A 57,671-nucleotide genomic window follows, 5' to 3' on the forward strand; every position below is an offset into this window, starting at 1 on the left:
TAACTGGGTAATCTCTTTCGCAGTCGGTAGGCTCATGAATATGCTCCGTTACAGGTTCAAGAATCTGAATATCTCATGAACAATCCCATATATCGTTATTATGGAAAAATCGTTCTCATCCCCGCCACAAAACTGTCCGCAATTCCCAGCTGTGTATAAATGATCCCGAATAAGCCGCTCATGCTTTTCTCCTTTGATTTCGTTCAGTGTACGTTCGCGTTTTTCAGCACCACCTTTAACGTTTTCGTCGATAGGTTCCTTGAGGGTCTTTTTGATATATCTGTAGGTGTAGGTCATTCTGACACCGTAATTACACGTCCCGAAGATTTTCTCAAAGAAGCCAGGGGGACGGTCATCAGCAAAACCTTTATAAATCACCCTGCAACAGTTTGGGTTCTCACGCAAAAATTCATCTACGTCAGCATAAGGTATGACAACTTCGTACTCACTTACTCGACCTAACTTATCATAACTGGATCGACGCCACTTTTGATTACCTTTAATCGTGTGATTGGCAGCGATTGCTCCGCGGATCTTTTCCTCATCGGAAAGATACCGCATTTCCTTAAAGCAAAAGCCAGAATAGTTTAACGACCCAAAAACCATAAGTAGCAACATCGGCCATTTAAGAATTCTTAGAAAAGCTAGTTTTCTAACGAGTATTACAAGCGGATGTTTCTCTTTAAAAATGCTCATGCTGTGCCCACTCCATCTTTGCCAGACATCGTGTTACTGATGTAACCGATAAGGCTTTCCTGGTCCGCCAATAATTTCTGCATGAAACTAATCCATGGCACCTTGGATAATGTCACGTCCCGTATGATTATTTACCGAGAAGGAGTTATGCTCTGTTCGAAGCCCGGAGCCTTCTCCAGGAGATCTTCGGTCCGTCCAAGTGAGGTTCCTTTCCATGCAGATTCGCCTTCACAAGAAGGCCCGTACCACACCGGCTGTGCGACAGGCCATTCAAGAGTCCACGTTGAGCGAGCGCGCCTTGGCCCAAAAGCATGGCATTAGCCGAACGACCGTCCGCAAGTGGAAACACCGCTCCTCGGTCGAAGATGCCTCGCATCGGCCCCACACCCTCAGAACCACGCTCACGCCCGCCCAGGAAGCCATCGTGGTCTACCTCCGCCAAGCTCTGCTCCTCTCCTTGGATGATCTCCTGGCCGTGACCCGGGAATTTCTCAATCCTGCCGTGTCCCGTTCCGGGCTAGACCGCTGCCTGCGCCGCCACGGGGTGGCGTCCCTCAAGACCCTGCTTCCGCCTACAGAGAAGGCGAAGGTCAAACCCTTCAAGGCCTATGAGCCCGGCTTCCTTCACCTGGATGTTAAGTACTTGCCCGCCATCGACGGCGAACCCCGCCGATACCTGTTCGTCGCCATCGACCGCGCCACCCGCTGGGTCTATGTCGCCCTCAAGCCCAACCGCACCGCCTTAAGCGCAAAGGACTTCCTCAAAGCGGTGATTCAGGCCGCGCCTTTCCGCATCCAGAAATGCCTGACCGACAACGGCTCGGAGTTTACCGACCGTTTCCTGACCCGAACTCGGCAGCCCTCGGGGACGCATGAGTTTGACCGCCTCTGTACTGAACAAGGCATCGAACATCGCCTGATTCCGCCGGGCCGGCCCCAAACGAATGGCCTGGTGGAACGCTTCAATGGCCGCATCGAGGAGGTGTTGCAAACCCATCACTTCGATTCAACCGCCGATCTGGACACCACCCTGCACCGCTATGTCGAGCTGTACAATCATCACATTCCCCAAAAGGCCTTAGGCCATCTCACCCCGATTCAGGCTCTCAAAAACTGGCAAACGTCCCATCCCCATCTCCTTCGCAAGAGGGTTTATCTTCACGCGGGACCTGACACCAGAACGGTACCGAATGATTCTGTCGATTCGCTTGCGCAAGTCTGCTAGCAAGGTACTGTCTCTACAATGAGACATTGACTGATTTTTCTGTCAGCCATAGCGGATTTTTTTGTCCGTTTTGGCTTACAGCGACGATGACAATATTGTGCGCCAATGCCGTGGCTTTTTATCGGCCTTCTCGCGCAACTGAGGATGCTGAACTGTGCCGACGATATCGAAACCGCGTTCGATGAGTTGGTGGTAAGAAAGGGTTGTGCCGTCGGCGAACTCGAACGTGTCGATCACCGGATTCGCCCCTGGGTCGTCGGCGTTGAAGCCCTCGATATGGATCGCGCCGCCGTCCGGCAAATGGATCGCCAACGAGCCCAAACCCAGACGGAGGTCGGATGGCCCGATCCCGGCGCCGAAGCTCAGAACGTTGCCGATCGGCCCGCCGGCAGCCCCCGGCTCGGCGAAGTCGTCGATCCGGTCGATGCCGTCGCCTAGGTTGTAGACATAGGTATCGCGCCCAGCCCCGCCCTCGAGCGTGTCGTCGCCGATACCGCCGACCAGGACGTCGGCGCCGTCGTCGGCATGCAAAACATCCTGTTCCGCGCCACCGTCGAGATAATCCACCCCGGTTCCGCCTGCCAGGACGTCCGAGCCCGCACCGGCGAACAGCGTGTCGTTGTCTGCACCGCCCAGCAGGGTGTCGTTGCCTTCCCCGCTTTCGACATAGTCGTCACCCGCGCCGCCATCGACGTAATCGTCGCCGTCCGCTCCGGCGAGCGCGGATAGCGGACCCGCCCAAATATCGTCGTTTCCGCCGCCACCGAAGATGATGTCACCCCCGGCTTCACCGAACAACTGATCGTTCTCGGAACCGCCGTCCAGCACATCGATTCCGGATCCCCCTATCAGGATATCCTCACCCTCGCCTCCCTTGAGGTCGTCGTCTCCGCCATTGCCCAGCAATATGTCGTTATCCTTGCCGCCGGCCAGGTTGTCTTTCGCACCATGGCCGATCAGCAGGTCATTGCCGTCCCCGCCCCACAGGGCCACCCCCTGGACATGGGCGGGCATACTCGCCATGCCATGCTCCCAAGACCTTGCCGGTGCGATACCGGTCGGTGCAAGGGTAGGATGCATGTATTTGACGTTGAAGACGTTGCTCGAGGTGATCGTGAACTCGTAGGTCCAGCCTCCGCCGAGTACCGACTCGCCGCGGTAGGTTTCGCCGGGACGAATCCCGCCGTAGTAGTCCACGGTAACGCTACCGCTTGCATGCAAATAGGGGGCACTGTGCCCACTGTTCCAGTGCTGGCTGACATCGGTCCAAAAAGCGTCCGCGGTGATTGGCGAGTTGGGCCGGTCGATGACCATAAATTCGGCACCGACCGCGGAGATGATGTCGTGCCCGCCGCCGGCGTCGACGAAGCTCCCGTCGCCCACACCGGTGATGTAGTCATCACCTGGCCCGCCGTCGATATGATCTGCCCCGCCGTCACCCACGATCCAGTCGTTCCCGTCGCCCCCGTTCAGAACGTCGGCTTCGGCCGAACCCCAGATCATGTCTTTGCCGTCCAGGCCATCCACCCGTACTGAGCCGATCGATGTGCTGCTGAGATAGTTGCCGGTTTCGTCGCCGTTAAGCTGAGTGTGCGTCGTAGGCGGCGCGGCGGCCAAGCGGATGCCCAGATCGCCCGATTGGAAATCCGCTCCCAGGTCGATGGACGCGCCGTCCGGCGTTTGCAACTGCCAGGTGGCACCGCGGATCAGGATCAGGCCGTCTGCCGAGGTGTACGTGTCCGGCTGATCGTCAACCGGTTTGAAGTAACCGGTGGCGAGCTGATCAGAAACCGTGCTTTCGATGCGGATCAAGCCATGGAACGTGCCATCTGCCTCACGTGTTTCGACAATTCGGTCGCTGCCGTCACCGCTTCGATGGACGTAGGTATCGAAACCCGCGCCGCCAACCAGGATGTCGTCGCCCTTGCCGCCTTCTAGCGTGTCGTTGCCGGCGTTTCCTTCCAGACGGTTTACCGCATCGTTACCAATCAGGCGGTCGTCACTCGTTCCGCCTATGGCGTTTTCAATCCAATTGTGCTCGTAGCCGGCAATCTGATAAGCAATCGCAATTTGCTGCACGCTGTGCCGCTCGTCTTTGCCGACAAAGCTGAAATGCCCAGGACGTAAGTCAATCGTGACCGGCTTGGTCAATGCCGATGCGTCGATGACGTCGTCGCTCCCATCCGCATCCCAAATCGCCTGGATTGCATTGGCGCCAGTTTGAAAGGTATAGCGGTCGCCATCTCCGGCCCCGGTGTTCGGATTGGCCCCGTACAGCGTTTGAATGGCCAGGATGTCGTAAAGCATAGGCGCAGACGCCCACCACTCGGCATAACCCGGTATGCCTTTCACCGGTTGATAGGACATCACGGTATAGCGCTGACCGGGATCGGACGGCAGGGGATTTGGATTGGCGGTTTCGTCTTTGTAGTTCACCGGATGATTCAAGCCCAGCGCATGGCCCAATTCATGTACGAAGGTGTTAAAGCCGGTTTGCCCGGGCTCAAGCTGACTGTTCTGAATTGCGGCCGGCCCGGTATTCGCAATCACGATATCGCCGACCGAGTTTACCGAGCGGGATGCGGAGGGGAAAGTTGTGCTTCCAAGAATGTCTCGCTCTTCCATTGCACCACCCACAACAACAATATCCCCAAAAGAATATGAAGCCGCTGATCCCTCGACCGTGAAGGTATACGGAGCCTCCTCTTTTAAGTGAATATTGGCGACGCTTTCCCAACGTTCGACAGCCGCACGAAAGGCTTCTTTCTGTGGTCCTGTAATGGAATTAATAGTGCCCTTTACTACTTTGCTCAATCCAAAGTCAAAGTTTTCCCAATAAGGCAAGAGATCAGCAAAACTGTAGGTCAGGTTCAGTTCCTGGCCAAGATCGTAGCCATTCCAAGCGTAGGTTCTCACCAATGAATTCTTAATTTCTTCCTTCGTATACGCTGTCATTTTATCTCCATCTCATAGAAATATTTTTCTGCCAATACTATGCAGAGATAGCTCAATATTCAAAATCATCTGGAAGATCGTGAATGAGGCAAAAATCGTGTTCCGGGTCCCCTTTCGGAAAGCAGATCCATTGATCGATGTTGATTAACTTATTCAAGCGCGTCGCAATCGCCAGAAAGAAAATACGATTATTGATGCGCATATTGACATAATTATCTTTATATTTAACTATATCCGCTGTAGGCAAAGCTCGCATTATCTTTTCATACTTTAACAGCTCCTTGAAAGGTAATGACAAAAATGCCAAGCGCAGCTCTTCAACCTGTTCCCGGGTCAATTGAGCATACCGGTCGCCAAGCACGGCTACACGCTGGCGCCACACATCCCTGATCTTGACTTTGTTCCCCTGGTAATGAACCTTACCATCAACATAAACCTTGATAACAAAATCAGACTGCCCAAAAATGAAGTATGTGAGCTCAAATATCGGCTCAGACTCGGTCATCGCCGATGCGATCTGGCAGAACCACAGACCCATTATGAACAGAACCCCAACAAGGCTTTTTATCACACCTTTCGTGATTCCTGGCTTATCAAAGGCAGTCATTTCTTACTCCGGAATAGATAGGTTCACTTCGCGGCAGTATCTCGAAATCTCTAATATTCAAAATCATCGGGCAGATCACTAGAGTTGTTTCTGATGCTAAACAATTGTAAATCAAGATATTTTGTAGTTCCAAAGCCCGGCGGAAAGTGAGAAAAAATAATCCACGAAGTGACCCAGATGATTTCTAATCCGATGCATCAAGCAGTGGAAGAACTTCATGCCACCGATGGCATGCTCAACGATGACCCGGGTGGCGGCTTGTTTTCTGTTCTGTTTCTTCTGCTCAGGCGTCAATGTCGGATTAGGGTTTTTCTTGGATTTTCTAGGTTTCTTGTGGGGTAGATATATTTGGGTACTTTGATAATCTTTGTCAGCCCCCAGAAATCCTAAGTCAAGCCATAAACCGACCTTCTCGAACCACGCTGAACCCGGCGTGAAGACGTCTTTCATGAGTGTGTAGTCATGTACGCTGCCTGCCACAATGCAGCACAAAAACAATATCCTTCGATTAAAGTCGGAGATGACGAGGGATTTGAGCGTATGTCTTTTTTTTTCCGCTGTAACGCTTTTCCTGTTCAGTTTCATCTTGGGGTCGAACGCAAGCGACCTCCACGCCATCGATCGCTATGTTCTTATATTGATCAATGAGTTGAGAGAATTCTTCTGGGGTTGTTAGCGTTCGCTCCGGCATGACGTTGAGGCTTGTCAGCGCTCGTCCCAAAACCGGCAGCAACCGGTCGATGTGGGCATGGGCATGTCCGCCACTGAAACCGAAATGAAAGCCCAGAACGTCAAAAGTGGGATAGGTTTTCAGATAGTACAAAACGAAAAACAGCTTTTTCTCGTAAGAATCAAGATAACCTTTAGGACCGCCCTGTTTGACGTGTTTTATCTCGCCCTTTTCGACACGCTCTCGATCGATGGCGAGAGCGGCCGACTCGAATACTTTGACGAGGGCTGTGAACTTCGCCTTGGGCATTCCAATCAACGATGCCACGATGCGGTCATCGGTTATTTGGCTAAATTTGTCGTAGATCACGGAAGGTTTTTATATTCGGATTTGTTTGAGAAACAAGTGGGCTATCAATACCATGCATTGGCATCAGGTACAACTCTACTGATAAGGCAGGTATCATGCTCAGGATCATTTTCCGGAAAACAAATCCATTGATCGATGTCGATCCACCTGTTCAGCCGTGTCGTAATCGATTCGAAGAAAATAATATTATCAATGCGCATCTGAACGTAGGGGGCTTGGTACTGGATAACGGCGGCCCACGTCACAGCCGGCATTTTTTCTCGTACTTTAGCAACTCTTTAAAAGGCAGTGACAGAAACACCGTTCGCAGCTCTTCCACCTGCTCCCGGGTCAATTGAGCATACCGGTGACCTAGCACGGGCACATGTTGGCGCCACTCATCCCTGATCTTCACCTTACTCCCCTGGTAATCGACTTTGCCGTCATCGAAAACCTTAATGACAAAAATCGGTTGTCCAAAACTCTTATAGGTTAACTCGAATAGCGGTTCAGGTTCTTTCATTGCCGATGCGACTTGGCAAAATAGCAAACCCGTGATGAGTAAAATCCCTTCAAACGCTCCAAACAGCGCTTGTTTGATAGCTTTTCGGCGAGGTTTAGTTACCTTGTTTTCGAACATCTTTATTTCTCCTTGAACCGAATACACTAATCGGGCCTGATAACACCAGGCAGGTGCAGTATTTGGCGAGTTGCTCCACACTATCCGCTCGCAAAAAAGACCACCCTATGTGTCGCGTTCCGTGTGATTATTTACCGAGAAGGAGTTATGCTCTGTTCGAAGCCCGGAGCCTTCTCCAGGAGATATTCGGTTCGTCCAAGTGAGGTTTCTCTCCATGCAGATTCGTCTTCATAAGAACGCCCGTACCACCCCGGCCGTTCGGCAGGCCATTCAAGCGTCCACGTTGAGCGAGCGCGCCTTGGCCCAAAAGCATGGCATTAGCCGAACGACCGTCCGCAAGTGGAAACACCGCTCCTCGGTCGAAGATGCCTCACACCGGCCCCACACCCTCAGAACCACGCTCACGCCCGCCCAGGAAGCCATCGTGGTCTACCTCCGCCAAGCTCTGCTCCTCCCCTTGGATGATCTCCTGGCCGTGACCCGGGAATTTCTCAATCCCGCCGTGTCCCGTTCCGGGCTAGACCGCTGCCTGCGCCGCCACGGGGTGGCGTCCCTCAAGACCCTGCTTCCGCCTACAGAGAAGGCGAAGGTCAAACCCTTCAAGGCCTATGAGCCCGGCTTCCTTCACCTGGATGTTAAGTACTTGCCCGCCATCGACGGCGAACCCCGCCGATACCTGTTCGTCGCCATCGACCGCGCCACCCGCTGGGTCTATGTCGCCCTCAAGCCCAACCGCTCCGCCTTAAGCGCAAAGGACTTCCTCAAAGCGGTGATTCAGGCCGCGCCTTTCCGCATCCAGAAATGCCTGACCGACAACGGCTCGGAGTTTACCGACCGTTTCCTGACCCGAACTCGGCAGCCCTCGGGGACGCATGAGTTTGACCGCCTCTGTACTGAACAAGGCATCGAACATCGCCTGATTCCGCCGGGCCGGCCCCAAACGAATGGCCTGGTGGAACGCTTCAATGGCCGCATCGAGGAGGTGTTGCAAACCCATCACTTCGATTCAACCGCCGACCTGGAAACCACCTTGCACCGCTATGTCGACCTGTACAATCATCATATTCCTCAACGGGCCTTAGGCCATCTCACCCCGATTCAGGCTCTTAAAAACTGGCAAATGTCTCATCCCCATCTTTTTCGCAAGAAGGTTCATAATCTTGCGGAACTTGACATCTTAGCCAGTGCGCTCTTAATCTCATCCTGGGTAAATTTTGTCACCTTAATTACCCCTTGATCGAACGATTCACTTACCAGCAGTACCACAGACCCTTAATATTCGAAACCCTCAGGAAGTTCGCTGATCAGGCAGGTATCACGTTCCTGAAAACAGATCCCTTGATCGATGTCGATCCACTTCTTCAGCCGCGTCGTAACCGTTTTGAAAAAAATAATAGAGTTGTACCTGATGCCAATGCATGGTATTGATAGCCCACTTGTTTCTCAAACAAATCCGAATATAAAAACCTTCCGTGATCTACGACAAATTTAGCCAAATAACCGATGACCGCATCGTGGCATCGTTGATTGGAATGCCCAAGGCGAAGTTCACAGCCCTCGTCAAAGTATTCGAGTCGGCCGCTCTCGCCATCGATCGAGAGCGTGTCGAAAAGGGCGAGATAAAACACGTCAAACAGGGCGGTCCTAAAGGTTATCTTGATTCTTACGAGAAAAAGCTGTTTTTCGTTTTGTACTATCTGAAAACCTATCCCACTTTTGACGTTCTGGGCTTTCATTTCGGTTTCAGTGGCGGACATGCCCATGCCCACATCGACCGGTTGCTGCCGGTTTTGGGACGAGCGCTGACAAGCCTCAACGTCATGCCGGAGCGAACGCTAACAACCCCAGAAGAATTCTCTCAACTCATTGATCAATATAAGAACATAGCGATCGATGGCGTGGAGGTCGCTTGCGTTCGACCCCAAGATGAAACTGAACAGGAAAAGCGTTACAGCGGAAAAAAAAAGACATACGCTCAAATCCCTCGTCATCTCCGACTTTAATCGAAGGATATTGTTTTTGTGCTGCATTGTGGCAGGCAGCGTACATGACTACACACTCATGAAAGACGTCTTCACGCCGGGTTCAGCGTGGTTCGAGAAGGTCGGTTTATGGCTTGACTTAGGATTTCTGGGGGCTGACAAAGATTATCAAAGTACCCAAATATATCTACCCCACAAGAAACCTAGAAAATCCAAGAAAAACCCTAATCCGACATTGACGCCTGAGCAGAAGAAACAGAACAGAAAACAAGCCGCCACCCGGGTCATCGTTGAGCATGCCATCGGTGGCATGAAGTTCTTCCACTGCTTGATGCATCGGATTAGAAATCATCTGGGTCACTTCGTGGATTATTTTTTCTCACTTTCCGCCGGGCTTTGGAACTACAAAATATCTTGATTTACAATTGTTTAGCATCAGAAACAACTCTAATATTATCAATGCGCATCCGAACGTACGAGGCTTGATACTGGATAACGGCGGCCCAGGTCACTTCGGGCATCTTTTTCTCGTACTTTTGCAACTGTTTAAAAGGCAGTGATAAAAACACCATTCGCAGCTCTTCCACCTGCTCCCGGGTCAATTGCGCATACCGGTGGACTAGCATGGGCACATGTTGGCGCCACTCATCTCTGATCTTCACCTTGTTTCCCTGGTAATCGACCTTGCCGTCATCGAAAACCTTGATGACAAAAACCGGTTATCCAAAACTGTTATAAGCTAACTCGAATAGCGGCTCAGGTTCTTTCATTGCCGGGTGGTGGATCAATTTAGTTGAAAGCAGTAGCGATTAATGAAGAGGCCGATCACCCCATCGTGAAGCAACTCAGATTTTGAAAAGCAGAGCGTTTTGCGAGTCAAGCGCTTGATGCGAGTACGTAACAAAAGGTTTTTGTTTTCGATCTTTTGCGTATGTTTCTTACCAATGACGTGCTGGTTTGCCGGAATGAACGCCGCATAGCTTGGCCAATCATCGGTGTAATCGGTTCGAATATTGAAAACACGCAGGTTGGCGATCAATTGTGCGCAAACCTCCTCTTTGCGCCGCCCAAACACAAAGGACAAAATGCATCCGGTGGCGGCGTCGATGGCGTACCAGAGCCAACGTTGGTTCGTCTTGCGAGCCACATAGCTCCACTGTTCGTCCGCCTGAACATCCATCGGTGAATCAAAGAGATGCCTGATTTCCACGGCGATTTCCCGAGAGCCGATGTAAGGATTCACCGTGACCACTTCGGTAGACTTTTTTTGAATGTAGCCATGACCGTGTTTTTCCCAATCCCGAGAACACGAGCGGTATCTCGAATACCATTGCCATTCATCGCCATGTCAACAATCTGCTCTTTGATGCCGGACTCGTAGGCCCGGTAAATGTATTCGGTCTTGAAGGTGCGCCCACAGTGCTTGCAACGAAAGCGGGGATAACCACTCTGTGTACCATAGCGCACCACATCGGAACTTTTACAGTATTTGCACGGAATCGTTTGAGAGGCCATTGGTCCAGTCAATGCTTAAGCTAAGAAATAATTGTACATTGTAGTATATAAACTAATTAAACCCACCACCCATTGCCGGTACGGCCTGGTAAAATAGTAAACCCGTGATGAGTAAAATCCCTTCCAACCCCCGAAACAGCGTTTGCTTGATGGCTTCTCGTCGAGGTTCAGTTACTTTGTTCTCAAACATCTCTATCTCTCCTTGAACCGGATAAACTAATCGGGTTTGATAAAGCTAAGCGGGTGCAGTATTTGACGTGTTGCGCCACACTATCCGGTCGCGAATAAAGACTACCCGATGTTGCTCAGTTTTTTCCGCATGCCGAGGATGCATCGCCAATGGCTATCCAGGCCCTAAAACGCCGTGACGTCTTTGGTTGGCGCCATGTGCGCCCGAGCAGTCAACGTTTCCAGGAAACGATCGTCTCAACCAGAACGGTACCGAATGATTCTGTCGATTCGCTTACGCAAGTCTGCTAGCAAGTTTCCGTCTCGACAATGAGACATCTGCTGATTTTTCTGTCAGCCATAGCGGATTTTTTTGTCCGTTTTGGCTTACAGAAACGATGACAATATTGCGAGCCAATACCGTGACTTTTTATCGGCCTTCCCGTGCAAATGAGGATGCTGAACTGTGCCGACGATGTCGAAACCGCGTTCGATCAGTTGGTGGTAGGAAAGGGTCGTGCCGTCGACGAACTCGAGCATGCCGATCACCGAATTCACCTCAGGATCGTCGGCGTGAAACCCTCGATATGGATCGCTCCGCTTTCCGGCAAATGGATCGCCAACGAGCCCAAACCCAGGCGGAAGTCGGATAGCCCGATCCCGGTGCCGAAGCTCAAAGCATTGCCGATCGGCCGGCCGCTCCCTGCGGCTTAACGAAGTCGTCGATGCAGTCGATGCTTCTGCTCAGATCAATGGCAAAATATTGTCGCTACCGGCGCCGACCAGCTGGTCCCGCCAGGAATTCTGAAGATGGGACCATCACCGGCCTCGCAGCGCCTAAGGGCAGTTCAGCGTCTTCCGAAATGGAACAATGAGCGGAAATAGAGGCCTTCGATCAGCATCGGCCGGCACCGGCCAGGCGATCTCATCCGCCGCATGAGAGGCAATCTCGGTGGCGTTACTGAACGGTGATGTACCGAGGGGGATTAGTTAACGCCGGCAATGGCGTCGGCATCCAGCCCAGCAGGGTACGCATCAGCCCTCTATTCCGTCCGCGTATCTACACCAATCCCTGGATTTATCACCAAACACGAGAAAGTAAGGATTGAGCAACGACGGTTTGGCGTTATAGCGCAGCGGCTGCCCATGCAAGTCGGTGACTTCGCCGCCGGCCTCCTTGACGATGCAATGCGCAGCCGCCGTATCCCACTCCGAGGTGAGGCCGATACGGGGATAGAGATCCGCCGCCCCCTCCGCAACCCAGCAGAACTTTAGCGAACTGCCGATCGATACGAGTTCATGCTCGCCCAAGCGGCTCAGAAAGACCGCCAACTCTTCTGTCTGGTGAGAGCGGCTACCCACTACTCTTAGCGGATAGCGGGCATTTGCCGCGACTTCGATGGTCTGCGGCGACAAGTCGTCGATCTGTTTGTAAGCGCCGCACCCCTCGGCGGCGAAATAGCAAAGTTTTTTCGCCGGCGCGTATACGACGCCGAGCACCGGTTGATGGCGGTGAATCAAAGCCACGTTAACGGTGAACTCGCCGTTTCGCTTGATAAACTCCTTAGTGCCGTCCAGGGGATCGACCAGCCAAAAAGTCTCCCACTCTAACCGCTCTTCGAACGGCAAGCTCTTAGATTCTTCCGAAAGGATTGGATAGGCCGGACGCAAGGCCGTCAAACCTTCGACCAAGCAGTGATGGGAGGCAAGATCAGCCGCGGTGAGAGGCGAGCTGTCTTCTTTGACGCCCACACGGAAATCCGATACGTAGATTTCGAGAATGCGCCTCCCAGCCTCCTTGGCGAGAGCGACTACGGACTCGAGAAAGCGGGAGGGTTCTTTTCTAAGGGGCATGGCCTGAAATCCGCGGCTACTCACTGGATACGCTGAATGGAGAGAATCGAAGAAAATACCTGAAGCGACCGAATAAGATATTAAACCATGATCGACTGGCGAAACATCAGCAGCGTGTTTCTCGATATGGACGGCACGCTGTTGGACCTCAATTTCGATAACCATTTCTGGCTCGAATTCGTTCCTCAGCGTTATGCCGAACGGCACGGGCTTTCCCTGGCCGAAGCCAAGGCGGAATTGGCGCCAAAATTCAAGGAAACCGAGGGGAAGCTCGAGTGGTACTGCCTGGATTACTGGAGCGATCACTTGGGCTTGGACATCGCTGGCCTCAAAGCCGAAATTTCGGGATTGATCACGGTCTTGCCCCACGTCACGGAATTCCTCGAGGCGGTGCGCAAGGCCGGGAAACGTCTGGTTCTCGTGACCAACGCACATCCCAAGGCCTTGAATCTCAAGTTGGAGCGCACCTGCCTCCATACGTTTTTCGACGAAGTTTTCTCATCGCATGCCTTTGGCTTTCCAAAGGAAAGCCCCGGCTTCTGGCAAGCGCTCAGCGTCAAAGAATCGTTTTCCACGGATCGGACACTGCTGGTTGACGACAGTTTGCCTGTATTACGCGCCGCGCGGGAATTCGGCATCCGCCATGTGGTGGCCGTAAGGAAACCCGATAGTCGTCAGCCTCTAAAGAACATCGTCGAATTCGACGCTATCGACGACTTTCGGGAGCTCATGCCTCCAGGCTGACGTCGATGGCATTGCGGGATCCTCCGGAAGAACATGTTTCAGGAGGACTTCTCACCTCGCCCACCGGCTCGCCAAAATTCTCGTGTCCATGGACGGCGATTTACGTACGAATCCTGAGGACTTGAAATTGTTTTCCGTTTAAGCTGAAATGGGCGTATGCAAGGGAGCACTGCACCGTTCTCACGCGCCGGCCACTGGCGCCCCAATCCCGTTCGATCTTCCCCCGTCAAGACTGTGAGGAGTTCATTGTGAGCGAACGTATACTTCAGGTTACTGATGCCGAATTCGAGGACAAGGTCCTCAAAGCAAGCGGCCCTGTGCTAGTTGATTTTTGGGCCGAATGGTGCGGCCCCTGCAAAATGCTTGCTCCGATTCTCGAAGAGGTCGCCGGGGACTATGAGGGTAAGCTGACCGTCGCAAAACTCAATGTCGACGATAATCCGAATACCCCCCAGCGCTACGGTGTACGCGGAATTCCAACGCTGATTTTGTTCAAGAACGGTGAAGTGGAAGCCACTAAAGTGGGCGCCTTGGCCAAGTCTCAATTGACGGCCTTCCTTGACGCCAATCTCTGAGCGCTTGGCATGTGCGGGTCGCCACGACTAGACGGCCTCGCACGCCTGTGCTAACGTTTGTGAAAGTCTGTACGTCGTCCTCTTAACCGGGCCGCTTCTGGCCGTTCTCTCCGAGCTCGTTTCTCGTACGAGCGCAATCCTATTAGCCATTTAAATTCTGCTCTTCATTAACGTCTATGAATCTGACTGATCTTAAACGCAAACCTGTTTCCGAGCTCATCGAAATCGCCGAATCACTCGACATTGAGGGCGTCGCACGAACGCGCAAGCAGGATTTGATCTTCTCGATCCTGAAAAAACAGGCTAAGAGCGGCGAGGACATCTACGGTGACGGCGTACTGGAAATTCTAAGTGACGGATTCGGTTTTCTGCGGTCCGCCGACAGTTCCTTCTTGGCCGGTCCCGACGATATTTACGTGTCCCCTAGTCAGATTCGTAGATTTAGCTTGCGGACCGGAGACACGATTTCCGGAAAGATTCGTCCACCCAAGGACAACGAACGCTACTTCGCCATGCTCAAGGTGGAGCAGATCAATTACGAGCCGCCGGAAAACGCCAAGCACAAGATCTTGTTCTCGAACCTCACGCCGCTTTTTCCGGTCGAGCGCTTGCAACTGGAGCTCGGCAACGGGACCACGGAGGACTTGACTGCTCGCGTCATCGACCTCATCGCGCCAATCGGCAAAGGCCAGCGCGGCCTGATCGTATCGCCTCCGAAGGCGGGCAAGACCATGATCCTGCAGAACATCGCCCATTCGGTGGCTGAAAAGAACCCGGAATGCTACTTGATCGTCCTTCTGATCGACGAGCGCCCGGAAGAAGTCACCGAGATGCAGCGCAGCGTCAAGGGCGAAGTAGTATCCAGCACCTTCGACGAACCGCCAGCACGCCACGTGCAGGTCGCCGAAATGGTCTTGGAAAAGGCCAAGCGACTGGTCGAGCACAAGCGCGACGTCATCATTCTGCTCGACTCGATCACGCGCCTCGCCCGAGCGTACAATACCGTGATCCCGTCGTCCGGCAAGGTGTTGACCGGCGGTGTCGACGCCAACGCCCTGGAGCGGCCCAAGCGCTTCTTCGGCGCTGCCCGAAACATCGAGGAAGGCGGCAGCCTAACGATCATCGCAACCGCCCTCATCGATACTGGATCACGCATGGATGAAGTGATTTACGAAGAATTCAAGGGCACCGGCAATATGGAATTGCACCTCGAACGTAAAATCGCCGAAAAACGCATTTATCCAGCCATCAACATCAACCGGTCTGGTACTCGCCGCGAGGAATACATTGTCCCGCCGGACGAGCTGCAAAAATGCTGGATCCTGCGAAAAATTCTGCAACCCATGGACGAAATGGCAGCCAGCGAATTCCTGCTGGGCAAGCTGAAGGACACCAAGACGAACGCCGAGTTCTTCGAAATGATGAAGCGGTGACGGACTGCAAGCAGGCCTTCACTAATGATCCGGACCCGCTCGGTTCGCCAAAACGGCAATAACCACTCCAACAGACCCAAAACGTTTTTCAAGAGGACTGAGGCGACTTGAGTCGTCTCGACCACGGCTAACAAATGCTTTCTGCATAGAGTGTTGCAGATGAGCGCTGAAAAGCGCCGGAAGAGTCTGATGGGTCCCGACTGTCCATGACTTCCCGATCTCATCGGTCAGCTTTGGACATCGTACACTCGGTCAGGGCGGGTGGTCGGCGCCAGGGTCACCCTTTAGAAGAGTCGCGCGCTTCGCCGACTGTCTGAAGTTCCAGGCTGAGTGCCGTGTACGTGTCGTCTTCGGCTTCCAGGTCGATTCTTTCCAAAATGCTTTTTGGAAGCCGTTTATTCACCTTAGCTCCGAGCTCAACGAAACTTTCGGCTTGTCGGATCAAGTTACCGCGCCCGCGGGTCAATTTGTTCATCGCGTCTTCGTAGGCTTTGTGGGCATTGCCGAGTTGGGTGCCCAGCTTTTCCAAGTCTTCCACGAATCCACGCAATTTGTCGTAAATTGCGCCTGCTTTGTCGGCGATCAGTTTTGCGTTTTCGTTTCGGCGCTCGTAGCGCCAGATGTTTTCTATCGTGCGCAGCGTCGCGAGGAGTGTGGTCGGCGTCACCACGACGATATTGCTGGCAAACGCATCTGAAAACAGCTTGTCGTCGTGCTGGAATGCCAGCATGAACGCTGACTCGATCGGCATGAACAGCAGAATGAAATCGAGTGAGCGTAACCCGATCAAGCTGGAATAGTCTTTCTGCGCCAAGGTTTTGATATGGTTGCGTACCGCCTGAACATGCTCGCGTACCGCGAGTTCCCGCTCGGGTCCGTCGTCCAAGGCGCAGCAGCGTTCATACGCAACCAGGGAAACCTTGGAATCGATGATGATGTCCTTTCCCTCCGGCAAATGCACGATGACATCGGGCCTAAACAAACGATTGTCGCCGTCGCGGTACCCGCCTTGGGTCTCGTATTCGATACCTTTGCGCAACCCCGACTGCTCCAGAACGCGCTCCAAAATCAACTCGCCCCACGCGCCTTGCAGTTTCTTGTCCCCTTTCAGGGCGCGCGTCAAATTGACCGCTTCCTGATTGATGCGCTGAGTTTGCTGGCGCAGACTCTCAAGTTCCTGCCGCAGCGACGCCCTATCTTTGGCGTCGTGGAGGTGCATTTCATCCACCTTCTTGCGGAAGTCTTGAAGTTGTTCGCGAAACGGGCTCAATAGGCCATCCAGTTGATTCTTGTTCTGTTCGGTGAACTTCCGTGTCTTTTCTTCTAGGATTTTTTGCGCCAGAGTCTCGAATTGCGCAAACAGTTGAACTTCCGCGTTACGGAGCAGTGCCAGCTTTTCTTCCGTGTTCTGCCTTTCATTCTCCAAACGTGTCTTGAGTTCCGCGACTTCGGTACGCAAGGATTGGAGTTGCTCATTTCTTTCCGCTAATTCCGCCTCCAGTACAGGCACTCGCGCCGTCTGCTGTTCGAATGCGGTACGACGGGCGATCTGCTCCTGCAAGTCACGGTGCATTTCCGCGACAGTTTGCAAATGGGATTTGATCTCGCTTTCCAGCAGCGGGATTCGGGCAGCTTTTTCGTCGGCGACGGCCAGCTTGGCGTTCAGTGAAAAAACTTGAGCTTGCCCAGCAGCCAGTTCCTCGCTCAACTGAGCAATACGCTCCGCTTGCTGTTCAGCCGATCGCCGACACAACTCCGGATGATGTCCCCGGTGGCGCAGAGCGCTGACCAACCATCCTACAGCGAGACCGATAGCCAAGCCGGCGGCCAGCGCGATAGACGGCGAAAGCTTGTCAAAATCGGCTACCCAAATTGCTTTTTCCATCTGTTTGATGTCTCCGGAACGCTCGGCAACTACGGAGGAAGCAATACCACGGTCTGGCCGCTCTCATTGACCCGCAACACGAGCTGACGAAGTGGCCGAAGCTCCTCGCTAAGGATTTCGAGCGCCTCTGCACCGTTTGTGGCTTCTTCCGAGAATTTCAGAATGCCGAGGAAATTGCGCTCCTCCAGGAAGGCAACGCTTCCTAGCCAGATCGGAATGGCTCCCGGCTGTAACTGCTGTCCGCTAGGCCAGAAACGGACAATCAGCCAACGCCCTTCGCCATTGGATTTGATCATGCGCAAAGCATCCACATCGATTTGATTGAAATGAGGCAAGACCGGCAAATTCGAGATTTCCGTCTGCGGATTCAGAAAATGTAGTGCTTGGGTCGGCGTCAACGGCCGCGGCTCTTGCCAGCCGAGTTTGACCAACTCGGAACGGATCGTGTCGATCGACGAGGCCCATTGAATGCACAATGGCTGTTCGGGTCGCCCGACCGTTTTCACTCGATAGGCCGGCAAGAACCGCCAGCCTTGTTCCAGCCATTGTTCCTGGTCCACGCTCAACAGCGGCCGCCGGTAAGAAAATTCTTCGACCGAGTGGCTGTACCAAGCAAACACTCCTATCCCAAGCAAGCAAGCCATCGCTATCGAAGTTAAACCTGCTATCGGCGCATCGCCGTCCCGGTGGCGCCGGTAAGCTACGCCCAACAGGATCAGCCAGAACAGAACGAACGATAAGGTGAAACACACCGCGAGAAATTCGCCTGTATCCGCATAAACGCGAGCAAAAGCGATGACGATGACAAGCAGGGTCGCACCGGAATAGATCAGCCAGCGCCAACGTGGCGTCGCACTATCGGCGGTCAGTACGGCGGTAAAGCCGTATACCACGCCGCCGTTCAGCACATGGCTGTCGATCAGCGGATTGTCCGCGACATAGCGGCAGGCCGTTCCGACAGTCAAGGCGAAAACCAAAGCCCACAGAAAATGTGCCCCGGCGACGCTTTGCTTACGGAACAACAGCCAGCCGAGCACGGCCGTCGAAAAAACCATAACAGCCGTGGTCTCGCCTAATTCCTCGAAGACGATCAAGGCATAATCGGACCAGGGCGTCCGCCAGGCTTCCAGGGACACAGGGACCAGGTCGGCCGGGACGAAATAACAGACCAACAAGGCCGCCACGCCCAAGATGGCAGCCCACACGGCTAGACCGGCGTAATCGCGCTGCTCAGGGTCGATCAAAGGCGCGGTGAGGCGTCCGAGGAGCGGGTGCTCCCGGCTAAGATCAAACGTCGCAAGGATGAGCTGGTGAGCGCGTGGCTGGAAGTAAAGATAGAGATGCTTGCTCAGCCAGGCCCCGAACCATAGGACCACGAGCAAGGCGATCAACAGACCCGCCAAACGTCCGGTAACTTTCGTAGCGAGTTCGAGCGACGCGCCGAAGGCCATGCCCGGCAACAAGTACGCTGGCCCCCAAAGTATGGCGGACAATACGTTGATGTAAACGAATTTCCGCGCCGGCATGGCCAACATGCCCGCGACCAGCGGAATAACCGCGCGAATCGGGCCGACGAAGCGCCCGAACAATACGCTGCGCCCCCCATAGCGGTGAAAATAATCCACCCCGCGGGCTATCATCCCTGGGTACCGCGTGAACGGCCACAGCGATAACACCCGATCTCGGTAGCGCCAACCCAGCCAGAAGCTGATTCCGTCGCCCACTACCGCGCCGGCGATCGCGTAGGCGCAAATCGGGGCGAAGCTGAGCGCTCCCGCGCCAACCAGCGCGCCGGCCGCGAACATCATGGCGACGCCGGGTATCAACAGCCCCACGATCGCCAACGACTCCGCCATAGCGATCAGGAAGACAGCCAGGCCGGCATAGTGAGGATGCAGCGCGATCCACGCGTAAACGGTTTCAAAGCTCAAAGTCGGTTGAAAACGCGCTCCGCCGCCCGCAGCGTTTGATCCAAAACTTCGAAATCATGGGCAGCCGAAACAAATCCAGCCTCGAACGCGGAAGGCGCGAGATAAACGCCCTCGTCGAGCATGCCATGGAAAAAGCGCTTGAAGCGCTCCTGATCGCAGCCCATGACTTGTCCGAAGCTTTCGACGACAGGCTCGTTGGTGAAAAAGAGGCCGAACATGCCGCCGACTTGGTTGGTTGTAAACGGGATACCGGCTTTCGAAGCCCTTTCTCGAAGCCCAACTACGAGATAGCGCGTTTTTTCGCTCAGACTTTCGAAAAAGCCGGGAACGGAAATCAATTCCAGAGTCTTTAATCCCGCCGCCATGGCGACCGGATTACCGGACAAAGTCCCGGCCTGATAAACGGGACCGAGCGGAGCCAATTGTTCCATGATGTCACGCCGTCCGCCGAAAGCGCCAACCGGCATGCCGCCGCCGATAACTTTGCCGAGCGTGGTCAAATCGGGCGAGATGCCGTAATGTGCCTGGGCTCCCCCGAGCGCGACGCGGAATCCGGTCATCACTTCATCGAAGATCAGTAGCGATCCGTGAGCATCGCAAACCTCCCGAAGCGTCTCTAAGAACCCCGGTTTCGGAAGCACGCAGTTCATGTTGCCGGCTACCGGCTCCACGATAATGCAGGCGATCTCGTCACCCAAGCGCGCAAACACTTCGCGCACGCCGTCGCTGTCGTTGAAAGAAAGCGTAATCGTATGTTCGGCCAGAGAAGCCGGAACCCCGGGCGAACTCGGTACGCCCAGCGTCAACGCGCCGGAACCGGCTTTGACCAGTAGAGAGTCCGAATGGCCGTGATAGCAACCTTCGAACTTGACGATCTTGTCTCGGCCCGTATAACCGCGCGCCAGTCGGATGGCGCTCATGGTCGCCTCGGTGCCGGAATTCACCATGCGCACCATGTCCAAGGACGGCACCAGCTCGCACAATTTTTTCGCCATCGCGGTTTCGATGGGCGTGGGGGCGCCGTAGCTGAGACCGCGATCCACGGCTTCGTGTACGGCCTTCAAGACTTCCGGATGGGCGTGCCCGACCACCATGGGTCCCCAGGAGCCGACATAATCGATGTAGCGGCGTTCGTCCGCACCGAAAAGATAAGGTCCTTCCGCGCGTTCCACGAAAACCGGAGTTCCGCCGACGCCTTTGAAGGCACGAACCGGTGAATTTACGCCGCCCGGAATATAGGTTTGAGCTTCCGCTAACAAAGCGGACATATCGGCCATAGTCTTAACTCTCGATCAACTCAAGGAATCTCTGTATGGGAAACGATCGTCGTACCCGTTCGTTATTCGCTAGGTCTTAGGCAGGGTCACGCCCGTCTGTCCCTGATATTTCCCGCCACGATCTTTGTAGGACACTTCGCAGATCTCGTCGGCGCCGATGAATAACACCTGCGCCACCCCTTCGTTGGCGTAGATCTTGGCGGGCAGCGGCGTGGTATTGGAAAACTCGAGGGTCACATGCCCCTCCCACTCCGGTTCCAAAGGCGTTACGTTGACGATGATTCCGCAGCGGGCGTAAGTCGATTTCCCGAGACAGATGGTCAGCACATCGCGCGGAATCCGGAAATATTCGACGGTTCTCGCCAAAGCGAAGGAATTAGGCGGGATGATGCACACATCCGAGATGACATCGACGAAGCTGTTTTCGTCGAAGTTCTTCGGATCCACGATCGCGGAATTGATGTTGGTGAAAATCTTGAACTCGTTCGAGCACCGGATGTCGTAGCCGTAACTCGAGGTGCCATAGGAGATGACCCGGGTATTCTCCACTTCCCTCACTTGCCGGGGCTCGTAGGGCTCGATCATCCCATATTCTTCCGCCATACGGCGGATCCAGCGGTCTGACTTGATGCCCATGCTAGTCGTTGGCGATCGTGATCGTGGGGAAGCGCGCACTGTAATCCTTCGCTTTGAGTGCCAAGCGGGCCGCCATCTTGCGGGCCACGTCCTTGTAGATTTGCGCTAGCTTGCCATCTGGCTCGGCGACCACGGTGGGATGGCCGCTATCGGCGTTCTTTCGAATACTGATATCGAGCGGCAAGGAACCGAGTAGCTCCACGCCGTACTTCTTGGCCATCTTCTCGCCGCCTCCTTCGCCGAAAATCGGCTCGGCATGGCCGCAGTTCGAGCAGATGTGAACGCTCATGTTCTCCACGATACCGAGGACCGGCACGCCCACTTTTTCGAACATCTTGAGTCCTCTCTGGGCATCCAATAAGGCGATGTCCTGGGGCGTTGTCACGATGATCGCACCGGATACGGGAATCTGCTGGGCTAGCGTCAATTGGGTATCTCCGGTGCCGGGCGGCAAGTCGACGATCAAATAATCCAGGTTGTCCCATTTAGTATCCCTGAGCAATTGCTGCAAGGCGCCGGTTACCATAGGACCGCGCCAAATCATCGGCGCGTCCTCGTCCACTAGGTAGCCTATGGACATGGATTGCACGCCGTACGCGACCATCGGGATCAGCTTGTTTCCACCCTCGGTCTGCGGACGCCCCGAAATCCCTAGCATAAGCGGCTGGCTCGGTCCGTAGATATCGGCATCCAGAATACCGACCCGAGCGCCTTCCGCTGCCAAAGCCAAAGCCAGATTGACTGCAACCGTTGATTTGCCGACACCGCCCTTGCCGGAAGCGACGGCGATGATGTTCTTGACGCCCGGCATCGGCTTCAGGTTTTTCTGGACCGCGTGGGAAACGATGTCGGTAACGACTTCGACAGATACCTCGGTAGCGCCCGCTTCCGAACGAAGCTTCTCTTCGATCAGACGCTTTAGCTCGGCGTGGAAACTGGCCGCTGGATAACCGAGCGCCACTTTCACCCGAACCCTGGAATCCTCTATTTCGATTTTCTTGACCGCCTTGGCGGAGACCAAATCCCTATCGAGATTGGGGTCCACCAGGGTCCTAAGGGCATTCTCGATATCCGATTGAGCAAGTGGCATTCAAATCTCCGACATCTTCGGCCAAATAAGCCGTTATTCTACACAATTGCCTCCGAACCTTAATGGCTGCGGCTCGTCCGGTCGACGGCGCAGAGGCGTTCAGCCATTCTTGTCACCGCATCCCTCTGAATGCCTGGCCTAAATATGGGATAATCGCGCGATTCCTGAAAACATTGCATTTCGCCACATGACCAGTCATCGAACGATTCTCGTCACCAGCGCCCTGCCTTATGCCAACGGCCCGATTCACCTGGGCCACCTGGTCGAATACATTCAGACTGACATCTGGGTGCGATTCCAGAAAATGCGCGGCAATACGTGCTATTACGTTTGCGCCGACGACACCCACGGCACGCCGATCATGCTTCGGGCCGAAAAAGAAGGCATCACACCGGAGGAGCTGATTCGACGGGTTCATGGCGAGCATCTACGGGATTTCACCGGCTTTCACATCGAGTTCGACAATTATTACTCGACCCATTCGGAAGAAACCCGGCAACTGGCCGAGACCATCTATAGCCGGCTGAAAGAACGAGGCCTGATCGAAGCCCACTCGATCGAGCAGTATTACGATCCGGTCAAGGAAATGTTTCTCCCGGATCGCTTCATCAAGGGCGAATGTCCGCGTTGCCACGCCAAGGATCAATATGGCGATTCCTGCGAAGCCTGCGGCGCCACCTATTCGCCGACCGATCTGATCAACCCCTATTCCGCCGTTTCTGGCGCTGAGCCGGTACGGAAGGAATCGGTACATTATTTTTTCAAGCTCGGGAAATGCGAGGACTTCCTCAAGACCTGGACCCGCGCCGGCCATTTACAGGAGGAAGCCGCCAACAAAATGGCGGAATGGTTCGAGGCGGGACTAGCCGACTGGGACATTTCCCGCGACGCGCCCTATTTCGGCTTCGAAATACCCGATGCGCCCGGCAAGTTCTTCTACGTCTGGTTGGACGCGCCCATCGGCTACATGGGCAGCTTCAAGAATTTGTGCGAGCGGCTGAATCTCGATTTCGAGCAGTACTGGAACAAGGATTCCGATGCCGAGCTTTACCACTTCATTGGCAAGGACATCCTGTATTTCCACGCGCTGTTCTGGCCGGCGATGCTGGAACACTCGGATTTCCGCACTCCTACCAAAATCTTCGCCCACGGTTTCCTGACCGTAAACGGCGAGAAGATGTCCAAATCCCGCGGCACCTTCATCACCGCCGAAAGCTATCTCCAGCAGGGCTTGAACCCCGAGTGGCTGCGCTATTACTACGCCTGCAAGCTGAACGGGACGATGGAGGACATCGACCTGAATCTGGACGATTTCGTAGCGCGGGTGAATAGTGATTTGGTGGGGAAATACATCAATATCGCGAGTCGAGCGGCAGGATTCATTCATCGCCTGTTTAACGGGGTGATTCTTGACCAGAATCTTCTTCCAGAAATTGGCGAAGCTTCAAGTTCAAACTTAATTCCCCAGTTGCCATATAAAAACGTTTTAACCAGCAATGCCGTAAAAAAAGGACCTGCCCAACGGATCGCCGAAGCTTATGAGCAGCGTGACTTCGCGAGAGCGATTAGGGAAATCATGGTCGTTGCGGACGACATCAACAAGTTCTTCAACGATGCAAAACCCTGGGAATTGGCAAAGGCGCCTGAAAATCTTCCCGAAGTACACTGGGTATGCTCCGCGACAATCGAAGCGTTTCGAATTTTGACCCTATATCTGAAGCCTCTCTTACCTGAAACCGCGAAGAAAGTTGAAGATTTCCTTCAAATTGAACCGCTTTCTTGGTCGGATTTGGATAAGTCGCTGGCAGGCCACACGATAAAGCCTTACCAGCACCTGTTAACCCGCATCGATCCCAAACAAATCGAGTCCCTCGTGGAAGCCAACAAACAGAGCTTGCGAGCCGCTGTCGAGCCGGAACCTCATTCGCAGCAACGTCACGCCGAGCATCAGCAGCACACAACAACACACCCCTCTCCCTCTGGGAGAGGGGCTGGGGGTGAGGGCGCCCTGCGTCCCGCCAAGATTCCCGATGATTTACTGGCCTATGCGCGGCAATTGAGAAAAACCGCCACCGATGCGGAAACCCGGATGTGGAACCTGCTCAGGGACCGCCGCATCGCCAATGCCAAATTCCGTCGTCAGCACCCGGTAGAGTTAGGCGGAAAGCGTCACGTATTGGACTTTTTCTGTCCCGAAGCGAATTTGTGCATCGAAATCGACGGAAGCCAACATTTGGAGCAAGTACGCTACGACACGGAACGGACTCGGCTGTTGGCTGCCCAGGGCATTCGCGTGCTGCGCTTTTGGAACAATGAAGTTCTGGCACAAACCGAGACTGTGGCGGAAATGATATGGCTCGCACTGACCGCTGGCCAAACGCAGACCCAAAAACCGACTTCTCCTCCCTCACCCCCGGCCCCTCTCCCAGAGGGAGAGGGGGGATATATCGGCATCGACGACTTCGCCAAGATCGATCTGCGCATCGCCCATATTGCCAAAGCGGAACATGTAGAAGGCGCCGACAAGTTGCTGAAGCTGACTCTGGATCTCGGCAGCGAAACACGCACGGTATTCGCAGGTATCAAGTCAGCCTACGCTCCGGCGCAATTGGAAGGAAAATTGACGGTGATGGTCGCGAATCTCGCGCCGCGCAAGATGAAGTTCGGTCTGTCAGAGGGAATGGTACTCGCCGCGAGCGACGAGCGCGGGGGGCCTTTCGTACTGTTTCCGGACGAGGGCGCGCAGCCGGGGATGCGGGTCAAATAGCGTTGCGAGCGATGGGCCGGGTGCGCACGGAAACGATGCGCGCCCGCCCCATCTGGCAAAATTGCATCACTCGGCAGTTGTCGGATCTATCACCGTCTTGATCTCGGAAATCCGATCAGCCGGAAAACCGCCCTCCTCAGCGTGCTTCCGAATCATTTCCTCGCTCGGCGCAATGTAGACGCAATAGACCTTATCGTCCGTAACATAGCTCTCCACCCACTGGATTTGCGGCCCCAGATGGTTCAGCACACCACAGGATTTTTGCGAAATAGAACGCAACTCCTGCTCCGATAATTTTCCCGCCCCGGGAATATCGCGCTCGATTAGATACTTGGGCATATCATCCTCCACTCGTCAAAGAGAGTCGTCAAAAAACCGTCACTAGCCGGGGACACAGCCCCGGCATTCGTCATTCAGCGACGCTGGAACTCCGCGAAGAGCTCCACCGGGCGCGCTTCAGCCGCGCTCTTGTAAAGGGAGTAAGCACCGAATCGTACTTGGTGCGGACGTCCAAGCTTCTCTTTGTTGAAGTCAATGGCGAACTGCTCTTTCAGTTCCTTGCCATCCCAGTGATAAAGCTTAAGGAACTGTTCGTTGTCCTTGCCCTTCTTGTCCCAGTTGGCAAGCAGCGATGAGGTGTAATAAAGGCGTTTCCCATCCCAGCTCGACGAGACCATGTTGACTTGGGCGCCGATGTGTTTTTCGTAGACTTGCACCGGTTTGTGCGGATTCGAGATGTCGAATGCACGGGTGTTGCCGTCCATGAAGGTATTCACCCAAAGCCGTTTGTCGTCGTTGGAGATCGAAATATCCACGGGCAACGGCACCTTCGACGGATCACCGATATCCGCGACCGCCTTGGCTTGCCACTCGCCCTTGTCGTCCTCGTAGATCAGCCAGAGCTTGGACGTGAGTGCCGTCGTGGTGAAGCAGTAGTTGTGGGATTCTTCCCAGGCGCACCGGATTTCCAAGGGTGAGCCGGGCACGTCAAGCACCTTCTTCGGCTTCCGGCTGTGCAAATCCCAAACCACCACCGTATTGCCGAAGTGTTTCATCGCTTCCTTGTCGGACAGCAGTTTGCCGAAGTCCATCATGTAATTGTTCCAACCGGTGAAGGACGAGGAAATCAGTACGTTTCGTCTCGGCAATGCGCGCACGTCGTAGTTGTAGCCGTCGGCGTACTTGCCCGCTTTTACGGCACCACGCAAATCGCTGTCGGTGGGTATCCAATAGGTCGCAACGTAATCACCCTGGTTGGTATATTCGACTATCGCGCTCCGACCGCCGTGATCCTTGTTGTTCGAAAGCCCCGTGATCAGCATGCGCCCGGGCAAGGCATAGAACGTGTGAGGCCCGACCACCCCGCCGCTTTTCGCGACAAAATCCGTAATCGTTTTGTGCAGCTTGGGTTTCGCCGGATCGCTATGGACGTCGAAGATGAAAATCTTGCTGGTGTCCAATCCTCCAGCCCATAGATAATTCCGGTCGTCCGTGAAATCCGAGTGGTGCGCTTCGTTGCGGCCGCCCACCGAGAGACTGTCCACTACTTTCCCGTAATTAGGAGACTTTGGGTTGACGTCCACGGTCACCAGCTTGTCCTGCTCATCGCCGACACCGACGGCACCGAGCGTCCAAATGTAGGCGAAATCTTCCTGTCCGGTAATTTTGGCCATGTACGGCGATAAACAGGTCTCGTCCGCGTTGACGGAGACCATACCCGTCATCGTCAAACCCGATACCAGTCCCAACGCCAAAGCCCGAACTGCCCGAGTCCTTTTTTTCCGTATTTCCAACTTGCTCATTGCATAACCCCCTGGCTTTCAATCATTCTTCGGCTTGAAATAATCATCGAGCAAATGGCTCAAGCAACTCTCAAGCGGTCGTACCGATCGCTCGACTTTCATCCGCAATAAGGCTCCTTGCATACTGTCAGCGAGCAAATCCGCCATAGTCTCGGCAGACAAGTCGGCGCGTACCGTTCCTTCCGCCTGGGCGCGAGCCAAACCTTCCGTGTACTTGTCCCTGTAGCGGTGAAAAGCGTCTCGGAGAGCCGCCATGCAGATCTCGTTGGTGTCTCCGATCTCACCGATCAGGTTGCCCAACAAACAGCCTCCCTTGAACTGCCGCCGCTCCAGTTCCTCGATCAAATCACGGAAATAACGTTTCATCGCGGACAGCGCATCCAGCTCCGGTCGGCTCAAGTAATCGCCGAGTTGCCGAATGAACGGCTCTATGTAGTGCTGAACCACCTCCGCCCCGAACTCATCCTTGCTGGCAAAATAGTTATAAAACGATCCCTTCGGAACCTTGACGCTGGATAGCAAGTCCTGTAGACCCGTGCCATGATAGCCACGCTCCATTATCATGGCGACGCCCTGGTCTAATAGCTTTTCGCGAGTGATTTGTTTGTTGCCGATTCGAGCCATGCACAGAATATACGACCGGTCGTCTACTATTGCAAGAAAAATGTGATGGAGCGGATCGGTCGAAGACCAATGCCATGGTCGAGGGGCGCCGTAAAATCGGCGCGCACCATCCTCAAGATTAAGAAACAGGATTTGTCGACGCTAATTCGCACGTTTTCGGCAACGGTTGGGGACGACGGCGTACCGGAATGCCGACTCGATGCGGACTAAGGGCTTCTCTCAGGAGGGTGCGTGTCCTGGACCGAGTGAATGAGCGTTGCGATGTGCTGGATCGGCTTTAAGCCGAGAACGACCGGCGCGAGATATCACCGCGGCGCGTCATTCCATTTGGACCATAGGTTGCGTCCGCCGACGAGACGCCGTGGAGAAAATTCAAACTGGCATCGACATGGCGCAGTAAAAGGCCAATATAAGCGCCGTTAAGCTCATTCTGTTTTCTGCAAACTAAACCGAGACGCACGATTTCTTGCCAGTCGGCGCGAAGGGATTCTGCATCGGGCAGTTCGAAGTCAGGCCCCTGCAAGAAGGTATCGAGACCGCGTCCGTCGGGCGGCGAGCCATAGGCTTGGAGACAACCGTTCTGCCGGGCAACCAGATCGTTTAGGCGGGCAGCGAGCTTCTGCTTCTTTGACGCGGCTTGTTCCAGCGCCTCGGGATCGCGGCGTGCGAGGCACCGTGCCTCCTCTTCGAGCACCTTCGACATTTTGCCGAGCCCGTCCAGCATCTGCCGGAACAGTTCGCGCAACTCCCGGTGACGTGCCATCATGAAAATTCGGGAAGCATGAGTTCCATCGCGATCAGCTTTTCAGCGGCTCGCTGCGGATCGATTTGGTAGCTGCCGGATTGGACCAAGCCTGCGATACGGGCCACTTTTGCCTCGTCGATCGAAGGCTCGCTCAACAAGCGTTGTTTGATTTCAGAGAGCAAAAGTGACGTTTGAGACGATACACCGCCGATCGGTGTCGACAAGCTGCCGCCGGCAACGGGCTCCCTACTCTGTTTTTTCTGAAGTCCCCCCGCAGAAAGACTACCGACCGTGTTTTGAAGCTTGATTTCCATGACCGTATTCTCTTCGCAAAACCTCTTAGTGGTTATCGACCGCCACGCATTCGACTTTAGCGCCAAAGCCGGTTTTTTTCACCGCTCAAAGTTCAATCAATACGAGACCGGGACCGGCAACAGTGCCTTCAACAATTCTCGCTGACTGATCGTTACGAACACGTATACGCTGGCCGACCTCCCCGTCGCTCAGAGCTTCACCCGACATCTTCACTGCAAAGTGAGTGCTCTCGGCCTGGATGATGACCTTCTGTCCACGCCGGATCATTTTCGGCACAGTTATCCAGTCTGGACTCAATACCGCGCCGGCCGCCAAACTTCGTTTGACCGGTTTGTTCACCACCGGCTCGACAGACGTGAAAAAACGGCCGTGCAGCTCTCCGAGCTCTCGTCTTTGCAAGTCCAAATCGGCCTCGGTGAGTATGGCCCCATGCCTGACAGCTTTCTTGAGCACCACGACATCACGGTATACCTTGACGCGAACCTTGTTGTATACCGTCCAGGGACGGCTTCCTACGCAGCGCACGCCCACGGAAAGAAAACCGCTCTCGCGTTGTCCTGGCGGAAAGAACGCTTCCAATGGCTGCTCGCACAGCGGGAGACGCAAACGATCGTCAAGCTTCATCGGCTCCGCCTGAAAATCTTCGTTCCTCTGACGGAAATCCGACTCGATGAGCGACATCATTGCGGCCATGATCGACTCATGGGACTGCAGCCGTTCCACTGCCAAAGCGCCAGGCATGGCCAAGGCGAGCAGGAGCGCGAATTTTGGTTTGCCTCGCATGGATAACCTCCGGTAGTCCCGAAAATCTTGCACAGAATGTGCCGCACGACCCTCAAGCAGAGAAATCACTTGCCGCTACAATTGAGTCAGCGTCAATCTTTCTTTCCTGGAACGTCACAATGCCAAGCCTACTCGAAGGCGTAGATCAACGAACCAAGCTTGCGGGGCATAATCGCCTGGAGCTGCTGCTGTTCAAGCTCACGAGCAACCAACGCTTCGGAATCAACGTATTCAAGGTGCAAGAGGTCATCCAATGTCCACCTCTGGTTCAACTGCCGAAATGCCATCCGGTCATTTGCGGGGTGGCCCACTTGCGCGGCAAGACCATACCCGTGATGGATCTCTCTATGGCCATCGGCGCTCGCCCGCAGCCGCGCGACGGCAGCGGCTATGTCATCATTACCGAATACAACCGGTCCACCCAAGGATTCCTCGTTAACACTGTCGACCGCATCATCAACATGGGATGGCATCAGATTCAGCCTCCACCAAAAGGCACCGGCAAAGAGACTTATCTTACCGCCGTAACACAATTCGAGAAGGAGCTCATAGAAGTCATCGATGTTGAAAAAATCATGAAGGAAGTCATGGGGGGAAGCGATCGTGTCTCGAGCGGCGTGATTGACGAGAATGGCAAGACCCCTGGGCAGCATGTGCTAGTCGTGGATGATTCGTTCGTGGCCCGGAATCAGATTCTGCGCGTCCTGGAACAACTTGAAGTGGAGAGCACGGTCGCCAAGGACGGACAAGAGGCATTGGATATCCTCGAACGCTGGAAATCCGAAGGAAGGAAATTGAGCGAATTCCTGGCCATGATCATTTCCGATATCGAAATGCCGCGCATGGACGGCTATACACTCACAGCCAACATACGCAAAGATCCCGCCATGAAAGACCTCCACATACTGCTCCATACCTCCTTAAGCGGTGTGTTCAATCAGGCGATGGTGGAAAAAGTCGGTGCCGACGAGTTTCTGGCTAAGTACGATCCGGACGAGCTTGCGCGGGTCGTGCAGCAGCGGCTCAAGGAACATGCCGAGAAGGGCCACGGAACCTGAGGAATTCTGAACCAGCCGAGCCGACAACAGGCGAACGCCATTCTTAAAGCGCGTCTATCGGAGTATTCATGAATTCGGATTTAACTCCGGAACAGTTCGCGGTGTTTCAGAAATTTCTCGTGGACGCCTGCGGGATCTGGCTCGGCGAAAGCAAACAATACTTGGTCAAGAATCGTTTGACTGGCCTTCTGAAAGAGAGTGAATATTCGTCTGTCACGCAGTTGATCGGTGCACTGCGTAGCGATGCCGTTCCCGCCAGCCTCAAAGCCCGTATTATCGATGCCATGACCACGAATGAGACTTTTTGGTTCCGCGACAACGCCCATTTCGAAGAACTTCGAAAGGTCCTCCTTCCCGCATGGGCGGCCGATAAGACCCGCGGCACGCTGCGAATTTGGTCCGCGGCCTGCTCATCGGGGCAGGAACCTTATTCGATCGGCATCTGCGTCGAGGAGTTCTTTCGTTATGATTGGACCGGCATCAAAAGGAGCGTACAGATCATCGGGACCGATATCTCGGAATCGGTTTTGACTGAAGCGACTCAAGCCATTTACAGCGAATTGGCGCTCTCGCGCGGACTCGACGAAACACTGAGATCCCGCTATTTCGAGCGTTACCAGGACAAATGGAAACTAAAACCGGAAATCGTCGATCGTGTCCGCTTCCAGCAATTCAACCTGCTCAAGCCGTTTGCAGCACTGGGCCGCTTCGACATCGTCTTCTGCCGCAACGTGCTGATTTATTTCTCTGAGGAACTGAAGCGCGATATCTTGGTGCGCATCGCCAAAGTGCTCAATCCGGGAGGCTATCTCTTCTTGAGCAGCACGGAATCCCTACCGGCCGGACTCGATGCGTACGAAACCGTTCGCGGTGCCTCCTGCCGCTATTACCGTCTAAAGCCAACGTTCTGACACCGCCCGGCAAATTTGCCGCCGCAAGCGGCGAAAAATTGCCGCAGGCCGGTCCCGCTCCCGCGCCAAACTATGCAAGCCTTTGTTAATACAAAGGCTTTAGGCATGGCATACCTCGTGCTTAAGGTCCGGCAAGCAGCAACGAGGATATGCGTATGACGATCAACTTCGATAATGCCTTAGGCATTCATCCCCTGGCACTGAAACTCCGCGATCGGCGCACTGAGCTGCTGGCCTCCAACCTGGCCAATGCCGATACGCCGAATTACAAGGCTCGCGACCTGGACTTCCGTGCCGTGTTGCAGGGCGTGACTCCGCCCCCGCTCCGTCTCGCTGCCACGCACGCGAGGCATCTGGCGGCGACGGCGCCGGGTTCACAGGGAGAAGCGCTGTTTCGTCTGCCGTCGCAGCCCAGCCTGGACGGCAATACCGTGGAAACGGAACAGGAACAGATGCGTTTCGCCGAAAACGCGGTGCAATACCAGGCCACGCTCCGCTTTCTGAACGGCAAGATCTCTTCCTTGAAAACGGCGCTGACGGGAGAATGAGTATGTCCTCATTCAAGATCTTCGATATCGCAGGCTCCGCCATGGCCGCCCAATCGCTGCGGCTCAATCTGGTGGCCAGCAATCTGTCCAATGCCGACAGCATCAGCAGCAGCATCGAGCAGACTTACCGATCGCGCCAGCCGGTGTTTGCGGCACAGCTTCAGGAGGCCATCGACAAGCGCAGCGCGCCGGTCGGCGTGCAGGTGCTCGGCGTGGTCGAGAGCCAGGCGCCGCTACGCATGGAATACGCGCCGGACCACCCGATGGCCAACGCCGACGGCTATATCTTCAGGCCGAACGTCAATACGATCGAGGAATTGACGAATATGATGTCCGCGTCACGCTCCTACCAAGACAATGTCGAGGTGGCGAATACCGCGAAGCAATTGATGCTCCAGACTTTACGACTCGGCCAAACCTGAGGTAACGAATCATGAGCATCGACATCAACACGCTTCATTCCCTCGGCCTGGCCGAAACCTCGGCACCGGTTCGTAAGCGTAACGAATTGGGGCAAGACGATTTTCTCAAGCTGATGGTCACCCAGCTGACTAGCCAGAATCCTTTAAAGCCCCAGGACGGCGCCGAATTCGTCAACCAGTTGGCACAGTTCAGCACGGTAACGGGAATCCAGCAGCTGCAATCCTCGTTCGCCGACTTCGCCGCGGCCGCCAACAACGGACAAGCTCTGATGGCTGCAAACCTGGTTGGGCGATCCGCGCTGGTCGCGTCCGACAAAGCCATTCTGGCGACGAACGGTACCGTCCAGGGCGAGTTGAACATTCCGTCCGATGCCTCGAACGTTTACATCCGAATCATGGATAAGAACGGTACCTTGGTCCGCACATTGGAACTCGGGCAGCAAAGCGAAGGACCGTTGTCGTTTGAATGGGACGGCAAACTGGATGATGACCTGCACTTCGCAGACCCCGGACTATACAAAATCAAAGCCGACGCGGTCATCGCCGGCCAGACCCTGGCACTCGAAACGCACATCGCCGCTCCTGTGGAAAGCGTGACCATGGGCGCCGCCAAGGGTATGGAAATCCATCTCGACGGTCTCGGACGTTACACCCTGGGCGATATCCGGGCGGTCCTTTGATAACTCTAATCTCGAACGAGGTAAGACATGGCCTTTAACACTGCCCTGAGCGGCTTGAATGCCGCATCCAATATGCTCTCGGTGACCGGCAACAACATCGCCAACGCCAATACCACGGGATTCAAGAAATCACGTTCCGAGTTCGCCGATGTCTATGCCAGCAGTTTGGGCGGCACGCCCGGAGCCGGCGTCCGGGTCACCAACGTGGCGCAACAGTTCACCCAGGGCAACCTCGACTTTACCGAGAACAACCTCGACCTTGCGATCAGCGGCGAAGGCTTCTTCGTCCTCGGCGACAACATCAACAACATCAACGAACGGGTCTATACCCGCGCCGGTTCTTTTCACATGGACCGGGAAGGCTACGTGGTCAACCACCTCGGCCAGCCGCTGCTGGTCTATGCGCCGAACGGCGAGACCGTCGAGGAAGGCTTCAGTACCGGCGTATTCCAGACCTTGCGGCTCGATTCCACGCAAGGTCTGCCGAAAGCCACGAGCTCAATCGACATGAGCGTCAACCTGGACTCCCGACAAACCGTGCCCGCTACATCGCCGTTCAACCCGGACGACCCCACCAGCTACACCCACGCAACATCGGTCACGATCTACGACTCGCTGGGGAACACTCATGTTGCGACCAGCTATTACGTCAAAGGCGCGACGCCGAATACCTGGGACATGTACGTCTACGTAGACGGGCAAGATATGCTGGACGGCGGAGCCAACAACCCCACCGCCCTGGTTTTCGATCCGGACGGGAAACTCTTAACGGTAAACGGGGGCTCGGCGACGACCTTCACGACTCAGAGCAAACTCATCAATCCCAGCGCTCAGCCCATCGCGTTCACGATAGATCTCGCCGGGTCGACCCAATTGGGCAGCGCGTTCAGCGTCAATACTTTGAACCAAGACGGTCTAACTATCGGTCGGCTCACAGGCGTCGACATCGACGACACCGGTGTCGTTCTTGCCCGTTTCAGTAACGGCAGCTCCAAACCCTTAGGCCAGGTCGCCATGGTTCGATTCCAAAACCCGCAGGGACTATCCAAGCTCGGCGATACCACCTGGGCGGAAAGCGCCAACTCCGGCGTACCTATCAACGGTGTAGCTGGAACCAGCAGCTTCGGCACTATAAAAGCTGGCGCCCTCGAGGGATCAAACGTGGATTTGGCGCAGCAACTCGTCAATCTGATCATTGCCCAGCAGGCTTACCAAGCGAACGCGCAGACCATTTCCACGGAAAACACGATCACCCAGACGCTGCTCAACATTCGTTAACGCTCTATAGCCGGGACTTCCAATCATGGATCGCGCCCTTTATGTCGCCATGAGCGGCGCCAAGCAAATCCTGCTGGCGCAAGCTTCCAACGCCAACAATCTCGCGAATGCGAATACGCCGGGCTTTCGTGCCGACTTCGAACAGCTTCGCTCCATGCCGGTGTTCGGAAACGGCTACCCCAGCCGGGTTTACGCTATGACCGAACGGCCCGGCACCGATTTGTCTATGGGCTCCTTGCAAACCACCGGCCGCGACCTCGATGTCGCAATCAACGGCGAAGGGTGGATCGCAGTGCAGGCGAGGGATGGTAGCGAAGCCTATACCCGGGCCGGCAACCTGCAAATCACGCCCAGTGGACAGCTGGTCACCGGCAGCGGTTTGCCGGTGCTCGGCAACGCCGGTCCCATCGCCATTCCGCCCGCGCAAAAAGTCGAGATCGGTACGGACGGAACGATCAGCATCGTTCCTCAGAATGCCAACCCTGCCGCCCTGGCGATTCTCGACCGGATCAAACTGGTCAAACCTGACAAATCGCTCCTCGAAAAAGGCGAAGATGGGCTGATGCGAGTCCGAAACGGCGCTCCGGTGGCTGCTACCAACGAGGTTCAACTGGTCACCGGCTCGCTGGAGGGCAGCAATGTCAGCACGGTGGAGGAACTGGTGCAGATGATCGAGCTGGCGCGCCAATTCGAATACCAGATCAAGCTGATGAAAACCGTGGAAGACAACGGCAATGCAGGCACCACGCTCATGCGGATTGGATAAAGACACTCCAAGAGGTTCAAGACCATGACCACCCCTTCCCTTTGGATCGCCAAGACCGGCCTGGACGCGCAGCAAACCCAGATGTCGGTGATTTCGCATAATCTAGCCAACGTCAACACCACTGGTTTCAAGAAGGAACGGGCTCTGTTCGAGGACCTGCTTTACCAGAACATACGACAAGTCGGTGCTCAGGCCACGCAAAACACGACGCTGCCGTCCGGCCTGCAACTCGGCACCGGCGTCCGCACCGTTGCCACGGAAAAAATCCATACTCAGGGCAACATCCTCCAGACCGGGAACTCCCTGGACATCGCCATCAACGGCCGCGGCTTTTTTCAGATCCTGATGCCGAACGGTGATATCGCCTATACCCGGGACGGTTCTTTCAAGCTGGATTCCAACGGGCAAGTCGTCACCAACGGCGGCTACCCGCTGGAACCCGCGTTAACCGTGCCTCAGGACGCCTTGAGTATCACTATCGGCTCGGACGGAACGGTATCCGTCCTGCAACCGGGCACCGCCGCGCCCAACATCATCGGCGAGATTCAACTGGCGGATTTCATCAATCCGACGGGCTTGGAACCCGTCGGCGAGAACCTCTATCGCGAGTCGGTATCGAGCGGCCCACCCATCGTCGGGATTCCTGGAGAAGACGGCATCGGAAAGCTGGTCCAGGGCTCCTTGGAAACCTCGAACGTCAACGTAGTGGAGGAGTTGGTCAATATGATCGAAACCCAGCGCGCCTACGAAATGAACTCCAAGGCCATCGCGACTACGGACGAGATGCTCGGTTTCGCCACCAACACCCTGTAATCGACGCGATGAAATACACGGCACTCTGTCTTATCCTGTTGATCTTGAACGGCTGCGCCTCCATCCTCAATCCGCCACCGCGCCGGGATCCGGCCTACGCACCGGCCCGTCCCGAAGATATGACACCGCCTATGCAGAATCCCGGTGCCATTTTCCAGTCCGGTTACGACATACGGCTGTTCGAAGACCACAAAGCTCGGCGCGTCGGCGACATCCTCACCATCCGCCTGGTCGAAAGAACGAACGCACAGAAGGATGCCGACACCAAGGCCGACCGTTCGGCAGTCACCCAGATCAAAGCGCCCATGCTGATGGGACAGGAAGCCGCCGAGATTCTGGGCTATAACGTCGCGACCAGTTTGGAATCGACGCACAAGTTCGAAGGCAAGGGCGAAAGCAATCAGAGCAATCTCTTGACCGGAAACATCAGCGTGACCGTGGTCGAAGTTCTGCCCAACGGCAATCTACGCGTACAGGGCGAAAAGCGCGTGGGTCTGAACCAGGGCAATGAATACATCAAACTCTCGGGACTGGTGCGCCCGGTCGATATCGACACCACCAATAGCGTGGACTCCACCAAAGTCGCCGACGCGACGTTCATCTACAACGGCGAAGGCGTGGTGGCTGACATCAACCGCATGGGATGGCTGCAGCGGTTCTTCACCAGCATTTTGTTCCCGTTCTGAGCGATGGAGGTAAGGCCGTGAAAGCATTCTTCCCACGCACAGTCCTAACCGTGGGACTCCTGGGTCTCGCCCTGTTGCATTCTCAAGCAATGGCGGAACGCATCAAGGACATCGCTTCCATCGCCGGCGCTCGAAGCAACCAGCTGATCGGCTACGGTCTGGTGACGGGGCTAAACCGTACCGGCGACTTAACCCGGTTTACCAGCCAAACCCTACGCAACATGATGCTCCAACTCGGTATAACCGTGCCGCCCGGAATCGATCTCCGATCGAGAAACATCGCCGCCGTATCCGTGACAGCCGAACTCCCTCCCTTTGCCAAGCCCGGACAGACAATCGACGTCAACGTGTCATCCCTAGGAGACGCTAAGAGTCTCCGCGGCGGCAGCCTCTTGATGACGCCGCTCAAGGGTGCCGACGGCCAAGTCTATGCCGTCGCGCAAGGCAATCTCGTGGTCGGGGGACTCAGTGCGCAAGGACTGGATGGCTCCAAGATCACCGTCAACGTGCCCAGTTCCGGCAGAATTCCGAACGGGGCCACCGTCGAGCGCGAAGTTCCGACCGGATTCACGCAAGGCAGCCATCTGATGCTCAACTTGCATACGCCCGATTTCACGACCGCCAATCAAATCGCTGACATGATTAATCGAACCTACGGCGGAAGCGTAGCGCGCCCGGTGGATGCGGCTTCGGTGCAGGTGGCCGCGCCGCGCGATCCGGCTCAGCGCGTCTCGTTCACGTCCTTGATCGAGAATCTCGAAGTGAGTCCGGGTGAAGCCCCTGCCAAGGTCATCGTGAATTCAAGGACCGGCACCGTCGTCATCAGCAGCCATGTCCGGGTTCAGCCGGCGGCCGTGACGCATGGCAATCTTTCGGTAACCATCAGCGAAAACCCGATCGTCAGCCAGCCTCCTGCCCTATCTAGGGGTTCGACTGCGGTGGTGCCCCGCTCCGACATAACCGTGAACGAGGAAGCGAACCGCATGTTCGTCTTCAACCCCGGCGTATCACTGGATGAGATCGTGCAGGCTGTTAACCGCGTCGGCGCCGCGCCGAGCGACCTGGTTGCTATCCTGGAGGCCCTGAGAAGCGCCGGAGCACTCAGAGCCGAGCTGATCGTCATTTAGGAGAAACGGCATGATTAAGCAAACCGGCCTGGCCGATGTCTACACCGATTTCAACGGAACCGCCCGGCTCAGGAACCAGGCGAAACAGGATCCGAAAGCGGCGCTGAACGAAACCGCCCGGCAATTCGAGGCGCTGTTCATCCAGATGGCCGTGAAGAGTATGCGCCAAGCGGTACCGAACGGCGGACTCACGGACGGCAAACGATCGCAGATGTTCCGCGACATGTACGATCAACAACTAGCGGTGGAACTCGGCAAACGGACCAGTCTGGGTTTTGCCGATTTGCTGGTCCGGCAACTGGGTGGCGACCCATCCCCCGATAACGCGAAACCCGGCATGAGCTTGAACGATTACCGCAGCAGCGCACCGGTGAAACCCAGAACGGCATCTTTCGAACACGCGACAAACGAAAGTCCGAAATCAAGCGCTCAAAACACCGCTCGAGCGAACAACAGCGGTCGCACGCCTCACCGGACCGCCGATACCGCCTCGCAAGTCAAACCATTCGCCAATCCCGAAGAATTCGTAAACGCGCTTTGGCCTCACGCCCAGGAAGCGGCTGCGGAATTGGGCGTCGACCCCAAACTGCTGCTGGCGCAGGCGGCATTGGAAACGGGCTGGGGAAAATCCATGGCGGCGCGAGGAAATAACGACCACAGCCATAACCTCTTCGGCATCAAAGCCGACCGACAATGGGACGGACGCCGCATCGTCGCCCGCACGTTCGAATACGCCGACGGTCAAATCATACGGAACAGAGCGGCATTTCGCGCCTACGATGATTACGCCGAAAGTTTCCGCGACTACGTACAGTTCCTCAAAACCAACCCGCGTTATGCGGCGGCCCTGAAACACGCTGACGACCCAAGGCGGTTCATGGCTTCCCTACAAAAAGCCGGCTACGCAACCGATCCGAACTATGCCCGCAAAGTGCTCTCCATATACAAGGGACATCGTGCGTTCGAAAAACTGCCCGTTGCCTGATCCAGTCTTCAGTTAAGACGTTCGCTGCCGATAACAGGCGTAGAAACACAATGCAATGAGAGTGGTTGATTTATGGCTAGTGGACTTCTCGGCATAGCGACATCCGGACTGATGGCGGCTCAGCGCGGACTCGCGACCACCGGGCACAACATCGCCAATGTCAACACAGAGGGTTACAGCCGGCAAAGAACCGAACAAATCGAACGCTTGCCGTCGTTTACCGGCGCGGGTTTTATCGGTAACGGTGTCGACATCGCATCCATTACCCGCTCCTACGACAGTTTCCTCAGCACCCAACTCAGAAGCAGCCTTTCCGCGCATGGCGAACTGTCGGCGTATCACGCCATGGCCTCGCAGATCGACAATTTCATCGCCGATCCCGACGCCAGTTTGTCGCCTTCGCTCCAATCGTTCTTCAACGCGGTCCAAGACGTAGCCAACGATCCCACATCGATTGCCGCAAGACGCGTGATGCTGAGCGAGGGCGAAACCTTGGTTCACCGTTTCAACATCATGAACGGGCGCATGGACGAATTGCGCAGCCAGGTGAATCAAAGTCTGAGTACCAATATCGACGAGATCAACGGTCTGGCAAGAGGGATCGCCGGCTTGAACGAGCGCATCGTCGCCGCCTATAACCAGGCGGGCAAAGCACCAAACGATTTGCTCGATCAGCGCGACTTGTTGGTGGAGCGACTGTCAGAGAAAGTCGGCACGAGCGTGTACGAACAAAAGGACGGGTCTTTGAACGTCTTTATCGGGAACGGGCAGGCGCTGGTCATGGGCACGACGGCAGGCCAATTGAGTCTGCAAAGCTCGGCGTATGATCCCAATGAGAAAGACATCGCCATCACGACCGGCGGCTCCAGCACCGTAGTCATTACCGGCGCCATCAGTGGCGGAGAAATCGGTGGATTGCTGCGTTTCGTCAGCGAAGTGCTCGATCCGGCGCAAAACGCCATGGGCCGCATCGCCGCAGGGCTCGCCGCCACGTTCAACGCCCAGCATGCGGCCGGCTCCGACTTGAACGGAAATCCCGGCACCAACTTCTTTTCGGACGTTAGCGATACGGCGATAGGCCAGTACAGCTGGTTCAAAAAACAGACAAACACGGGAACAGCAGCACTAACCATTGCCTTCGACAACGCTGCCGGAAACGGCCCTGCCGATTTGACGGCCAGCGACTACCGGCTGGATTTCGACGGCACCGAGTACAGGCTCACCCGCTTGAGCGACAACTACTTGTTTCCTCCCAATACCACTGGAAACTTCACCGTAGACGGATTGAGCATCAGCGTCACCGGTTCCGCGGCCGCCGGCGACAGCTTTCTCATTCGCCCGTTCCGGCGAGTGGCCGGCGATCTGAGCGTGTCGCTGACCGACCCCCGTGAAGTCGCTGCAGCCGGGACACCCTTTGCCGGCCCCGGCGACAACACCAACGCCCGCGCCCTGGCTCAGCTGCAGGCGACGCCCGCGCTCTTGGGCGGTAAAGCCACTTATCAGGATGCCTACAATGAAATCGTGGGCGATGTGGGCACGCGAACCCACGCCGCCGAAATCGACCGCACCGCTCAGGAGCAGTTGCTCGACCACGCCCGGCAGGCTCGCGACTCAGTTTCGGGCGTCAATCTCGATGAGGAAGCGGCCAATCTGCTGAAGTATCAACAGGCTTATCACGCCGCGGCCCAATTGATTCCCGCTTTAAACAATATGTTCGACGCGCTGATCGGAGCCGTGAGGAGATAAGTATGCGCATTTCGACGCCTTTGATGGAACGACTCGGCATCGATGCCATCCTCCGACAGCAAGCCAAGTTATCCAAAACCCAATTGCAAATCTCGACCGGCCAACGCATTCTGACGCCCTCGGATGACCCCAGCGCAGCAGTACGTGCGCTAGACCTCAAGGAATCGCTGGAAAACTACCGGCAGTTTCAGTCCAATATTCAGGCGGTTCGTTCGAGACTCGAATTCGAAGATTCCGTCTTGGCGGGAGCTGATAACGTGTTGCAGCGGGCGCGCGAATTGACGATCCAAAGCCTCAATGACACGCTGAGCCCCAGCGACCGCCGCGCCATCGGACAAGAAATGCAGCAACTGCTGGACGAAATGCTCGGACTCGCGAATACGCGTGACGCCAACGGCGAATATATTTTCGCCGGCTTCCGCTCGGATACCGTACCGTTCGTATTCGATAGCAACCGAACGCCGCCGATTTACATTTACCAAGGCGACAAAAATCAGCGTCTACTCCAAATCGCCCCCCAGCGCCCCATGGCCGATGGCGATTCCGGATTTGCGGTCTTTGAAGATATTCCTTCGGATTCAGGCGCAAACGCAATCGCTGCTTTTGGCGGCAGGCAGAGCATACTCAATACTTTGCTTTCCCTGACCAAAGCGTTGAACGGACAATTCAGCGCGTCCCACGGCACCATCGTGGGAACGAAAGACCTATCAGCCGGCATCGATTACAGCAGTGTCCCTCCCAAGAGCTTCGATCTGACCGTGGACGGCACGTTGGCGACCATTGTCATCCCCGCGGCGAATTACGCTTCAGCCGACGAACTCGTCGTCGCCGTAAACAACGCCATCGACGGTACTGCTTTGGAAGGAACGGTGGTTGCGCAACACCGATCGGGGTTCATCGAGTTCGTCTCTAAAACCTCCGGAGCTACATCGTCGGTAATGATCAGCGACGACGCCGACGGCGTTTTAACCGATCTGGGCTTCACCGACTCCCAAATCGGCACAGGCGCCGACGTCACATTCCACGATGCCGCCAACGCCGCTCTGAAGGATATCGATGCGGCTCTGCAAAACATCCTGGACACCCGCGCGAGCGTCGGTGCACGGTTGAATGCGTTGGACCAACAAGAAGACGTTCACGACAAATTTATTCTCGATACTCAGGCCAATCTTTCCGAGCTGCAAGATCTCGACTACGCCGAAGCGATCAGTCGCTTCAACATACAGCTGGTTGCGCTACAGGCCGCGCAGCAGGCTTATGTTAAAGTTCAAGGTCTGTCCCTTTTCAATTATCTTTAAGCTTTAAACGCGCAGCTTCCCGATATAGGCACTTTCGGGCGCACTCGCACGCCCGAATTTATTTGCGGACGATTGGTCGCTGAACCAGGCGTTCCCGATCGGATGAGAACGGAGTGTGGTTAGAAACATCAAGCTTGCTCTGAAACTGGTCCTGCGCGATTGGCGCAGCGGTGAATTGACCATCCTGATGGCCGCCCTGCTGATCGCGGTAGCCAGTTCCACCGCAGTCAGCCTCTTAGGCGACAGATTGACCCGCACGATGAGCCTCCAGGCAGCCGAGTTCCTGGCGGCGGACCTCGTCGTCGCAGGCCATCAGGAACCACCGCCTGTCTGGCGGCAACAGGCCTCCGCACAAGGGCTACGGGTTTCCGGAACCGCCGAGTTTTCCAGCGTACTGATCGAGAACGACGAATTGCTGCTGGTGGGCGTCAAAGCGGTCGAAGAAGGATATCCGCTGCGCGGCGCCCTTCGCACCACCCTTGGCGAGGTCACAGCCGCGACCGAGACACACGACATCCCCAACCGCGGTGAGGCATGGGTAGAACAACGCGTGCTGACGGCCTTGGGTCTGAACTTGGGCAGCGAGATCACTGTAGGCGAAAAACCATTACGGATCACCCGCATCCTCACCCACGAACCCGACCGCCGCGGCGATCTTTACAGCCTCCAGCCGCGAGTGCTGATGAATCGTGCCGATGTCGCCGAAACACGTGTCATTCAGCCCGGCAGTCATGTCCACTATTATGAATTGTTTGCCGGGGACGAGCCCGCGCTACGTGCCTTCAAGCAATGGATCAAACCCCAATTGCATCCGGGCCAACGCATTCTGGACGTGCACGATGATCGCCCTGAGTTGGGCAACGCCCTGACTCGCGCGGAACGCTATCTGGGGTTGACGAGCATCGCCGTGGTGCTGATTTCAGGCGTCGCGATCGCTATGACCGCCCGCCGCTACACCGAGCGGCATTACGACATGACTGCTATGCTCAAATGTCTGGGAGCCCGAGAGCGGGATGTGCTCGGGATCTACACCGCTTTATTCCTCATCGTTGGCCTCATCGCCAGCACCCTCGGCTGCGCGTTGGGATATCTGGCGCAATACGGCGTGGTACAACTGTTACGCTCTCTTTTGCCCCAGACCTTGGCCAGCCCGGGATGGCTCGCGGTGACTTTCGGTGCGGCCACGGGACTCCTGATCCTGTTCGGCTTCGCCCTGCCCCCCATACTCAGGCTGAAACGCCTTGCTCCCCTACGCGTATTGCGCCGCGATCTTGAGCCGTTGCCGTCCAGCGCATGGTTGGTATTCGGGCTAGCCACACTTACCCTCAGTGCGCTTCTCTGGCGCTATACCAGCGATTGGATGATGACTATAAGCGTATTGGCAATTGCCGGCGCTGCGATCGCCTTATTCAGCGTAATCGGCTTGTCGATGCTAAGTCTAGGGCGCTTGCTGGTGCCTTACGTCTCGCTGTCGTGGCGGTTCGGTCTCCAACATCTGACCCGTAGGCCGCGACTCGGAGTCAGCCAGATACTCGCCTTCGCTGTGACCTTAGTGGCCATGCAGGTCAGCGTGTCGGTACGCACCGAATTACTGCAGGAATGGAAACGCCAACTGCCCGAAGATACTCCCAACCACTTCGCGCTCAACCTATTCGACACCGATTTGCCGCGATTCCGCGAGACCCTGAGCCAAGAAGGCATCGTCAGCAGCGATTACTATCCCATCGTGCGGGGACGGCTGACCGCCGTTAATGGCAAAGACGTTTTCGACATCGTGCACAAGGACTCACGGGCCGAAGCGTCCATCAATCGCGAACTTAGCCTCACTTGGGCTTCGAATTTGCCGCCGGGCAATCGAGTGGTTCGGGGCAGATGGGTAGACGGAAGCGCCCCAATGAGCGTTTCGGTGGAAGCAGAACTTGCCAAAAGCCTAGGTATTGAACCTGGTGACAAACTCACCTTCAACATCGCGGGAGAAGAGCTTATCGCCAACGTCGTCGGTACCCGCAGCGTACGCTGGGACACCATGACGCCCAACTTTTTTATGATCTTTTCGCCGGGGAGTCTTGACAGGTATCCACATACCTGGCTTACCAGTTTTTATGTGCCGCCGGAACGAAAAACGGCGCTCGGCCATCTGGCCAAAGCATTCCCAAGCATGACGGTCCTCGAAGTGGACGCCCTCTTGAAGCAGTTTCAGAACATCCTGCGGCAAGTAACCGGCGCTATCGAATACGTTCTGCTTTTGGCTTTGGCGGCCGGGTTTACGGTGTTATTCGCCGCAGTCCGAGCAACCCTGGATGAGCGCATTTACGAAGACGTCTTGCTTCGAACCATGGGTGCCAGCCGGCGCCTACTGCGGAATGCCCAATGGGTGGAATTCGCCTCGCTCGGATTTCTGGCCGGCATTCTAGCGTCCGCCATTAGTGAGGCGATCGCATGGACTTTGTTCAGCCGGGTTTTCGACTTAGCGTATCGCTTCCACTGGGAGGCGTGGCTGGCGACTCCCGCATTAGGGGCGCTGGTGGTCGGATTGGCGGGCTATTTGAATACGCGCTCAGTTGTAAAAAACAGCCCGATGCGCGTGCTGAGGGAACTTTGAATTCCGTACGGGCCTAACGCTTCAGTCTAGGAACAAGAAACGGCGATGGGCGAACACTCTTACGCACATCGCCGTTTCCATCAGCCGCCCTTGACGTTGACCTTAGAGGTCCAACCGCTCTTTCCCTGGCAATCGCCGTCCAGCACTTTCACTTTTACGAACGGCAATTGGCCAACGATCATCTCTTCCTCGACCGTCGCCCTAGTTCCGGCCTTAGTCAGACATACGTTTTGATCCTTATCTTCTTCCGCTTCCGAGGCGCTCATCAGTCCAGGCGTGCTCGTCAATTGCGATCCGCCGCCGTTCGGATTGTCCAAGATCACTTGCTGACCGACAGACAAGGCTGTCTTGACCTGTACCTCATGGCCGCCGCCACTTATCGCAAGCACGAGAACGATTACCACTAATGCGCCGATCGCCGCGTAAAGAACTTTCGGATTGCTCTTTAAGGTCTCTACAATGCCTTGAGCGGCTTTACTCGGGGTATTCTCTTCGGACATTACGCTGTACCTCCTCTTATAAGTTCTTATCGCCTCCCGGGTTCACGAACGAACGCTCTGGAGCAGGCGCAAATTACCATGTTGTAAACGGGTTGCAAACAGTTAATTTGCTCGTTCGGCACCACTCGAGAAACGAACAAGAAACAGTGCACTTTACCACGCTTCGTACTGGTACTTGCGTTCGAAGAGCTCCTCATCCGCACAGGGACAAGGAGTCACGCTCGTCAGCGGATGGTCTAAGCCTTCGCAACAGGCAAGCCTATCCGGTCGCGCTTTTTCCTGAACGGTTTTCTGCTGGATAGAATGTTTTACTATCGACCCCATAAAAGATCATGAGCGACTCGAAAAAACTTCCGTCACAATCCGAAAGCCGAGACATACAAGCATTTTTGGATAAACTCGCACGAACGCCTACGGTTAAGCCGGCTGGACGCAAGGGTCGTCTCATCTTTGCCCTGGACGCAACAGCAAGCCGCGAACCCACCTGGCGGGAAGCCTGCCGCATCCAGGCCGAGATGTTCGACACGGCTGCGGCTCTCGGCGGCTTGGAAATCCAACTCTGTTATTACCGCGGCATGACGGACTTCGAAGCCTTTCCCTGGTTTGTCCGCGCCGAAGATTTGCGGCGACGGATGGCCGATGTGGATTGCCTTGGAGGCTACACGCAGATCGCCAGGGTTCTACAGCATGCTTTGCAAGAAACGCGGAAAAGCAAGGTCGACGCGTTGGTGTTCGTTGGCGACTGCATGGAAGAAAATGTCGACGAACTTTGCAAGCTTGCTGGGGAGTTGGGGCTTCTGGGCGTTAAAGCCTTTGTGTTTCAAGAAGGTTTCGATCCCACTGCCGAATTTGCCTTCAAACAGATCGCCAGACTGACGCACGGCGCCCATTGTCGCTTCAACGCCGGAAGCGCACAGCAACTTCGCGATTTGCTGACTGCCGTTGCGACCTATGCTGCCGGTGGAATAAAAGCTCTTGAAAACCTTGGCCGCAACCGAGGCGGGATTGTTCTACAGTTGGCTCGACAAATAAGCAGATCTTGATTCAGCTCATTCTTCTCCTCTTCCTTATCTTTCTGGCTGTACTCACGGTGCGTCGTTTTCTTGGCTCGGCGCCACCGGAAGCAATCGCGAAAAAATTTCGCCGTGGGCTGATGTGGGCGGCGATTCTTGCCCTACTGGTTCTGGCCGCCAGTGGACGGCTGGGCTGGCTAGTCCCTCTGATCGGCGCGCTGATCGCCGCCGTGGTACGGCTCGCTCCAGTCGTTCTTCACCTTTTGATTCAATATGCGCCTCTCATACGGCACTGGTATCAGCAGAAAACGGCGACCCAGCGGCCGGCCTCCTACGGTAGCGGGAACACTTCATCTGTCGAGTCGCGTTTTCTGCGTATGCAGCTCGACCATTCCACCGGAGAAATCGCTGGCTTCGTGCTGAGAGGGCTCTATGCTGGGTCCAGCCTGGCCGATCTGGGGCTAGAACAATTGCGCGAGCTGTATGCCGCTTATGTCCGCGACGATCCTGAGTCCGCTTCCTTGCTGAAGGCTTATATCGAACGCGTCCACGGCGCTTCCTGGCAAGAGAGCGAAGAAAGACCCAAAAACCACGACGACGGCAAGATGACGGTTGAAGAAGCGTATCGCGTCTTGGGCATTCAACCCGGCTCTCCACGCGAAGTCGTCATCGACGCCCATCGCCGCCTCATGCAGAAGCTTCATCCTGACCGCGGTGGCTCTGACTATCTCGCCGCCAAAATCAATCAAGCCAAAGACGTTCTGCTCGGACGATAGAAGTCGCTAGGCTCGATAACGGAGCAAGCCTAACGCTCTTGAAGTGTTCTCGAAAACCGCCTTCCCGGCGGTTTTTACTCTCCGCTAGGTCCAGACCCGGTACCCGCCAGCTTTTTTCCCCGACGACCTTGATCGCCCCGGAGCATCCGCCGAGTCTCCCCAAAACTTGCAATTTCGAGAAATTTCATTCGCAAACTGTGACCTTACTCACGAAAAAGCCACTAAAGAAAACATTTAACGGGCCGATATTAGAGATAACCGTCAAAAACCCGTCACGGGGAGATCGTTTCAACGGCAAAACGCCATTTTTCCGATGCAGCCAGTGATTCGCCGGAACAAAGTAGTCGCGAACGATCCGCAGAATCACAGCAACTGCGAGCTTGTGTGAACGTTGGCACGATAAATGGTTTGACACTGATCGCGATAGCTCTCATCAGCGGAGTTCTCAATGACGGTAGGGTTTACCAAATAGGTTATCGATAACAGATCAATTGCGTGGGGGTATTGGTATGTCTGAACCAATTGCGGACGAATTGAAAACCTATGGAGAAGCCGGCTTATACGACGACGGGGCCGCATTTATCGACGATTTCGAAGTAGACCAGGAATTTGAAGACGAGACCCCGATCTGGAACGACACGGAGTTCGACGCTGTTGATTCCGAATATCAGTACGACGCCACACGCCTTTATCTCAAGGAATTGGGAAGTTCTCAGCTACTCACCGCGGACGAAGAAAAGTACTACGGTCGTTTGGCTAGAAAGGGTGACCCCGCCGCCCGTAAGAAAATGATCGAAAGCAATTTACGGTTGGTGGTAAAAATTTCCCGTCGTTACTTGAATCGTGGATTACCCCTACTCGACTTGATCGAAGAAGGAAACCTGGGATTGATCAGAGCCGTCGAGAAGTTCGAGCCGGACCGTGGCTTTCGTTTTTCGACTTACGCCACGTGGTGGATACGGCAAACGATTGAACGTGCTCTCATGAATCAAACACGTACGATTCGCCTTCCGATTCATGTCGTAAAAGAGATGAACGTTTATCTGAAGGCGTACCGTCATTTGGCCGTCACAATGCACCACGACCCGAGTCCGGAAGACGTAGCGAAATACCTGAACAAACCGGTAAAGACGGTCGAAAAAATGCTCAAACTAAACGAACGAGTCGTTTCGATCGATGTTCCTTTCAAGAAAGATTCGGAAAAGTCCCTGGTGGAATGCATTTCCGAAGAAGACAAACCTTCGCTTCCGGAAACTCTGCAAAGTGAAACTATTTCCAATAATTTATCCGTATGGCTTGATCAACTGACCGATAAGCAACGGGAAGTCATCTCCAGGCGATACGGTCTCGGTAGCTACGACCATTCAACCCTAGAGGAAGTCGCCACAGTAATGGGCGTTACTCGAGAAAGAGTACGGCAGATTCAAATGGAAGCACTAAATCGCCTCCGCGATATCTTGGAAACCGATGGCTATACCGCGGATACAATCTTTCATTGATTGGATCGTTTAGCTGTCGCGTCTCGTGTGATTATTTACCGAGAAGGAGTTATGCTCTGTTCGAAGCCCGGAGCCTTCTCCAGGAGATATTCGGTTCGTCCAAGTGAGGTTTCTCTCCATGCAGATTCGTCTTCATAAGAACGCCCGTACCACCCCGGCCGTTCGGCAGGCCATTCAAGCGTCCACGTTGAGCGAGCGCGCCTTGGCCCAAAAGCATGGCATTAGCCGAACGACCGTCCGCAAGTGGAAACACCGCTCCTCGGTCGAAGATGCCTCACACCGGCCCCACACCCTCAGAACCACGCTCACGCCCGCCCAGGAAGCCATCGTGGTCTACCTCCGCCAAGCTCTGCTCCTCCCCTTGGATGATCTCCTGGCCGTGACCCGGGAATTTCTCAATCCCGCCGTGTCCCGTTCCGGGCTAGACCGCTGCCTGCGCCGCCACGGGGTGGCGTCCCTCAAGACCCTGCTTCCGCCTACAGAGAAGGCGAAGGTCAAACCCTTCAAGGCCTATGAGCCCGGCTTCCTTCACCTGGATGTTAAGTACTTGCCCGCCATCGACGGCGAACCCCGCCGATACCTGTTCGTCGCCATCGACCGCGCCACCCGCTGGGTCTATGTCGCCCTCAAGCCCAACCGCTCCGCCTTAAGCGCAAAGGACTTCCTCAAAGCGGTGATTCAGGCCGCGCCTTTCCGCATCCAGAAATGCCTGACCGACAACGGCTCGGAGTTTACCGACCGTTTCCTGACCCGAACTCGGCAGCCCTCGGGGACGCATGAGTTTGACCGCCTCTGTACTGAACAAGGCATCGAACATCGCCTGATTCCGCCGGGCCGGCCCCAAACGAATGGCCTGGTGGAACGCTTCAATGGCCGCATCGAGGAGGTGTTGCAAACCCATCACTTCGATTCAACCGCCGATCTGGACACCACCCTGCACCGCTATGTCGAGCTGTACAATCATCACATTCCCCAAAAGGCCTTAGGCCATCTCACCCCGATCCAGGCTCTCAAAAACTGGCAACTGTCCCATCCTCATCTTTTTCGAAAGAAGGTTTACGATCTTGCGGGACTTGACATTTAGCTTCGGAACGCTTTGCTGGAAACTTTCGCCCAAGGGAGCGCCCAAAAACGACTGACATTCACGTCACATACTAATCAGGCTTTCGGGCCGGAAAATCTCAATCTGTCCGGCTCCGAAAGCGGCCGTTAATAGGGTTCTAGCGAGCCGGCACCGCATGATCTATACACACGAGAGCGGAAAACCGTTAGTGAAAAACGGACGAACGATGTCTTGAGTCTAATGAATGCTCTCTCCATCCTCTTCGACACCCCACTGCCCTGCCGCAGTCCCCGCTCACTGGGCGGACCGTTGAATACTCAACCCGTGTGCCGGAACAGAGTTTGTAAGCGACGGTGAGCTGCCGGCCGTTCCGGCGGGTGAAACCCCTCTGAAAACCTAGGCGCCAACGCCGGGCGATACGCAGGCATGTATTCGCCTTGCCCGTAACAACGGGATCTGTTCCTTTACCGCTGGCAAGGCATAACCAGCGAGCCCAAAAGTAAGAATTTGTCCCTACGAATCGGCCTCAGAAAGAAGACGGCTCAAAGCCGTCTTAAAATTCGGTAGAATCAATGGCCAGCAGGGCGCCCGGCCCCACTCGGACAGTCATCGGAAAAGAACCAATGCCCCGTGAAAAGATCTATGACGTACCGCCGGACATAGCGGCTCGAGCGCATATTGACGAAGCGCTTTACCAGAAGATGTACGAGCAATCCATAAAGGATTCAGATCGATTCTGGGCTGCGCAAGCCGAGCGCTTCGTGGATTGGTTCAAACCCTGGGACAAGGTGCAAGATTGCGACTTCAGCACTGCCCGTATCCGTTGGTACGAAGGCGGCAAGCTGAATGTCAGCTATAACTGCCTCGATCGCCACCTGCCGGAAAAAGGCGATCAGATCGCAATAATCTGGGAAGGAGACGATCCCGCGCTCGACAAGACGCTCACCTATCGTGAACTGCACGAGCAAGTCTGCCGGTTCGCCAATGTCTTGAAAAAGCATGGTGTTCAAAAAGGCGACCGGGTGTGCATTTATCTTCCAATGATCCCCGAGGCGGCGGTGGCTATGCTCGCCTGCACCCGAATTGGCGCCATGCACTCTATTGTGTTCGCCGGCTTCTCGGCTGAGGCTTTGCGCGATCGCATCCTGGATGCCGACTGCCGTTATGTCATTTGCGCGGATGAAGGGCGGCGTGGAGGAAAAACCGTACCGCTGAAAGCCAATGTCGACGCCGCATTACAGGCTTGCCCGAATGTAAAAACGGTGTTCGTTGTTCGAAATACTGGCGGGACGATCGAGTGGGATAACCGAAACGCATGGTATCACGATGAGATCGCGGCGGCGTCGCCCGATTGCCCGCCCGAACCCATGGACGCCGAAGATCCTTTGTTTATCCTCTACACGTCGGGATCCACCGGAAAACCGAAAGGTGTCCTTCACACGACCGGGGGCTATTTGGTCTACGCGGCGATGACCCACCTGTATGTGTTCGATTACCGCCCGGGCGAAATCTTCTGGTGTACCGCCGACATAGGCTGGATCACAGGACATTCCTATACGGTGTACGGTCCCCTGTGCAACGGTGCAACTACGCTCATGTTCGAGGGCGTTCCCACCTACCCGGCTCCCGATCGTTTTTGGAAGGTCGTCGATAAACATAGGGTCAATATTTTTTATACGGCCCCTACTGCCATCCGCGCCCTGATGGCCCAGGGAGATGATTGGCTCTCGAGCACGCGCCGAGACAGTCTGCGGATTCTCGGCTCGGTAGGCGAACCCATAAACCCGGAAGCCTGGGAGTGGTACTACCATCAGGTAGGGCGAAGCCGCTGCCCCATTGTCGATACGTGGTGGCAGACGGAAACCGGTGGAATACTGATCACTCCTCTGGTTGGCGCCACCCCTCTCAAAAAAGGATCCGCAACACGTCCGTTTTTTGGCGTCGTACCCGCCATAGTAGATACCCAGGGCAATGTACTGGAAGGCGTCTGCGAGGGCGTGTTGACGCTCACACGCTCCTGGCCCGGGCAGGCCCGCTCGGTATTCGGCGATCACCAGCGTTTTTTCGATACCTATTTCTCGACTTACCCAGGCAAATACTTCACTGGGGACGGGGCCAGACGCGACGCCGATGGCTATTACTGGATCACTGGACGCGTCGACGACGTTCTAAACGTCTCGGGGCACCGCCTGGGAACCGCGGAAATCGAAAGTGCTTTGGTTGAGCACGACAGCGTAGCTGAGGCCGCCGTCGTGGGTTATCCGCATGGCATCAAAGGACAGGGGATCTACGCTTACGTCACGTTAGTGACCGGTGTCACGCCAAGCCCCGAACTTGAACAGGAATTATTGCAGCTGGTCCGCAAAAAGATAGGCCCGATTGGAACACCCGATGTCATTCAATGGGCGCCGTCGCTTCCGAAAACCCGCTCCGGCAAAATCATGCGGCGTATACTACGGAAGATCGCAGCTAACGATATTGACGATCTCGGAGATATTTCCACCTTGGCCGATCCTACCGCGGTCGAGGACATCATACGAAACCGAGCCAACCAAAGTTAAGAACATTTCACACTATCGGAGATCATTTAATGAAACTCATCACCGCGATCATTAAACCGTTCAAGCTTGACGATGTGCGGGAGGCATTGTCCGAAATAGGGATCAGCGGCATTACGGTAACGGAAGTGAAAGGTTTTGGGCGGCAAAAAGGACACACCGAACTTTATCGCGGCGCCGAATATGTCGTCGATTTCTTGCCCAAGGTGAAAATCGAAGTAGCAGTGACCGATAGCATGGTCGATCAGGCCGTCGATTCCATCATCAAAGCCGCCAATACAGGCAAGATCGGCGACGGCAAAATATTTGTAACCAACTTGGAACAGGCCATTCGAATTCGAACCGGCGAAACCGGCGACCAAGCCATTTGATTTTGCCCTATGCGGCGGGGCCGCTATCCGTCATGGTCTTCGCCGCGACTACGCATCTTCAATGGCAGGTTGGTGTTCTCGGCATATTTTTTCAGCGTCGCTTTCCGTAAGCCACTCCTTAGTCAGTCCGCACTGACGCGTCCCATCGTCTTGGATCAAGTGATGCCGGCAGGTCTTGCAAGAACCGAAGGTCTTCAGATTGTTTGCCGTCTGCAACTCTCTCAAAACACGATTCAACGACGCCGTAATCTCACTGCGGGAGTTTTCGGACAATCCGTTGACGGCAAATCTGAAGACATTGGGCGGAATGGAATCCGAGACCACACGCAAGCCTTCATCTGTCAGGTTCAGATGAACCACCCGCCTGTCGTTACGATCAGCCTGCTTCTCGATCAGGCCACTGGACTCTAAGACGCCCAAAGTCTGAGATACCGTTCCCTTGGTCAGTCCCAAGTAATCGGCCACCGCAACCGGCGTGTTGCTGTATCGATTGCATCGGCTCAAATAGTGAAGTGCTTCTAACTGAACCGGCTGCAACCCTCTTGCGATGCCCATCCTCCGCACGTCCGTCCGGATGAGGTTGGCGATACGTTCCAAATAGTCGTAAATCAAATCGGTATTCATATACATCTAATAGTATCGGATCAACATTATATTGACAAAACCTTTGGCTTGTCGCTAGAGTTTGTATCGACACAACACCTATTGACATCCTATAGAAACGACAGGTCCTCTGGTCGTCGAGTGCGAACTGCCTATCACTTGGCGTTGTTCCAGCCGATAGCAGACGCACTCTTTTTTTCTCCGAAGGTATCGCCATCTCGATATGGATGTTTCATATGAACAACAACATCATCGTCGATCTGGCTACATCGCTGGCATCGGGGCGCTCCCCAGAAACGTTCCAGCCATTTCGGGTCTTGGGATCAAACATTCCCACCCTCATCAAGGCTCGAAAAAATGACTCCTCCCACTTAGTGAGTCTATGCAGAAGCCAGGTGACGCGTTATGCGCGACCTCCCGGAGAAAATTGAACGCGTCATTCTTCAAGGATTACGGCTAAGCAAAAGGGGTCGGCAAACAAGCGTCAACCGACTCCTCACGATCGCTGAGGCCAATCCGCATGGCGCAGACCGAGTCCCCATTTCCAATCTCATTACCGAAGAGGAAAAAATATGAGCCAAATCCACGTTTTTGACACCTACGCTCGCAGTGCGAGTGGGAAAATCATGCATTTCGATGTGGTACTTCCGGAAAACGATCCCGAAAAAGCCCTGGCATGCGCCCGCGAATGGCTTAAGTCCATCGGCGAAGAACATGCCGTGGTAAATGCCGAAAATTGTGCCTATTGCCACAGCGAACCACAGGCCCCTGCTGAAATGCAGAAAGATATTGAAACTAAAGGCTACGCCATCTATAAGATGGAAGGCTGCCCCCGATAACCCTATTTACTTTATGTGATTTAAGGCGCCATCTAGGCTCCAAATCGGTATCCCGGATGCGAGCACTTCGCATCCGGGTCTTTATTTTGAATACCGATTCAGTAGCCCGTTCAAATCGGCGCCTCGAGTCGTACCACTAACAGTCACCCCAAAGTGCGAGCTGCCTTTGTTTTTTACGGGTCATTTCTCGCAAAAAGACAATCTGCCCCGTCTCCCCGCGACGACCAAACGAGTGTCAGAGCCCCCAAATATTTGACACTCGTCGTGTAACCGAGAGAATCCCCTCGTTTACTTGCCCTCACCCTGCTCCTCGTCAGCCATCGCGATCACCTTGCCCATACACGTTATGACATAATCGGTGATACTCATGGCCGCATGGCGAGCCTCTTTAACCGAGCCGAATAACTCCTGGTAATCGGTAATCGCTTTCTCCGCGTCGGCCGGGGACGCCGCGCTCGCGAAATGCGTAAATGCTTCAAAGTACTGCTCGCGACGCGGGTCGACTCCGAAACCCGGCAGGTTGTCGCTGATCTCACCGACGACGCAATCCGCCATGGTCGCCGGATCGAGCTTATAATCTTTTAAATCAGCATCATCTTTAAATTTAGCGACCAATGCCTCTTTAAGGCTAGTCTTTTCCTTGCTCGTACACCCCACAAGCAAGAAAACGGCCAAAAAAGCAATCAACAAATTTCTCATAAGCAAACCCAATGGATGGTCTCTCTAGATAAAATGCAAAACGCGTTATTATGAGCAGGAACCGCGCCCGTTGCCAGACCATTCGACCAGTCAACGAACGGCGGCTAACAGCACCTGTCTTCGGCACCCGATATCTTAAAGAAAGCTGTGAATAAATGGATTCCGTTCCTGCCTTTCGACAGGCTCCGGAACGTTTTCTGCAATCCCTGCCCTAAGCTGAGTCGAAAGATAATAGAGCTTTCCTAAACTGCGCCGACGTCCTATCGTCTGACTAGTGCCTACGGAAACCGAGACGCTCCAAAGGATCGAAAGTGCCGTAATCCAAGGGATCGAGACTTATCTAGCCTCGCGAAAGGCGAAAGTACCCGAGTTCGTCGAGCGGCATTTCTCTTTCCGGGGAGCAGTGTCGCTGCACAAAAAAACCTTCGGCAAGGACTTCTACAAACATCCGCTGAATATGCTGTGGGGCTTGCCGAGCTTCATCATTCACAGCGCGGCGGCTCTGCTCCGAAAGACCGGGCTCCGTAGGGCAAGTGGAATTCTGGATAAGATGCCGACAGGTATGCCAACAGCCTTGCAAGCCGAATTGCAATGGTTGATCTATACCGAACTCCTGGAATTGCCGTTCGCTCAGGGTGAACGCGCATTCCAGCGCGACGCCCTCATGGAAGCCATTCTAAGCCGCCCCGAGATCTCCGCGTTGTGCGAACAATACCTCGAACAGATTCGAAACAAGTCAAACCTGCCCGAGTTTCGTCAGAAATTGGAAATCAGTCTGGCCGAGTATGGCAAGACTCGTATGGCCGTGACCGAATTGGCAGGTAGCGTGATCTCCCTCGCCACGAGCTATGCCGCTTTCCACAAAGCCATGCCGGGCACACTTTCGACCAGCATGGCTGCGGCAACCGCCATTGCCCAGCATATTGCGATCGCCAACTTTTGGTTGGGACCCACGGTTGGATCCTGGTATTACAGTCTTTTTCCAGCCTCCGCCTCGACCGGACTCGTCATTGCAACTACCGGCACGATGATGGCCGCAGTCAGCGCCGTAGCAGCTCTTGCCTGGGTTGTGGTCGACCCCCTGCTTGCCTGGACCGGTATACATGAGAAACGCCTCAATCGCCTTATCGATGCCATAGGGAACGAGCTTCGCGGTACGGAGCACGCCGACTATCGAGTTCGTGATCATTACGTCGCCCGCATTTTCGATCTACTCGACATTTTGCGAGTCGCTGCCAAGACGCTAAGCTAATCCGCCTTTTGAGTCCCCGCTCTGTCCGTCAATAACAATAACGTCATGAACCGCCCGACTTCTTGCGACGCTCCACTGTCCTATCTTGCGCGAAACCCCGTTCCCGCCTTCCCCGGATGGTGGGCCGCGCTAGGTCCGGGGATTGTGTGGATGGCCCTGGCGCAAGGTAGCGGTGAGCTTATCTGGTGGCCCTATTTAATCGCCAAATATGGGCTCACGTTTCTCTTTCTGTTGATTCCGGCTTGCCTGCTTCAGTATCCCATTAACATCGAGATCGGCCGCTACACCCTGTTGACCGGCGAGAGTATTTTTCACGGCTTTATCCGTCTCAGCCGGACATTTGGAATTCTTCTCTGGATACTGATGTCGGTATCGTTTTTCTGGTTCGGCGCCTTTGCCTCCGCAGGCGGAACAGCAATGGCTGCGCTGACCCACTTCCCCGATGGCTGGGACACGCGCAGCCAGTCGCTCTTTTGGGGCTATTGCTCGATCGCCGTGTTCTTCACGGCAATCGTGCTCAGCAAAGTCGTCTACGCGCTGGTCGAACGCTTCATGAAAGGGGTCGCGGTCATTACCGTAGCCGGTCTGCTTTGGGCTTGTCTCCAGCCCGACGTCATCGCCGCGATGCCGAGTTTTTTCCGGGGTCTAATGGGGCCCGTCGGCGCGCCGCCTCGTCCGTGGGAAGCTCAGGATGCCACCAAACTCCTCACCGCCATCGCATTCGCCGGATTAGGGGGATTTTGGATTTTGTTGTACTCGTACTGGCTGCGCGACAAGGGCGTCGGAATGGCAGCCCATATGGGCAAGATCACGGGGCCTATCGCCGGTAAACCCGAGGTCATTACCAGCGACGGCTTTCTGCCGAATTCCTCACCCGCGGACGAAGATCACTGGAAAAAATGGCAGCTATTCTTGCGCACCGACGTCTCGATCGGAATCCTCGGGAATCTGTCGACGACGCTCATGACCTGCCTGCTCGCATATGCCCTTCTCTTTCCCAAAGGATTGCTACCGCAGGATTACGAACTCGCCGTCGTCCAGAGCCGGTTTTTCGAGGTGGGATGGGGTACGATCGGGCGACTGCTGTTTTTGCTGGTGGCCGCGGCGTTCTTGGCCGATACTTGGCTCGCGACCGCCGATGCCGTCAGCCGCATGCAGGCCGACATCGTTCACATACTCTTTCCGAAGAGCCGAAGGATTGCGCTTCGGACCTGGTATTACATTTTCCTGGGGCTGCTGACCTTGATCACCTCGCTGACCATGGCGCTCGACGCACCCGGCACGCTAATCCTGCTCAGTGCCGTCATCGGTTTCGCAGGAACCGTGATGTTCCCGATCGCCTTGTATCTGCTCAATTATCAGCTTCTTGCGCCGCAACTGCCGAAATGGGCCAGACCGCCCCGTAACGGCCCATGGGTTTTAGGATTGAGCTTTCTCGTCTATCTCGGGCTGGCCTTGACTTACGGCTGGTCGATGCTGGCCGGCTGAAACGCGACTTGCCATGAATTCGAGTACCTTGGTAGCCAAGCTTCGAAGCGATGAACGGCCTCTGTTGGACCATATCCAGGAACTGCAGAACCGCTTCGCCGAACTCGAACCGACCGTTTTGGCATTCGTAGCCGAGGAGGATCGCTGGACACGAATCCAGCGCGAAGCAGAAAACTTGCTACGCCGTTATCCGAAACCCGCGGGTCGACCGCCGTTGTTCGGCGTACCGGTGGGCATCAAAGACATTTTTCGCGTCGAAGGGTTCGAAACGCGGGCGGGCAGCCGTCTGCCGCCCGAGGAAATTCGCGGGGCGGAAGCCAGCTCGGTAAAGCGCCTCAAAGAGGCGGGTGCCCTCATCATCGGCAAGACCGTCACGGCGGAATTCGCCTATCTCGCTCCCGGTCCGACACGCAACCCTCACGATCCCGAGCACACCCCCGGCGGGTCGAGCAGCGGCTCGGCGGCAGCCGTGGCAGCCCGCCTTTGTCTGCTTGCGCTCGGCACCCAGACCGTCGGATCGATCAATCGGCCCGCCGCTTTCTGCGGCATCTGCGGATTCAAGCCCAGTTATGGGCGATTGCCGGCGGATGGCGTCATTCCGCTCGCTCCCGGCGCCGATCATATCGGCTGGTTCGCGCCCGATGTCGATGGCATCGAGCTCGCCGCAAAGGTGCTGATTCCAGATTGGCGATCGTCTCTGACCGAAACACGACCGAAACTGGGCGTCCCCGCCGGGCCTTATCTCGACCGGGTGACACCGGATGCCCGGGACCACTTTCAGCAAACCTGCGCCCTCCTTCAAGCGGCCGGCTACATCCTCATC

Annotated in this window: 56 protein-coding genes and 1 pseudogene (1 of these 57 cut by a window edge); 33 read left to right on the top strand and 24 right to left on the bottom strand. The window is 55.3% G+C overall.

The genetic code is table 11. The features are described 5' to 3' along the window. Positions 1–48 precede the first annotated feature (48 nt). Positions 49–696, bottom strand: coding sequence for a hypothetical protein (locus QEN43_RS06565; RefSeq protein WP_026610254.1), 648 nt, complete (start codon positions 694–696; stop codon positions 49–51). A gap of 214 nt (positions 697–910) precedes the next feature. On the opposite strand from QEN43_RS06565, the gene QEN43_RS06570 reads away from it, so the two are divergent. Then, positions 911–1,921 (top strand): IS481 family transposase, encoded by a 1,011-nt coding sequence (locus tag QEN43_RS06570; protein WP_317963858.1) that lies wholly within the window; start codon positions 911–913, stop codon positions 1,919–1,921. Positions 1,922–1,996: 75 nt separating this feature from the next. Here the strand turns inward: QEN43_RS06570 and QEN43_RS06575 are convergent, their stop codons facing one another. The 5 genes from QEN43_RS06575 to QEN43_RS06595 all read right to left on the bottom strand — a co-directional run bounded on the left by QEN43_RS06575 (position 1,997) and on the right by QEN43_RS06595 (position 7,141). Continuing rightward, positions 1,997–4,876, bottom strand: a complete 2,880-nt coding sequence (locus tag QEN43_RS06575) for a M10 family metallopeptidase (RefSeq protein WP_317963859.1) — start codon at positions 4,874–4,876, stop codon at positions 1,997–1,999. Between the two features lie 52 nt (positions 4,877–4,928). After that, positions 4,929–5,483: a hypothetical protein gene (locus QEN43_RS06580; RefSeq protein ID WP_026610252.1), complete on the bottom strand. Its 555-nt coding sequence runs from the start codon at positions 5,481–5,483 to the stop codon at positions 4,929–4,931. A gap of 111 nt (positions 5,484–5,594) precedes the next feature. After that, positions 5,595–6,101 carry a transposase family protein gene (locus QEN43_RS06585; RefSeq protein ID WP_317963860.1) on the bottom strand — a complete coding sequence of 169 codons (507 nt, stop codon included), beginning with the start codon at positions 6,099–6,101 and terminating at the stop codon, positions 5,595–5,597. Next, positions 5,992–6,522: a helix-turn-helix domain-containing protein gene (locus QEN43_RS06590; RefSeq protein WP_317963861.1), complete on the bottom strand. Its 531-nt coding sequence runs from the start codon at positions 6,520–6,522 to the stop codon at positions 5,992–5,994. The genes QEN43_RS06585 and QEN43_RS06590 overlap by 110 nt, the downstream gene beginning before the upstream one ends. 241 nt (positions 6,523–6,763) lie before the next feature. After that, positions 6,764–7,141 (bottom strand): hypothetical protein, encoded by a 378-nt coding sequence (locus tag QEN43_RS06595; protein ID WP_026610250.1) that lies wholly within the window; start codon positions 7,139–7,141, stop codon positions 6,764–6,766. Positions 7,142–7,355: 214 nt separating this feature from the next. On the opposite strand from QEN43_RS06595, the pseudogene QEN43_RS06600 reads away from it, so the two are divergent. The 3 genes and pseudogenes from QEN43_RS06600 to QEN43_RS06610 form a co-directional block, all read left to right on the top strand. Next, positions 7,356–8,300: pseudogene (locus QEN43_RS06600) on the top strand (IS481 family transposase); the annotation flags it as partial. Positions 8,301–8,613: 313 nt separating this feature from the next. Then, positions 8,614–9,144, top strand: a complete 531-nt coding sequence (locus QEN43_RS06605) for a helix-turn-helix domain-containing protein (protein WP_317963861.1) — start codon at positions 8,614–8,616, stop codon at positions 9,142–9,144. Beyond that, a complete protein-coding gene (locus QEN43_RS06610; protein WP_317963862.1) occupies positions 9,068–9,541 on the top strand; it encodes a transposase family protein in 474 nt (157 codons plus the stop codon). Before QEN43_RS06605 ends, QEN43_RS06610 begins: the two co-directional genes overlap by 77 nt. 1 nt (position 9,542) lies before the next feature. Here QEN43_RS06610 and QEN43_RS06615 read toward each other — a convergent pair whose 3' ends face one another. The 3 genes from QEN43_RS06615 to QEN43_RS06625 form a co-directional block, all read right to left on the bottom strand. Next, positions 9,543–9,785, bottom strand: coding sequence for a hypothetical protein (locus tag QEN43_RS06615; protein WP_317963863.1), 243 nt, complete (start codon positions 9,783–9,785; stop codon positions 9,543–9,545). Positions 9,786–9,907: 122 nt separating this feature from the next. Then, a protein-coding gene (locus QEN43_RS21920; RefSeq protein WP_156912711.1) for an IS1 family transposase occupies positions 9,908–10,638 on the bottom strand; the annotation gives its coding sequence in 2 pieces (ribosomal slippage) (positions 9,908–10,374 and positions 10,374–10,638; 732 coding nt in all). Positions 10,639–10,690: 52 nt separating this feature from the next. After that, complete coding sequence (locus QEN43_RS06625; RefSeq protein ID WP_156912710.1) at positions 10,691–10,828, bottom strand: hypothetical protein; 138 nt, start codon at positions 10,826–10,828, stop codon at positions 10,691–10,693. 434 nt (positions 10,829–11,262) lie between these two features. Here QEN43_RS06625 and QEN43_RS06630 point away from each other — a divergent pair, with 434 nt between their 5' ends. After that, positions 11,263–11,520 carry a hypothetical protein gene (locus tag QEN43_RS06630; protein ID WP_026610242.1) on the top strand — a complete coding sequence of 86 codons (258 nt, stop codon included), beginning with the start codon at positions 11,263–11,265 and terminating at the stop codon, positions 11,518–11,520. 321 nt (positions 11,521–11,841) lie between these two features. On the opposite strand, the gene cysQ is transcribed toward QEN43_RS06630, so the two are convergent. After that, positions 11,842–12,660, bottom strand: a complete 819-nt coding sequence (cysQ, locus tag QEN43_RS06635; protein WP_026610241.1) for a 3'(2'),5'-bisphosphate nucleotidase CysQ — start codon at positions 12,658–12,660, stop codon at positions 11,842–11,844. Positions 12,661–12,747: 87 nt separating this feature from the next. Between cysQ and yrfG the strand changes: the two genes are divergently transcribed. The 3 genes from yrfG (at position 12,748) to rho (ending at position 15,412) form a co-directional block, all read left to right on the top strand. After that, positions 12,748–13,404 carry a GMP/IMP nucleotidase gene (yrfG, locus tag QEN43_RS06640; protein ID WP_026610240.1) on the top strand — a complete coding sequence of 219 codons (657 nt, stop codon included), beginning with the start codon at positions 12,748–12,750 and terminating at the stop codon, positions 13,402–13,404. A gap of 245 nt (positions 13,405–13,649) precedes the next feature. After that, positions 13,650–13,979 carry a thioredoxin TrxA gene (trxA, locus tag QEN43_RS06645; RefSeq protein WP_026610239.1) on the top strand — a complete coding sequence of 110 codons (330 nt, stop codon included), beginning with the start codon at positions 13,650–13,652 and terminating at the stop codon, positions 13,977–13,979. 176 nt (positions 13,980–14,155) lie between these two features. Then, a complete protein-coding gene (rho, locus tag QEN43_RS06650) occupies positions 14,156–15,412 on the top strand; it encodes a transcription termination factor Rho (protein WP_026610238.1) in 1,257 nt (418 codons plus the stop codon). A 277-nt stretch (positions 15,413–15,689) separates the two neighbouring features. On the opposite strand, the gene rmuC is transcribed toward rho, so the two are convergent. The 5 genes from rmuC to apbC form a co-directional block, all read right to left on the bottom strand. Continuing rightward, positions 15,690–17,297: a DNA recombination protein RmuC gene (rmuC, locus tag QEN43_RS06655; protein WP_051331611.1), complete on the bottom strand. Its 1,608-nt coding sequence runs from the start codon at positions 17,295–17,297 to the stop codon at positions 15,690–15,692. A 29-nt stretch (positions 17,298–17,326) separates the two neighbouring features. Then, positions 17,327–19,228: a VTT domain-containing protein gene (locus tag QEN43_RS06660; protein WP_051331610.1), complete on the bottom strand. Its 1,902-nt coding sequence runs from the start codon at positions 19,226–19,228 to the stop codon at positions 17,327–17,329. Next, positions 19,225–20,505 carry a glutamate-1-semialdehyde 2,1-aminomutase gene (hemL, locus tag QEN43_RS06665; RefSeq protein ID WP_026610237.1) on the bottom strand — a complete coding sequence of 427 codons (1,281 nt, stop codon included), beginning with the start codon at positions 20,503–20,505 and terminating at the stop codon, positions 19,225–19,227. Before hemL ends, QEN43_RS06660 begins: the two co-directional genes overlap by 4 nt. A 69-nt stretch (positions 20,506–20,574) precedes the next feature. Continuing rightward, positions 20,575–21,141: a dCTP deaminase gene (gene dcd / locus QEN43_RS06670; RefSeq protein ID WP_026610236.1), complete on the bottom strand. Its 567-nt coding sequence runs from the start codon at positions 21,139–21,141 to the stop codon at positions 20,575–20,577. A gap of 1 nt (position 21,142) precedes the next feature. Next, a complete protein-coding gene (gene apbC, locus QEN43_RS06675) occupies positions 21,143–22,231 on the bottom strand; it encodes an iron-sulfur cluster carrier protein ApbC (RefSeq protein ID WP_026610235.1) in 1,089 nt (362 codons plus the stop codon). A gap of 187 nt (positions 22,232–22,418) precedes the next feature. Here apbC and metG point away from each other — a divergent pair, with 187 nt between their 5' ends. Then, positions 22,419–24,998: a methionine--tRNA ligase gene (gene metG / locus QEN43_RS06680; protein WP_084161883.1), complete on the top strand. Its 2,580-nt coding sequence runs from the start codon at positions 22,419–22,421 to the stop codon at positions 24,996–24,998. A gap of 66 nt (positions 24,999–25,064) precedes the next feature. Here metG and QEN43_RS06685 read toward each other — a convergent pair whose 3' ends face one another. From QEN43_RS06685 to flgA, 6 genes are all read right to left on the bottom strand, one after another. Beyond that, on the bottom strand, positions 25,065–25,337 hold the full coding sequence (locus QEN43_RS06685) for a DUF4242 domain-containing protein (protein WP_026610234.1): 273 nt from the start codon (positions 25,335–25,337) through the stop codon (positions 25,065–25,067). Between the two features lie 74 nt (positions 25,338–25,411). Then, positions 25,412–26,800 (bottom strand): methanethiol oxidase, encoded by a 1,389-nt coding sequence (locus QEN43_RS06690; protein WP_051331609.1) that lies wholly within the window; start codon positions 26,798–26,800, stop codon positions 25,412–25,414. A gap of 18 nt (positions 26,801–26,818) precedes the next feature. Then, a complete protein-coding gene (locus QEN43_RS06695; RefSeq protein WP_026610232.1) occupies positions 26,819–27,424 on the bottom strand; it encodes a TetR/AcrR family transcriptional regulator in 606 nt (201 codons plus the stop codon). A 277-nt stretch (positions 27,425–27,701) separates the two neighbouring features. Continuing rightward, positions 27,702–28,169: a flagella synthesis protein FlgN gene (locus tag QEN43_RS06700; protein ID WP_317963864.1), complete on the bottom strand. Its 468-nt coding sequence runs from the start codon at positions 28,167–28,169 to the stop codon at positions 27,702–27,704. A gap of 17 nt (positions 28,170–28,186) precedes the next feature. Continuing rightward, positions 28,187–28,483 (bottom strand): flagellar biosynthesis anti-sigma factor FlgM, encoded by a 297-nt coding sequence (locus QEN43_RS06705; protein ID WP_036268238.1) that lies wholly within the window; start codon positions 28,481–28,483, stop codon positions 28,187–28,189. Between the two features lie 85 nt (positions 28,484–28,568). Next, on the bottom strand, positions 28,569–29,267 hold the full coding sequence (gene flgA, locus QEN43_RS06710) for a flagellar basal body P-ring formation chaperone FlgA (RefSeq protein ID WP_051331608.1): 699 nt from the start codon (positions 29,265–29,267) through the stop codon (positions 28,569–28,571). Positions 29,268–29,386: 119 nt separating this feature from the next. Here flgA and QEN43_RS06715 point away from each other — a divergent pair, with 119 nt between their 5' ends. From QEN43_RS06715 to QEN43_RS06780, 14 genes are all read left to right on the top strand, one after another. Next, positions 29,387–30,325: a chemotaxis protein CheV gene (locus QEN43_RS06715; protein ID WP_026610230.1), complete on the top strand. Its 939-nt coding sequence runs from the start codon at positions 29,387–29,389 to the stop codon at positions 30,323–30,325. Positions 30,326–30,393: 68 nt separating this feature from the next. Continuing rightward, a complete protein-coding gene (locus QEN43_RS06720; protein ID WP_051331607.1) occupies positions 30,394–31,236 on the top strand; it encodes a CheR family methyltransferase in 843 nt (280 codons plus the stop codon). A 155-nt stretch (positions 31,237–31,391) separates the two neighbouring features. Continuing rightward, a complete protein-coding gene (gene flgB / locus QEN43_RS06725; RefSeq protein ID WP_026610228.1) occupies positions 31,392–31,784 on the top strand; it encodes a flagellar basal body rod protein FlgB in 393 nt (130 codons plus the stop codon). 2 nt (positions 31,785–31,786) lie between these two features. Next, positions 31,787–32,206: a flagellar basal body rod protein FlgC gene (gene flgC, locus QEN43_RS06730; RefSeq protein ID WP_026610227.1), complete on the top strand. Its 420-nt coding sequence runs from the start codon at positions 31,787–31,789 to the stop codon at positions 32,204–32,206. An 11-nt stretch (positions 32,207–32,217) separates the two neighbouring features. Next, on the top strand, positions 32,218–32,886 hold the full coding sequence (locus QEN43_RS06735; protein ID WP_026610226.1) for a flagellar hook assembly protein FlgD: 669 nt from the start codon (positions 32,218–32,220) through the stop codon (positions 32,884–32,886). A gap of 27 nt (positions 32,887–32,913) precedes the next feature. Continuing rightward, on the top strand, positions 32,914–34,164 hold the full coding sequence (gene flgE, locus QEN43_RS06740) for a flagellar hook protein FlgE (protein ID WP_317963865.1): 1,251 nt from the start codon (positions 32,914–32,916) through the stop codon (positions 34,162–34,164). A gap of 25 nt (positions 34,165–34,189) precedes the next feature. Continuing rightward, entirely contained in the window at positions 34,190–34,930 is a 741-nt protein-coding gene (gene flgF, locus QEN43_RS06745) for a flagellar basal-body rod protein FlgF (protein ID WP_026610224.1), read from the top strand. Between the two features lie 24 nt (positions 34,931–34,954). Further along, positions 34,955–35,743, top strand: coding sequence for a flagellar basal-body rod protein FlgG (flgG, locus tag QEN43_RS06750; protein WP_026610223.1), 789 nt, complete (start codon positions 34,955–34,957; stop codon positions 35,741–35,743). An 8-nt stretch (positions 35,744–35,751) separates the two neighbouring features. Next, positions 35,752–36,429 (top strand): flagellar basal body L-ring protein FlgH, encoded by a 678-nt coding sequence (flgH, locus tag QEN43_RS06755; protein WP_026610222.1) that lies wholly within the window; start codon positions 35,752–35,754, stop codon positions 36,427–36,429. Between the two features lie 89 nt (positions 36,430–36,518). Next, positions 36,519–37,556 carry a flagellar basal body P-ring protein FlgI gene (locus tag QEN43_RS06760; RefSeq protein ID WP_051331606.1) on the top strand — a complete coding sequence of 346 codons (1,038 nt, stop codon included), beginning with the start codon at positions 36,519–36,521 and terminating at the stop codon, positions 37,554–37,556. Positions 37,557–37,566: 10 nt separating this feature from the next. Continuing rightward, on the top strand, positions 37,567–38,541 hold the full coding sequence (gene flgJ / locus QEN43_RS06765; RefSeq protein WP_026610220.1) for a flagellar assembly peptidoglycan hydrolase FlgJ: 975 nt from the start codon (positions 37,567–37,569) through the stop codon (positions 38,539–38,541). Positions 38,542–38,613: 72 nt separating this feature from the next. Next, positions 38,614–40,287: a flagellar hook-associated protein FlgK gene (flgK, locus tag QEN43_RS06770; protein ID WP_026610219.1), complete on the top strand. Its 1,674-nt coding sequence runs from the start codon at positions 38,614–38,616 to the stop codon at positions 40,285–40,287. 2 nt (positions 40,288–40,289) lie between these two features. Then, the gene (gene flgL / locus QEN43_RS06775) at positions 40,290–41,585 is read left to right on the top strand and encodes a flagellar hook-associated protein FlgL (protein WP_026610218.1); all 1,296 of its coding nucleotides are present in this window, start codon (positions 40,290–40,292) and stop codon (positions 41,583–41,585) included. 115 nt (positions 41,586–41,700) lie between these two features. Beyond that, entirely contained in the window at positions 41,701–44,187 is a 2,487-nt protein-coding gene (locus QEN43_RS06780; protein WP_026610217.1) for an ABC transporter permease, read from the top strand. 80 nt (positions 44,188–44,267) lie between these two features. On the opposite strand, the gene QEN43_RS06785 is transcribed toward QEN43_RS06780, so the two are convergent. Further along, on the bottom strand, positions 44,268–44,687 hold the full coding sequence (locus QEN43_RS06785; RefSeq protein WP_036268234.1) for a hypothetical protein: 420 nt from the start codon (positions 44,685–44,687) through the stop codon (positions 44,268–44,270). 545 nt (positions 44,688–45,232) lie between these two features. Between QEN43_RS06785 and QEN43_RS06790 the strand changes: the two genes are divergently transcribed. The 6 genes from QEN43_RS06790 to glnK all read left to right on the top strand — a co-directional run bounded on the left by QEN43_RS06790 (position 45,233) and on the right by glnK (position 51,967). After that, positions 45,233–45,730, top strand: a complete 498-nt coding sequence (locus tag QEN43_RS06790; RefSeq protein ID WP_202901101.1) for a vWA domain-containing protein — start codon at positions 45,233–45,235, stop codon at positions 45,728–45,730. Then, positions 45,727–46,476 (top strand): J domain-containing protein, encoded by a 750-nt coding sequence (locus QEN43_RS06795; RefSeq protein ID WP_026610214.1) that lies wholly within the window; start codon positions 45,727–45,729, stop codon positions 46,474–46,476. The genes QEN43_RS06790 and QEN43_RS06795 overlap by 4 nt, the downstream gene beginning before the upstream one ends. A 509-nt stretch (positions 46,477–46,985) precedes the next feature. After that, the gene (gene rpoS, locus QEN43_RS06800; protein ID WP_317963866.1) at positions 46,986–47,975 is read left to right on the top strand and encodes an RNA polymerase sigma factor RpoS; all 990 of its coding nucleotides are present in this window, start codon (positions 46,986–46,988) and stop codon (positions 47,973–47,975) included. Positions 47,976–48,093: 118 nt separating this feature from the next. After that, a complete protein-coding gene (locus QEN43_RS06805) occupies positions 48,094–49,059 on the top strand; it encodes an IS481 family transposase (RefSeq protein WP_317963867.1) in 966 nt (321 codons plus the stop codon). A 602-nt stretch (positions 49,060–49,661) separates the two neighbouring features. Beyond that, entirely contained in the window at positions 49,662–51,599 is a 1,938-nt protein-coding gene (gene acs / locus QEN43_RS06810) for an acetate--CoA ligase (RefSeq protein WP_026610212.1), read from the top strand. A 29-nt stretch (positions 51,600–51,628) separates the two neighbouring features. After that, positions 51,629–51,967 (top strand): P-II family nitrogen regulator, encoded by a 339-nt coding sequence (glnK, locus tag QEN43_RS06815; RefSeq protein ID WP_026610211.1) that lies wholly within the window; start codon positions 51,629–51,631, stop codon positions 51,965–51,967. A gap of 48 nt (positions 51,968–52,015) precedes the next feature. Here the strand turns inward: glnK and QEN43_RS06820 are convergent, their stop codons facing one another. Continuing rightward, positions 52,016–52,597, bottom strand: coding sequence for a MarR family winged helix-turn-helix transcriptional regulator (locus QEN43_RS06820; protein ID WP_235726573.1), 582 nt, complete (start codon positions 52,595–52,597; stop codon positions 52,016–52,018). A 545-nt stretch (positions 52,598–53,142) separates the two neighbouring features. Between QEN43_RS06820 and QEN43_RS06825 the strand changes: the two genes are divergently transcribed. Continuing rightward, the gene (locus tag QEN43_RS06825; protein ID WP_026610209.1) at positions 53,143–53,409 is read left to right on the top strand and encodes a DUF2024 family protein; all 267 of its coding nucleotides are present in this window, start codon (positions 53,143–53,145) and stop codon (positions 53,407–53,409) included. Positions 53,410–53,697: 288 nt separating this feature from the next. On the opposite strand, the gene QEN43_RS06830 is transcribed toward QEN43_RS06825, so the two are convergent. After that, positions 53,698–54,108: a hypothetical protein gene (locus QEN43_RS06830; protein ID WP_051331604.1), complete on the bottom strand. Its 411-nt coding sequence runs from the start codon at positions 54,106–54,108 to the stop codon at positions 53,698–53,700. A 274-nt stretch (positions 54,109–54,382) separates the two neighbouring features. On the opposite strand from QEN43_RS06830, the gene QEN43_RS06835 reads away from it, so the two are divergent. The 3 genes in view from QEN43_RS06835 to QEN43_RS06845 are tightly spaced (at most 45 nt apart) and all read left to right on the top strand, a layout consistent with a single transcriptional unit that may run on beyond the window. Continuing rightward, positions 54,383–55,360, top strand: a complete 978-nt coding sequence (locus QEN43_RS06835) for a DUF6635 family protein (protein WP_026610208.1) — start codon at positions 54,383–54,385, stop codon at positions 55,358–55,360. 45 nt (positions 55,361–55,405) lie between these two features. Then, positions 55,406–56,848 (top strand): Nramp family divalent metal transporter, encoded by a 1,443-nt coding sequence (locus tag QEN43_RS06840; protein WP_202901100.1) that lies wholly within the window; start codon positions 55,406–55,408, stop codon positions 56,846–56,848. A 13-nt stretch (positions 56,849–56,861) separates the two neighbouring features. Beyond that, positions 56,862–57,671, top strand: the 5' portion of a protein-coding gene (locus tag QEN43_RS06845; RefSeq protein ID WP_026610207.1) for an amidase. Its footprint extends 510 nt past the window's final position; the window shows 810 of its 1,320 coding nt (coding positions 1–810); its start codon is at positions 56,862–56,864; its stop codon lies beyond the right edge, outside the window.

Source organism: Methylocaldum szegediense, from assembly GCF_949769195.1.
Lineage (GTDB): Bacteria > Pseudomonadota > Gammaproteobacteria > Methylococcales > Methylococcaceae > Methylocaldum > Methylocaldum szegediense.

Coding starts and splice junctions, on each gene's coding strand:
- QEN43_RS06565 (WP_026610254.1), bottom strand. CDS start 696: ATGAGCATTTTTAAAGAGAAACATCCGCTTGTAATACTCGTTAGAAAA.
- QEN43_RS06570 (WP_317963858.1), top strand. CDS start 911: ATGCAGATTCGCCTTCACAAGAAGGCCCGTACCACACCGGCTGTGCGA.
- QEN43_RS06575 (WP_317963859.1), bottom strand. CDS start 4,876: ATGACAGCGTATACGAAGGAAGAAATTAAGAATTCATTGGTGAGAACC.
- QEN43_RS06580 (WP_026610252.1), bottom strand. CDS start 5,483: ATGACTGCCTTTGATAAGCCAGGAATCACGAAAGGTGTGATAAAAAGC.
- QEN43_RS06585 (WP_317963860.1), bottom strand. CDS start 6,101: ATGGCGTGGAGGTCGCTTGCGTTCGACCCCAAGATGAAACTGAACAGG.
- QEN43_RS06595 (WP_026610250.1), bottom strand. CDS start 7,141: ATGTTCGAAAACAAGGTAACTAAACCTCGCCGAAAAGCTATCAAACAA.
- QEN43_RS06610 (WP_317963862.1), top strand. CDS start 9,068: ATGAAACTGAACAGGAAAAGCGTTACAGCGGAAAAAAAAAGACATACG.
- QEN43_RS06625 (WP_156912710.1), bottom strand. CDS start 10,828: ATGTTTGAGAACAAAGTAACTGAACCTCGACGAGAAGCCATCAAGCAA.
- QEN43_RS06630 (WP_026610242.1), top strand. CDS start 11,263: ATGCTGAACTGTGCCGACGATGTCGAAACCGCGTTCGATCAGTTGGTG.
- cysQ (WP_026610241.1), bottom strand. CDS start 12,660: ATGCCCCTTAGAAAAGAACCCTCCCGCTTTCTCGAGTCCGTAGTCGCT.
- yrfG (WP_026610240.1), top strand. CDS start 12,748: ATGATCGACTGGCGAAACATCAGCAGCGTGTTTCTCGATATGGACGGC.
- rho (WP_026610238.1), top strand. CDS start 14,156: ATGAATCTGACTGATCTTAAACGCAAACCTGTTTCCGAGCTCATCGAA.
- rmuC (WP_051331611.1), bottom strand. CDS start 17,297: ATGGAAAAAGCAATTTGGGTAGCCGATTTTGACAAGCTTTCGCCGTCT.
- hemL (WP_026610237.1), bottom strand. CDS start 20,505: ATGGCCGATATGTCCGCTTTGTTAGCGGAAGCTCAAACCTATATTCCG.
- dcd (WP_026610236.1), bottom strand. CDS start 21,141: ATGGGCATCAAGTCAGACCGCTGGATCCGCCGTATGGCGGAAGAATAT.
- apbC (WP_026610235.1), bottom strand. CDS start 22,231: ATGCCACTTGCTCAATCGGATATCGAGAATGCCCTTAGGACCCTGGTG.
- metG (WP_084161883.1), top strand. CDS start 22,419: ATGACCAGTCATCGAACGATTCTCGTCACCAGCGCCCTGCCTTATGCC.
- QEN43_RS06685 (WP_026610234.1), bottom strand. CDS start 25,337: ATGCCCAAGTATCTAATCGAGCGCGATATTCCCGGGGCGGGAAAATTA.
- QEN43_RS06690 (WP_051331609.1), bottom strand. CDS start 26,800: ATGAGCAAGTTGGAAATACGGAAAAAAAGGACTCGGGCAGTTCGGGCT.
- QEN43_RS06695 (WP_026610232.1), bottom strand. CDS start 27,424: ATGGCTCGAATCGGCAACAAACAAATCACTCGCGAAAAGCTATTAGAC.
- QEN43_RS06705 (WP_036268238.1), bottom strand. CDS start 28,483: ATGGAAATCAAGCTTCAAAACACGGTCGGTAGTCTTTCTGCGGGGGGA.
- flgA (WP_051331608.1), bottom strand. CDS start 29,267: ATGCGAGGCAAACCAAAATTCGCGCTCCTGCTCGCCTTGGCCATGCCT.
- QEN43_RS06715 (WP_026610230.1), top strand. CDS start 29,387: ATGCCAAGCCTACTCGAAGGCGTAGATCAACGAACCAAGCTTGCGGGG.
- QEN43_RS06720 (WP_051331607.1), top strand. CDS start 30,394: ATGAATTCGGATTTAACTCCGGAACAGTTCGCGGTGTTTCAGAAATTT.
- flgB (WP_026610228.1), top strand. CDS start 31,392: ATGACGATCAACTTCGATAATGCCTTAGGCATTCATCCCCTGGCACTG.
- flgC (WP_026610227.1), top strand. CDS start 31,787: ATGTCCTCATTCAAGATCTTCGATATCGCAGGCTCCGCCATGGCCGCC.
- QEN43_RS06735 (WP_026610226.1), top strand. CDS start 32,218: ATGAGCATCGACATCAACACGCTTCATTCCCTCGGCCTGGCCGAAACC.
- flgE (WP_317963865.1), top strand. CDS start 32,914: ATGGCCTTTAACACTGCCCTGAGCGGCTTGAATGCCGCATCCAATATG.
- flgF (WP_026610224.1), top strand. CDS start 34,190: ATGGATCGCGCCCTTTATGTCGCCATGAGCGGCGCCAAGCAAATCCTG.
- flgG (WP_026610223.1), top strand. CDS start 34,955: ATGACCACCCCTTCCCTTTGGATCGCCAAGACCGGCCTGGACGCGCAG.
- flgH (WP_026610222.1), top strand. CDS start 35,752: ATGAAATACACGGCACTCTGTCTTATCCTGTTGATCTTGAACGGCTGC.
- QEN43_RS06760 (WP_051331606.1), top strand. CDS start 36,519: ATGGCGGAACGCATCAAGGACATCGCTTCCATCGCCGGCGCTCGAAGC.
- flgJ (WP_026610220.1), top strand. CDS start 37,567: ATGATTAAGCAAACCGGCCTGGCCGATGTCTACACCGATTTCAACGGA.
- flgK (WP_026610219.1), top strand. CDS start 38,614: ATGGCTAGTGGACTTCTCGGCATAGCGACATCCGGACTGATGGCGGCT.
- flgL (WP_026610218.1), top strand. CDS start 40,290: ATGCGCATTTCGACGCCTTTGATGGAACGACTCGGCATCGATGCCATC.
- QEN43_RS06785 (WP_036268234.1), bottom strand. CDS start 44,687: ATGTCCGAAGAGAATACCCCGAGTAAAGCCGCTCAAGGCATTGTAGAG.
- rpoS (WP_317963866.1), top strand. CDS start 46,986: ATGTCTGAACCAATTGCGGACGAATTGAAAACCTATGGAGAAGCCGGC.
- QEN43_RS06805 (WP_317963867.1), top strand. CDS start 48,094: ATGCAGATTCGTCTTCATAAGAACGCCCGTACCACCCCGGCCGTTCGG.
- acs (WP_026610212.1), top strand. CDS start 49,662: ATGCCCCGTGAAAAGATCTATGACGTACCGCCGGACATAGCGGCTCGA.
- glnK (WP_026610211.1), top strand. CDS start 51,629: ATGAAACTCATCACCGCGATCATTAAACCGTTCAAGCTTGACGATGTG.
- QEN43_RS06820 (WP_235726573.1), bottom strand. CDS start 52,597: ATGTATATGAATACCGATTTGATTTACGACTATTTGGAACGTATCGCC.
- QEN43_RS06825 (WP_026610209.1), top strand. CDS start 53,143: ATGAGCCAAATCCACGTTTTTGACACCTACGCTCGCAGTGCGAGTGGG.
- QEN43_RS06830 (WP_051331604.1), bottom strand. CDS start 54,108: ATGAGAAATTTGTTGATTGCTTTTTTGGCCGTTTTCTTGCTTGTGGGG.
- QEN43_RS06840 (WP_202901100.1), top strand. CDS start 55,406: ATGAACCGCCCGACTTCTTGCGACGCTCCACTGTCCTATCTTGCGCGA.